49 protein-coding genes (2 of these 49 running past the window's edge) are annotated in these 56,540 nt (G+C 72.9%); 15 read left to right on the top strand and 34 right to left on the bottom strand.

Going from position 1 to position 56,540, the window contains the following annotated elements:
• The 6 genes from ACZ501_RS10140 to ureA form a co-directional block, all read right to left on the bottom strand.
• Positions 1-1,130 carry the 5' portion of a hypothetical protein gene (locus ACZ501_RS10140; protein ID WP_468793790.1) on the bottom strand. Its footprint begins 244 nt before the window's first position, so 1,130 of the gene's 1,374 nt are visible here — the first part of the coding sequence; the start codon lies at positions 1,128-1,130; its stop codon lies off the left edge, out of view.
• Positions 1,131-1,209: 79 nt separating this feature from the next.
• Complete coding sequence (cimA, locus tag ACZ501_RS10135; RefSeq protein ID WP_468793787.1) at positions 1,210-2,832, bottom strand: citramalate synthase; 1,623 nt, start codon at positions 2,830-2,832, stop codon at positions 1,210-1,212.
• Positions 2,833-3,163: 331 nt separating this feature from the next.
• A complete protein-coding gene (locus ACZ501_RS10130) occupies positions 3,164-3,778 on the bottom strand; it encodes a TetR/AcrR family transcriptional regulator (RefSeq protein ID WP_361604448.1) in 615 nt (204 codons plus the stop codon).
• Positions 3,779-3,808: 30 nt separating this feature from the next.
• Positions 3,809-4,855 (bottom strand): agmatine deiminase family protein, encoded by a 1,047-nt coding sequence (locus ACZ501_RS10125; RefSeq protein ID WP_361604451.1) that lies wholly within the window; start codon positions 4,853-4,855, stop codon positions 3,809-3,811.
• Between the two features lie 26 nt (positions 4,856-4,881).
• On the bottom strand, positions 4,882-6,624 hold the full coding sequence (locus ACZ501_RS10120) for an urease subunit alpha (RefSeq protein WP_468793782.1): 1,743 nt from the start codon (positions 6,622-6,624) through the stop codon (positions 4,882-4,884).
• Complete coding sequence (gene ureA, locus ACZ501_RS10115; RefSeq protein ID WP_361604457.1) at positions 6,621-7,337, bottom strand: urease subunit gamma; 717 nt, start codon at positions 7,335-7,337, stop codon at positions 6,621-6,623. The genes ACZ501_RS10120 and ureA overlap by 4 nt, the downstream gene beginning before the upstream one ends.
• A 155-nt stretch (positions 7,338-7,492) precedes the next feature.
• On the opposite strand from ureA, the gene ACZ501_RS10110 reads away from it, so the two are divergent.
• Both ACZ501_RS10110 and ACZ501_RS10105 read left to right on the top strand, forming a co-directional pair.
• Positions 7,493-8,920, top strand: coding sequence for a cytosine permease (locus ACZ501_RS10110; RefSeq protein ID WP_468793779.1), 1,428 nt, complete (start codon positions 7,493-7,495; stop codon positions 8,918-8,920).
• A gap of 33 nt (positions 8,921-8,953) precedes the next feature.
• Positions 8,954-9,112 (top strand): hypothetical protein, encoded by a 159-nt coding sequence (locus ACZ501_RS10105; RefSeq protein ID WP_361604463.1) that lies wholly within the window; start codon positions 8,954-8,956, stop codon positions 9,110-9,112.
• Between the two features lie 72 nt (positions 9,113-9,184).
• On the opposite strand, the gene ACZ501_RS10100 is transcribed toward ACZ501_RS10105, so the two are convergent.
• The 4 genes from ACZ501_RS10100 to ACZ501_RS10085 all read right to left on the bottom strand — a co-directional run bounded on the left by ACZ501_RS10100 (position 9,185) and on the right by ACZ501_RS10085 (position 12,877).
• A complete protein-coding gene (locus ACZ501_RS10100; RefSeq protein ID WP_007266756.1) occupies positions 9,185-10,270 on the bottom strand; it encodes a branched-chain amino acid aminotransferase in 1,086 nt (361 codons plus the stop codon).
• Between the two features lie 226 nt (positions 10,271-10,496).
• On the bottom strand, positions 10,497-11,537 hold the full coding sequence (locus ACZ501_RS10095; RefSeq protein ID WP_468793776.1) for a 3-isopropylmalate dehydrogenase: 1,041 nt from the start codon (positions 11,535-11,537) through the stop codon (positions 10,497-10,499).
• Positions 11,538-11,596: 59 nt separating this feature from the next.
• Positions 11,597-11,728, bottom strand: a complete 132-nt coding sequence (locus tag ACZ501_RS10090) for a hypothetical protein (protein ID WP_361604469.1) — start codon at positions 11,726-11,728, stop codon at positions 11,597-11,599.
• Positions 11,729-11,992: 264 nt separating this feature from the next.
• On the bottom strand, positions 11,993-12,877 hold the full coding sequence (locus ACZ501_RS10085; protein WP_361604472.1) for a LysR family transcriptional regulator: 885 nt from the start codon (positions 12,875-12,877) through the stop codon (positions 11,993-11,995).
• Between the two features lie 100 nt (positions 12,878-12,977).
• Between ACZ501_RS10085 and ACZ501_RS10080 the strand changes: the two genes are divergently transcribed.
• Together ACZ501_RS10080 and ACZ501_RS10075 are read left to right on the top strand one after the other, a co-directional pair.
• Positions 12,978-13,991, top strand: coding sequence for an NADP-dependent oxidoreductase (locus ACZ501_RS10080; protein WP_468793773.1), 1,014 nt, complete (start codon positions 12,978-12,980; stop codon positions 13,989-13,991).
• Between the two features lie 119 nt (positions 13,992-14,110).
• Positions 14,111-16,141 carry a phosphocholine-specific phospholipase C gene (locus ACZ501_RS10075; protein ID WP_468793770.1) on the top strand — a complete coding sequence of 677 codons (2,031 nt, stop codon included), beginning with the start codon at positions 14,111-14,113 and terminating at the stop codon, positions 16,139-16,141.
• 53 nt (positions 16,142-16,194) lie between these two features.
• Here the strand turns inward: ACZ501_RS10075 and ACZ501_RS10070 are convergent, their stop codons facing one another.
• The gene (locus tag ACZ501_RS10070) at positions 16,195-16,743 is read right to left on the bottom strand and encodes a GNAT family N-acetyltransferase (RefSeq protein WP_361604480.1); all 549 of its coding nucleotides are present in this window, start codon (positions 16,741-16,743) and stop codon (positions 16,195-16,197) included.
• On the bottom strand, positions 16,740-17,447 hold the full coding sequence (locus ACZ501_RS10065; protein WP_468793767.1) for a tyrosine-protein phosphatase: 708 nt from the start codon (positions 17,445-17,447) through the stop codon (positions 16,740-16,742). The genes ACZ501_RS10070 and ACZ501_RS10065 overlap by 4 nt, the downstream gene beginning before the upstream one ends.
• A gap of 88 nt (positions 17,448-17,535) precedes the next feature.
• Between ACZ501_RS10065 and ACZ501_RS10060 the strand changes: the two genes are divergently transcribed.
• Positions 17,536-18,237 carry a nitroreductase family protein gene (locus ACZ501_RS10060; RefSeq protein WP_468793764.1) on the top strand — a complete coding sequence of 234 codons (702 nt, stop codon included), beginning with the start codon at positions 17,536-17,538 and terminating at the stop codon, positions 18,235-18,237.
• An 86-nt stretch (positions 18,238-18,323) separates the two neighbouring features.
• Here the strand turns inward: ACZ501_RS10060 and pruA are convergent, their stop codons facing one another.
• Together pruA and ACZ501_RS10050 are read right to left on the bottom strand one after the other, a co-directional pair.
• Complete coding sequence (gene pruA, locus ACZ501_RS10055) at positions 18,324-19,955, bottom strand: L-glutamate gamma-semialdehyde dehydrogenase (protein WP_361604489.1); 1,632 nt, start codon at positions 19,953-19,955, stop codon at positions 18,324-18,326.
• A 32-nt stretch (positions 19,956-19,987) separates the two neighbouring features.
• Complete coding sequence (locus tag ACZ501_RS10050) at positions 19,988-20,914, bottom strand: proline dehydrogenase family protein (protein ID WP_361604492.1); 927 nt, start codon at positions 20,912-20,914, stop codon at positions 19,988-19,990.
• Positions 20,915-21,112: 198 nt separating this feature from the next.
• Between ACZ501_RS10050 and ACZ501_RS10045 the strand changes: the two genes are divergently transcribed.
• Positions 21,113-22,423: a PucR family transcriptional regulator gene (locus ACZ501_RS10045; RefSeq protein WP_468793760.1), complete on the top strand. Its 1,311-nt coding sequence runs from the start codon at positions 21,113-21,115 to the stop codon at positions 22,421-22,423.
• Between the two features lie 185 nt (positions 22,424-22,608).
• Here the strand turns inward: ACZ501_RS10045 and ACZ501_RS10040 are convergent, their stop codons facing one another.
• On the bottom strand, positions 22,609-23,214 hold the full coding sequence (locus tag ACZ501_RS10040) for a TetR/AcrR family transcriptional regulator (protein WP_361599004.1): 606 nt from the start codon (positions 23,212-23,214) through the stop codon (positions 22,609-22,611).
• 103 nt (positions 23,215-23,317) lie between these two features.
• Here ACZ501_RS10040 and ACZ501_RS10035 point away from each other — a divergent pair, with 103 nt between their 5' ends.
• The gene (locus tag ACZ501_RS10035) at positions 23,318-24,859 is read left to right on the top strand and encodes an MFS transporter (protein ID WP_468793757.1); all 1,542 of its coding nucleotides are present in this window, start codon (positions 23,318-23,320) and stop codon (positions 24,857-24,859) included.
• 61 nt (positions 24,860-24,920) lie between these two features.
• Here ACZ501_RS10035 and serA read toward each other — a convergent pair whose 3' ends face one another.
• From serA to ACZ501_RS10005, 6 genes are all read right to left on the bottom strand, one after another.
• On the bottom strand, positions 24,921-26,510 hold the full coding sequence (serA, locus tag ACZ501_RS10030; RefSeq protein ID WP_361599010.1) for a phosphoglycerate dehydrogenase: 1,590 nt from the start codon (positions 26,508-26,510) through the stop codon (positions 24,921-24,923).
• 293 nt (positions 26,511-26,803) lie between these two features.
• Positions 26,804-27,805 (bottom strand): ketol-acid reductoisomerase, encoded by a 1,002-nt coding sequence (gene ilvC, locus ACZ501_RS10025; RefSeq protein ID WP_361599013.1) that lies wholly within the window; start codon positions 27,803-27,805, stop codon positions 26,804-26,806.
• A 123-nt stretch (positions 27,806-27,928) separates the two neighbouring features.
• A complete protein-coding gene (gene ilvN / locus ACZ501_RS10020) occupies positions 27,929-28,453 on the bottom strand; it encodes an acetolactate synthase small subunit (protein ID WP_361599016.1) in 525 nt (174 codons plus the stop codon).
• Positions 28,454-28,485: 32 nt separating this feature from the next.
• A complete protein-coding gene (locus ACZ501_RS10015; RefSeq protein WP_361599019.1) occupies positions 28,486-30,372 on the bottom strand; it encodes an acetolactate synthase large subunit in 1,887 nt (628 codons plus the stop codon).
• 227 nt (positions 30,373-30,599) lie between these two features.
• On the bottom strand, positions 30,600-33,470 hold the full coding sequence (locus ACZ501_RS10010; RefSeq protein ID WP_468793754.1) for a putative bifunctional diguanylate cyclase/phosphodiesterase: 2,871 nt from the start codon (positions 33,468-33,470) through the stop codon (positions 30,600-30,602).
• A gap of 276 nt (positions 33,471-33,746) precedes the next feature.
• Positions 33,747-34,694: a 2-hydroxyacid dehydrogenase gene (locus ACZ501_RS10005; RefSeq protein ID WP_361599022.1), complete on the bottom strand. Its 948-nt coding sequence runs from the start codon at positions 34,692-34,694 to the stop codon at positions 33,747-33,749.
• 84 nt (positions 34,695-34,778) lie between these two features.
• Here ACZ501_RS10005 and ACZ501_RS10000 point away from each other — a divergent pair, with 84 nt between their 5' ends.
• From ACZ501_RS10000 to ACZ501_RS09985, 4 genes are all read left to right on the top strand, one after another.
• Positions 34,779-35,786 (top strand): aldo/keto reductase, encoded by a 1,008-nt coding sequence (locus ACZ501_RS10000; RefSeq protein ID WP_361599025.1) that lies wholly within the window; start codon positions 34,779-34,781, stop codon positions 35,784-35,786.
• A 142-nt stretch (positions 35,787-35,928) separates the two neighbouring features.
• Positions 35,929-37,176 carry a PQQ-dependent sugar dehydrogenase gene (locus ACZ501_RS09995; RefSeq protein ID WP_468793751.1) on the top strand — a complete coding sequence of 416 codons (1,248 nt, stop codon included), beginning with the start codon at positions 35,929-35,931 and terminating at the stop codon, positions 37,174-37,176.
• Between the two features lie 49 nt (positions 37,177-37,225).
• The gene (locus tag ACZ501_RS09990) at positions 37,226-37,384 is read left to right on the top strand and encodes a DUF6191 domain-containing protein (RefSeq protein WP_468793852.1); all 159 of its coding nucleotides are present in this window, start codon (positions 37,226-37,228) and stop codon (positions 37,382-37,384) included.
• A gap of 101 nt (positions 37,385-37,485) precedes the next feature.
• Entirely contained in the window at positions 37,486-38,121 is a 636-nt protein-coding gene (locus tag ACZ501_RS09985) for a VOC family protein (RefSeq protein WP_361599034.1), read from the top strand.
• Positions 38,122-38,168: 47 nt separating this feature from the next.
• On the opposite strand, the gene ACZ501_RS09980 is transcribed toward ACZ501_RS09985, so the two are convergent.
• The 6 genes from ACZ501_RS09980 to ACZ501_RS09955 form a co-directional block, all read right to left on the bottom strand.
• A complete protein-coding gene (locus ACZ501_RS09980) occupies positions 38,169-41,243 on the bottom strand; it encodes a helix-turn-helix transcriptional regulator (protein ID WP_468793849.1) in 3,075 nt (1,024 codons plus the stop codon).
• Positions 41,244-41,323: 80 nt separating this feature from the next.
• Complete coding sequence (locus ACZ501_RS09975; RefSeq protein ID WP_362455832.1) at positions 41,324-41,491, bottom strand: hypothetical protein; 168 nt, start codon at positions 41,489-41,491, stop codon at positions 41,324-41,326.
• Between the two features lie 189 nt (positions 41,492-41,680).
• The gene (locus tag ACZ501_RS09970) at positions 41,681-42,307 is read right to left on the bottom strand and encodes a hypothetical protein (RefSeq protein ID WP_468793748.1); all 627 of its coding nucleotides are present in this window, start codon (positions 42,305-42,307) and stop codon (positions 41,681-41,683) included.
• Positions 42,308-42,410: 103 nt separating this feature from the next.
• Complete coding sequence (locus ACZ501_RS09965; protein ID WP_361599043.1) at positions 42,411-42,965, bottom strand: GNAT family N-acetyltransferase; 555 nt, start codon at positions 42,963-42,965, stop codon at positions 42,411-42,413.
• Between the two features lie 27 nt (positions 42,966-42,992).
• Complete coding sequence (locus ACZ501_RS09960) at positions 42,993-45,227, bottom strand: MMPL family transporter (RefSeq protein WP_468793745.1); 2,235 nt, start codon at positions 45,225-45,227, stop codon at positions 42,993-42,995.
• Positions 45,228-45,432: 205 nt separating this feature from the next.
• Positions 45,433-45,825, bottom strand: a complete 393-nt coding sequence (locus tag ACZ501_RS09955; RefSeq protein ID WP_468793742.1) for a cupin domain-containing protein — start codon at positions 45,823-45,825, stop codon at positions 45,433-45,435.
• 54 nt (positions 45,826-45,879) lie between these two features.
• Here ACZ501_RS09955 and ACZ501_RS09950 point away from each other — a divergent pair, with 54 nt between their 5' ends.
• From ACZ501_RS09950 to ACZ501_RS09935, 4 genes are all read left to right on the top strand, one after another.
• Positions 45,880-46,701 (top strand): GNAT family N-acetyltransferase, encoded by an 822-nt coding sequence (locus ACZ501_RS09950; RefSeq protein WP_468793739.1) that lies wholly within the window; start codon positions 45,880-45,882, stop codon positions 46,699-46,701.
• A 67-nt stretch (positions 46,702-46,768) separates the two neighbouring features.
• Positions 46,769-47,278, top strand: a complete 510-nt coding sequence (locus tag ACZ501_RS09945; RefSeq protein ID WP_361599055.1) for a DinB family protein — start codon at positions 46,769-46,771, stop codon at positions 47,276-47,278.
• 78 nt (positions 47,279-47,356) lie between these two features.
• Positions 47,357-49,447: a penicillin acylase family protein gene (locus ACZ501_RS09940; RefSeq protein WP_468793736.1), complete on the top strand. Its 2,091-nt coding sequence runs from the start codon at positions 47,357-47,359 to the stop codon at positions 49,445-49,447.
• The gene (locus tag ACZ501_RS09935) at positions 49,444-50,055 is read left to right on the top strand and encodes a GNAT family N-acetyltransferase (RefSeq protein WP_468793733.1); all 612 of its coding nucleotides are present in this window, start codon (positions 49,444-49,446) and stop codon (positions 50,053-50,055) included. Before ACZ501_RS09940 ends, ACZ501_RS09935 begins: the two co-directional genes overlap by 4 nt.
• Before the next feature lie 15 nt (positions 50,056-50,070).
• Here the strand turns inward: ACZ501_RS09935 and ACZ501_RS09930 are convergent, their stop codons facing one another.
• The 7 genes from ACZ501_RS09930 to ACZ501_RS09900 all read right to left on the bottom strand — a co-directional run.
• Entirely contained in the window at positions 50,071-50,691 is a 621-nt protein-coding gene (locus tag ACZ501_RS09930; protein WP_361599064.1) for an isochorismatase family protein, read from the bottom strand.
• A 91-nt stretch (positions 50,692-50,782) separates the two neighbouring features.
• The gene (locus ACZ501_RS09925) at positions 50,783-51,775 is read right to left on the bottom strand and encodes a GlxA family transcriptional regulator (RefSeq protein ID WP_468793730.1); all 993 of its coding nucleotides are present in this window, start codon (positions 51,773-51,775) and stop codon (positions 50,783-50,785) included.
• A 155-nt stretch (positions 51,776-51,930) separates the two neighbouring features.
• On the bottom strand, positions 51,931-53,442 hold the full coding sequence (gene gatB / locus ACZ501_RS09920) for an Asp-tRNA(Asn)/Glu-tRNA(Gln) amidotransferase subunit GatB (RefSeq protein ID WP_361599070.1): 1,512 nt from the start codon (positions 53,440-53,442) through the stop codon (positions 51,931-51,933).
• 15 nt (positions 53,443-53,457) lie between these two features.
• On the bottom strand, positions 53,458-53,703 hold the full coding sequence (locus ACZ501_RS09915) for a hypothetical protein (RefSeq protein WP_030295076.1): 246 nt from the start codon (positions 53,701-53,703) through the stop codon (positions 53,458-53,460).
• On the bottom strand, positions 53,700-55,199 hold the full coding sequence (gene gatA, locus ACZ501_RS09910) for an Asp-tRNA(Asn)/Glu-tRNA(Gln) amidotransferase subunit GatA (RefSeq protein ID WP_468793727.1): 1,500 nt from the start codon (positions 55,197-55,199) through the stop codon (positions 53,700-53,702). The genes ACZ501_RS09915 and gatA overlap by 4 nt, the downstream gene beginning before the upstream one ends.
• Positions 55,200-55,204: 5 nt before the next feature.
• Complete coding sequence (gene gatC, locus ACZ501_RS09905) at positions 55,205-55,501, bottom strand: Asp-tRNA(Asn)/Glu-tRNA(Gln) amidotransferase subunit GatC (protein ID WP_007266718.1); 297 nt, start codon at positions 55,499-55,501, stop codon at positions 55,205-55,207.
• 149 nt (positions 55,502-55,650) lie between these two features.
• A protein-coding gene (locus ACZ501_RS09900; protein ID WP_361599078.1) for a putative bifunctional diguanylate cyclase/phosphodiesterase crosses the window boundary here: on the bottom strand, positions 55,651-56,540 show its 3' portion. Its footprint extends 1,327 nt past the window's final position; only the last 890 of its 2,217 coding nucleotides appear in the window; its start codon lies beyond the right edge, outside the window — the gene reads right to left on this strand; it ends in the stop codon at positions 55,651-55,653.

The raw sequence follows: 56,540 nt of genomic DNA, 5'->3' as shown, positions 1-56,540 counted from the left end.
GCCCAGGGGCCGTACGCCGGACCGGCGTCGTAGTACGGGCGCCGGCCGAAGTCCGTGTCGACCGTGCGGACCGCCGGGTCCAGGCCGTCGCGCAGCCGGACCGCGTCGGCCGTGCAGACCGGTACGGTGCGGGCCGCCCCGCCCGCCGGGGCCCAGGCGGCGTCCTCGGTGCTCGGCCCGTGGCGCGGGTCGAAGAAGCAGGGCAGGCGGCGCTCGGGCAGCGGCCGTCCCCGGCGGCGGGCGTCGAGGCGGGCCAGTGCGTACCGGCCGTCCTCCAGGGCCTGGGTGACGCCCTGGACCTCGTGCGGCTCCCGCACCGAGGCCATGATCCGCTTGGCCCGCTCGTAGGAGTCCAGGCCCTGCTCGTAGTCCTTGCGCATGGCGTCGTCGGCGCCGGGCTCCCCGGGGTGGAAGTCGAGCCGGTCGAGCTCCTCGCCGAACGCGGTGATGTCCTCGTCCACGACCACCCCGAGCCGGGCGATCGCCTCCCGCCGGGCCTCCTTCTTCTTCTTCCGGTTCCGCTTGACCACGAGGTACGCGCCGCCCCCGCCGGCCAGCGCCACGGCGCCGAGGCCGATCAGGGCGCCGGCGGAGGACCCGCCGTCCGCGGCGGCGCCGTCCCAGGAGGCCGGGGCGCGGCCCCTCATCTGCGGGAGGGCCTGGTCGACGAAGTCGTTCAGCTCGGTGGCGGCGTCCACCGGTCCGCCCGCCTTCACCGCCGCGCTGAGGTTGCGGACGGCGTTGGACGGCATGACGACCGGGTCGGCCCCGGCGTTGAACCCGTCGCCGAGCCGGATCGCGTAGAGGCCCGTGATCCCGGTCTCGGTGCGCACCGTTCGCAGCACGCCGGCGGCGGGGAAGGCGTCGGTGGCGGGCAGCACCGCGACGAACAGCGGCTTGTCCGCCGCCTCGATCTTCGCGGCCAGCGCGTCCGCCTGCGCCTGCGACAGCTGGGCCGCGGCCCCGGGATCGACGTAGACGGGGCCCTTCTTGAGCGCCTCCGCCACGGCGGCGGGTCCGCTCTCGGCCGCGGCCGCCTGGGGGGCGAGGCCGGCCGCGCCGGCGGACAGCGCCAGCAGCAGGCCGGACAGGATCGATCCACAGCGTATGGACATCAGCCTGGTCCTCATACTCCCGACGCTACCCGAACGGACGCTTTCCCGGGCGAGACGGACATACGGTCTTTCCGGCCGCCGGGCCGCGCGGGCCCTACTCGGCCGGTTCAACGCCCGCGTGCAGGAGGCCGAAGGTGTAGGCGTCCTCCAGGGCCTGCCAGGAGGCCGCGATGACGTTGGGGGCGACGCCCACGGTGTTCCACTCGCGGACGCCGTCCGTCGTGGCGATCAGCACGCGGGTCGTGGACTCCGTACCGTGCTTGCCCTCGAGGATGCGGACCTTGTAGTCCACCAGCTCGAACTTGGCCAGCTGCGGGTAGAACCGCTCCAGGGCCACCCGCAGGGCGCGGTCGAGGGCGTTGACCGGGCCGTTGCCCTCCGCCGTCGCGACGATCCGCTCGCCCTTGGCCCACAGCTTGACCGTGGCCTCGTTGGCGTGGGTGCCGTCGGGGCGGTCCTCGACGATGGCCCGCCAGGACTCCGTGCGGAAGTACCGGCGCGCCCGGCCCTCGGCCTCGGCGCGCAGCAGCAGCTCGAAGGAGGCGTCGGCGGCCTCGTAGGTGTAGCCCGCCAGCTCCCGCTCCTTGACCCGCTCGACGACGCGGGCGATCAGCGCGCGGTCCCCGCCAAGGTCGACGCCGAGCTCCTTGCCCTTGAGCTCGATGGAGGCGCGGCCGGCCATGTCGGAGACCAGCATGCGCATGGTGTTGCCGACGCGCTCGGGGTCGATGTGCTGGTACAGGTCGGGGTCGACCTTGATCGCCGAGGCGTGCAGGCCCGCCTTGTGCGCGAAGGCGGAGACGCCGACGTACGGCTGGTGCGTGGAGGGGGTGAGGTTGACGACCTCGGCGATGGCGTGGGAGATGCGGGTCATCTCGGCGAGCGCGCCCTCGGGCAGGACCGTGCGTCCGTACTTGATCTCCAGCGCGGCGACGACGGGGAAGAGGTTGGCATTGCCGACCCGCTCGCCGTAGCCGTTCGCGGTGCACTGGACGTGTGTGGCGCCCGCGTCGACGGCGGCCAGGGTGTTGGCGACGGCGCAGCCGGTGTCGTCCTGGGCGTGGATGCCGAGGCGCGCGCCGGTGTCGGCCAGCACGGTCGAGACGACCGCGGTGACCTGCGCGGGGAGCATGCCGCCGTTGGTGTCGCAGAGGATGACGACGTCGGCGCCCGCCTCGTGGGCGGTGCGGACGACGGCCTTGGCGTACTCGGCGTTGGCGCGGTAGCCGTCGAAGAAGTGCTCGCAGTCGACGAAGACCCGCCGGCCCTGCGCGACGAGGTGGGAGACGGTGTCCCGGACCATCTCCAGGTTCTCTTCGAGGGTGGTGCGCAGCGCGAGCTCGACGTGGCGGTCGTGGGACTTGGCGACGAGGGTGATGACCGGCGCGCCGGACTCCAGGAGGGCGCGGACCTGCGGGTCCTGGGCGGCGGAGCCGCCGGCCCGGCGGGTGGCCCCGAAGGCGACCAGCTGGGCGTGCCGGAAGTCGATCTCGGCCCGGGCGCGGGCGAAGAACTCGGTGTCGCGGGGGTTGGCGCCGGGCCAGCCGCCTTCGATGAAGCCGACTCCGAAGTCGTCCAGGTGCCGTGCGATGGTCAGCTTGTCCGCGACCGTGAGGTTGATGCCCTCGCGCTGGGCGCCGTCGCGCAGCGTGGTGTCGAAGACGTGGAAGGCGTCGTCGAGTGCCCCTGTCGGATGGGTCGCCTCTGTCGTCGTCATGCTGATCTGACTCCTGTCGGATGAGTGGTTCCGGAGACCGGGGATCCACTGCCCCCATCATCGCGCGCCGCCCGCTTCCGGCGTGGTTCTCGCCCTGGAAACGAAAAGACCCCTCGCGGGTGCGAGAGGTCTGCGCGCGGGTCTGAGGCACGGTGGCCGCTGCCGCGGAGGTCTTCCACGGTTTCAGCGGTCACAGAGGACCGGCGCGCTGCTGTCCATAATCATGAGCCGAGCAGACACGCCCGCAGTGTGCCACACGGTCCGTCGACGGTGGACGCCGGTCTCAGCATGCGGGCACCGCCGTCCGCCGGGCGGCGCACGCCCCCTCGTGCTACACGGCGAGGGTCTCGGCGAGGTACTCGCCGACGTGCTCCAGGATGTCCTCGCGCCCTATGCCGGGCAGGCCCACGGCGACCTGGATGCTGAATCCGTCGAGCAGGGCCCGCAGCCGGGCCGCGAACCGGTCGGCGTCCACGGCGCGGAACTCGCCGCGCGAGATGCCCTCGGCGAGCAGGGCGACCAGGTCGCGGTGCCAGGCGCCCTCGATGGCGGCCTGCCGTTCGCGCTCCTCCGGGCCCGCGTTCTGGGACCGGTTCCAGACCTCCAGCCACAGGGTCCAGTGCGGGTCCCGGGGGCCGTCGGGGACGTACAGGTCCACGTACGCCCGTACCCGCTCGCGGGCCGGGCCGCGGCGGGCGAGCAGCGCCCGCCGCTCGGTGCCGAGGGCCGCCTCGCTCCACTCCAGGGTCTGCAGCAGGAGCTCGTCCTTGCTGCCGAAGTAGTAGAGGAGGTGGCCGCTGCTCATGCCGACCTGGCGGCCCAGGCCGGCCATGGTGAGGCCCTCCAGCCCGCGCTCGGCGATCGTGGCCATGGCGGCGGCGAGCACGTCCTCGCGCGGGGGCGCGTTCTTGCGCGCCGCCCGTACCGGTACTCCACCCGCCGCCATGGCCCACTCCTTCGCGAGGTCCGCCTCGGGTCAGACCTTCGGCTGCTGCTGGGTGATGCAGTGGATACCGCCACCCCCGGCGAAAATCGTACGTGCGTCAACGAGCGTCACGGTGCGCTCGGGGAACAGTCCGCGGAAGATCTCGGCGGCCTCCTCGTCGCGCGGGTCGTCGAAGGCGCACAGCACCACGCCTCCGTTGCAGAGGTAGTGGTTGATGTACGAGTAGTCCACCCACTCGCCGTCCTCCTCGAGGACGGTCGGCGCGGGGACCTCCACGACCTCCAGCAGCCGGCCCTGCGCGTCGGTGGAGGCGCGCAGGATGGCGGCGATGGTCTTGCAGCGCTCGTGGTCCGGGTGGGCCGGGTCGGGCTGGGTGTGGACCATGACCACGCCGGGGCGGGCGAAGGCGGCGACGATGTCGACGTGGCCCTGGGTGCCGTAGGTGCCGTAGTCGCCGGCCAGGCCGTACGGCAGCCAGATCGCCTTGGTGGTGCCGAGGTGGGCGTGGATCTCCTCCTCCACCTCCCGGCGGCTCCAGCCGGGGTTGCGGCCCTCGCCGAGCTGCACGGTGTCGGTGAGGAGCACGGTGCCCTCGCCGTCGACGTGGATGGCGCCGCCCTCGTTCACCAGGCGGGTGCTGTAGGTGCGGGTGCCGACCAGGTCGGAGATGTGCCGGGCGATCTTCGAGTCGTGGTCCCAGCGGGCCCACTCCTGGGCGCCCCAGCCGTTGAAGGTCCAGTCGACGGCGGCCAGCTCGCCGGCGTCGTTGGTGACGAAGGTCGGGCCGATGTCGCGCATCCAGGCGTCGTCGAGCTCCTGCTCGACGAGCTCGACGTCGTCCCCGACGATCGCCCGGGCGCTCTCGGCGTCACCCGGGGAGACGACGAGGGTCACCGGCTCGTACGCGCGCACCGCGCGGGCCACCGCGCCCCAGGCCTCGCGGGCCTCGGCGAGCTCCTGGTCGTCGGTGAAGGTGGGGTTGGGGCTGGGCCAGGCCATCCAGGTGCGCTCGTGGGGGGTCCACTCGGCGGGCATCCGGAAGCCGTCGTTCACGGGCTGGGCGGGCTGGGCAGTCATGGTGGGGTGTCCTTATGGCGTGCGGGCTACAGGAAGTACAGGCGGTTGAGGGAGACCGAGTCGGCCGCTTCGGAGCGCAGCGGTTCCCCGTCGAGGGAGACCAGTCCGCTGCGCGCGTCGACGTCGACCGCGCCCACCCGGGAGTTGAGGAGCATGTCCCTGGGGCCGATCCCGCGGGTGCCCCGGACGGCCACCCGGCGGCGCCGGGTCGGCATCGCGTCGCTGCCCAGCGCCGCCGCGGCGGCGGAGACGAACGCGACGGAGATGTCGGCGGCGGTGGCCCCGTACGCGCCGAACTGCGGTCCGAGGACGAGCGGTTCGCAGGTGTCGGTGGCGGCGTTGGGGTCGCCGGTGACTCCGTAGGCGGGGAAGCCGGACTTGAGGACCAGCTGCGGCTTGGCGCCGAAGAACTGCGGGCGCCACAGGACGATGTCGGCGAGCTTGCCGATCTCGATGGAGCCGATCTCGTGGGCCAGGCCGTGGGCGATGGCCGGGTTGATGGTCAGCTTGGCCATGTAGCGCAGGACGCGGGCGTTGTCGTCGCCCTCGCCGTCGCCTTCGAGCGGGCCGAGCTCGCCCTTCATCTTGGCGGCCATGGCGAAGGTGCGGCGGATGGTCTCGCCGGCCCGGCCCATGCCCTGGGCGTCGGAGGAGGTGATGCCGATGGCGCCCAGGTCGTGCAGGACGTCCTCGGCGCCCATGGTGCCGGCGCGGATCCGGTCGCGGGCCATGGCGGCGTCGCCGGGCAGGTCGGGCTTGAGGTCGTGGACGGAGACGATCATGCCGTAGTGCTCGGCGACCGCGTCCCGGCCGAAGGGCAGGGTCGGGTTGGTGGAGGAGCCGATGACGTTCGGCACGCCCGCCATCTTGAGCACGTTGGGCACGTGTCCGCCGCCGCAGCCCTCGATGTGGAAGGCGTGGATGGTCCGGCCCTCCAGGACGCGCAGGGTGTCCTCGACTGAGAGGCACTCGTTGAGGCCGTCCGAGTGCAGGGCGACCTGGACGTCGTGCTCCTCGGCCACCCGCAGCGCGGTGTCCAGGGCGCGGGTGTGGGCGCCCATGTCCTCGTGGACCTTGAAGCCGGAGGCGCCGCCCTCGGCGAGGGCCTCCACCAGGGGCGCGGGGTCCGAGGAGGAGCCGCGGGCGAGGAAGCCGATGTTGACGGGCCAGGCGTCGAAGGCGTTGAAGGCGTGCTTCAGCGCCCAGGGGGAGTTGACGCCGACGCCCCAGACGGGGCCGAACTCCTGGCCGATGACCGTGGTGACACCGGCGGCGAGGGAGGCCTCCATGATGCGCGGGGAGAGCAGGTGGACGTGGGTGTCCACGGCTCCGGCGGTGGCGATCAGGCCCTCGCCGGAGACGATGCTCGTGCCGGTGCCGACGACGACGTCCACCCCGTCGAGGGTGTCCGGGTTGCCGGCGCGGCCGATCGCGTGGATGCGGCCCTCGCGGATGCCGATGGAGACCTTGCGGATGCCGAGGACGGCGTCGATCACCAGCACGTTGCTGATCACGACGTCGCAGGTGTCGCGGACCGCGGCGCCCTTGAGGTGCAGGCCGTCGCGGGCGGTCTTGCCGAAGCCGGCCAGGAACTCGTCGCCGGGCTTCTGGGCGTCGTGCTCCACCCGGACGGTCAGCCCCGAGTCGCCGAGCCGGACCCGGTCCCCGGCGCGGGGGCCGAAGACGGAGGCGTACTCGTGCGGGTCGATGTGCCGGCTGCCGGGGGCGCAGTGCGCGCTGTGGTCGCTGTGGGGGGTCTGACGGCTCATGCCGGGTTCCCTTCCGAGTCGTCGTCGGTGGCGGCCGCGCCCAGGTAGCCGCAGGCCGCGGCGCGGGCCAGGGCCTGCTCCTTGGCGCCGGGGGCGTCCAGCGGGCCGTCGACCAGGCCGGCGAAGCCGATCGCGATCCGGTCGCCGCCGATCGGGACCAGGCCCACCTCGCCCTCGCCGTGCGGGTCGAACCGCACCGAGGAGCCCGCGGGCACGCACAGCCGCATGCCGTAGGCGGCGGCGCGGTCGAAGTCGAGCCGCGGGTTGGCCTCGAAGAAGTGGAAGTGGGAGGTGACGCTGACCGGCACGGGGGCGGTGTTGCGCACCCGCAGGTGGAGCAGCGGTTCGGGCTGCGGCGCGCCGGGGCCGGGTACGACCGCGCCCGGGGCGTCGTCGCCGAGGGAAGCGGCGCCCCGGATGGGCGCGGAGACCACCGCGAGCCGGGATCCGTCGTCGAAGACGGCCTCGACGTGCACCTCGGTGACCACGTCGGCCACGCCGGGCAGCACGTCGTCGGGGCCCAGTACGCCGCGGGCCTCCTCGATGGCCTCCGCCAGGCGCTTGCCGTCACGAGCGGCCTCGCAGACCGTGTCCGCGATCAGCGCGGTGGCCTCGGGGACATTGAGCCTCAGGCCGCGGGCCCGCCGGGCCCTGGCCAGTTCCGCGGCGCTGCGCAGCAGCAGCCGGTCGCGCTCCGTAGGGGTCAGCCGCACGCCGATCCACCACCTTTTGAGTCGATGGGTTAGAGCATCACTCTAACTCTTGATTTCCGCGTCGTGAAGCATTGACCGCACCCCAAGGCGTGGGTCACATTGAATGCCGCTCTAAAGAACGCGCAACTATCCCCGCCCTGCCAAGGGAGTCCCCCATGCCCATCGAACAGCGCGGAGTCGACACCATTCCGGAGGAGGAGCGGACCAGCGGCCCCCGTGACCTGATCTCGATCCTCCTCGGCTCCAACCTCTGCCTCGGCGTGATCGTCTTCGGCTGGCTGCCCCCGTCCTTCGGACTCGGGCTGGTGCCCTCCGTCACCGCCATCGTGACCGGCACCCTGGCCGGCATCGCCTTCACCGCGCCGCTCGCCCTGGTGTCCCTGCGCACCGCGACCAACCTGTCCACCTCCAGCGGCGCGCAGTTCGGCGTACGGGGGCGGCTGGTCGGCTCGGTGGTCGGCCTGCTGCTCGCCCTCGGCTACACCGCGCTGACCCTGTGGATCGGCGGCGACGTGATGGCCGGCACCCTGTCCCGGCTCACCGGGCTGCCGGACACGGGCCTGACACGGGCCGTGATGTACGGCGGGCTCGCCGCGGGCACCGTCGTCGGAGCCGTCTTCGGCTACCGGCTGCTGCTGCGCATGAGCAAGGTGCTGTCCGTCGCCATGGTGGCCCTGCTGGCCCTCGGCGTCGTCGCCTACGCCCCCGACTTCACCGCCGCCGCCCCGCCGGACACCGGGTACCTGCTCGGCTCGTTCTGGCCGACCTGGCTGCTGGCCGCCGTCGCCGCCGGGCTGAGCGGTCCCGTCGCCTTCATCACCCTGCTCGGCGACTACACCCGCTACGTCTCCCCGCGCCGCCACGGCTCCCGCAAGGTGTTCTGGGCGACCTGCCTGGGCCTGCTGGTCGGCCTGCTGGTCCCGCAGCTCTTCGGCACCTACACCGCCCTCGCCGCCCGGGCCGGCGCCGACTACGCCGGACCGCTCGTCGAGGCCGCGCCCTTCTGGTACCTCGTCCCGCTGCTCGCCGCCGCGGCGGCCGGCTCGGTGGGCAACGCCGGGCTGATGCTCTACTCCATGGGCCTGGACCTGGACGCCATCGTGCCCAGGGCCACCCGTACGAAGGCCACCGTGATCGCCGCCGCCGTCGCGACCGCGTTCGTCTTCTTCGGCTCCTTCGAGTGGGACGTGCAGTCCGCGATGACCTCCTTCGTCCTGCTGCTCACCGCCATCGGCACCCCCTGGGCCGTGGTCACCCTGATCGGCTTCGTGCGCTGCCGCGGGATCTACGACCCCGACGCCCTCCAGGTGTTCAACCGTCGGGCCCGCGGCGGCGTCTACTGGTTCAGCGGAGGCTGGAACATCCGCGCCACCGCCTCCTGGGCGGCCGGCGCGGCCGTGGGACTGGCCGCCGTGTCGACCCCGGTGTACGAGGGCCCTCTGCTGGCCCTCACCGGCGGGGTGGACTGTAGTTTCATCCTGTCGGGGCTGGTCGGCGGCGCGGTGTACACCGCGCTGACGGTACGGCCGCAGGCGGCACCCGTCGCCGATCCGGCAGTGCAGGCACTGGTGGCCGCCGACTAGACCGCGCGGCCGCCGACGACACGGGGAGACGTCGTGGAGGAACTCGCAGAGGTGGCCGGCAAGGTCGTCAAGGGCATCGCCGGCCTGGCCTACGCGTTCGGAGACATCGTCACGGCGCTCGGCGGCTCGCAGGGGACGGGCAAGGAGCGCGAGGAGAAGAAGGACGGGGGCGCGGCGGACGAGGAGCGCTGACCCCGCCTCCTCCCCCGGACGCCACAAGGCCCCCCGCGCGGTGCGCGGGGGGCCTTCGGCGTCGGGGAACGCCTAGCCGAGCGGGTGCATCCAGCCATGGGTGTCGGCGGTGTGGCCCGTCTGGAGGTCCAGCAGCGCCTTGCGGAGCTTCATGGTGACCTCGCCGGGCTGCCCGTCGCCCTGGGTCCAGTTCGCGCGCTCGGACTTGACCGAGCCGACCGGGGTGATGACGGCGGCGGTGCCGCAGGCGAACACCTCGGTGAGGGTGCCGTTCTCGTTGTCGCGCTTCCAGTCCTCGGTGGTGATCCGGCCCTCCTCGGCGGTGTAGCCGAGGTCGCGGGCGATGGTGAGGAGGGAGTCGCGGGTGATGCCCGGCAGGAGCGAGCCGGTCAGCTCGGGGGTGACGATGCGGTCCCCGTACACGAAGTACAGGTTCATGCCGCCCATCTCCTCGATCCAGCGGTGCTCGACCGCGTCGAGCCAGACGACCTGGTCGCAGCCGTGCGAGGCGGCCTGGGCCTGGGCGACGAGGGAGGCCGCGTAGTTGCCGCCGGTCTTGGCGGCGCCGGTGCCGCCCTTGACGGCGCGCACGTACTCCTCGGAGAGCCAGACGGAGACGGGCTTGACGCCACCGGGGAAGTAGGCGCCGGCCGGCGAGGCGATGACCATGAAGAGGAACTCGTTGGCCGGGCGGACGCCCAGGCCGACCTCGGACGCGAACATGAACGGGCGCAGGTACAGCGAGGCCTCGCCCGAGTCCGGCACCCAGGCGCGGTCCTGCTTGATCAGGGCGTCGCAGGCCTCGATGAAGAGGTCGGCCGGCAGCTCGGGCATCGCCATGCGGCGGGCGGAGGCCTGGAAGCGCTCGGCGTTGGCGCGGGGGCGGAAGGTGGCGACGGTGCCGTCGGGCTGGCGGTAGGCCTTGAGGCCCTCGAAGATCGTCTGCGCGTAGTGCAGGGTCATGTTCGCCGGGTCGATCGCCAGCGGTGCGTACGGGACCAGCTCGGCGTCGTGCCAGCCGCGGCCCTCGGTCCACTTGATCGTCACCATGTGATCGGTGAAGTGGCGGCCGAAGCCGGGGCTGGCCAGGATCGCTTCGCGCTCCGCGTCGGACAGCGGGTTCGAGGAGGGCTTGAGCTCGATCGTGGGCGTCGTCATGAGTGCTTGTCCTTCACCGGTTGGGTTTGGCGGACCGCGCTCATGCGTACCAGGACGTCCGAGCTTCCCCGTATTCCGCGGCCTCGCGTTCGATTATCGCGCGGGGGCAGGCATCGGAGAAACGGGGGTTGAGCGGCCCAGGGGAGATGGTGACACCCGGGGGCCGCACAGGTGAAGCCGCCAGGTCCCTTTGTGACCTGGCGGCTTCCTGGGTGGAACGGCCGGGTCAGCCGGCTACTCGCGCGGCGAGGGCGTCGCCGATCGCGTCGGTGGAGCGGAAGGTGCCGTCCCGCTCCGCGAGGTCGGCGGAGACCGCGTCCTCGATGCGGACCGCCTGGTCCTCGTAGCCGAGGTGGCGCAGCAGGAGGGCGACCGAGAGGATCGTCGCGGTCGGGTCGGCCTTGCCGGTGCCCGCGATGTCGGGCGCCGAGCCGTGGACGGGCTCGAACATGGACGGGAACGCGCCGGTCGGGTTGATGTTCCCGGAGGCGGCCAGGCCGATTCCGCCGGTCACGGCCGCGGCCAGGTCGGTGAGGATGTCACCGAAGAGGTTGTCCGTGACGATGACGTCGAAGCGCTCGGGCTGGGTGACGAAGAAGATCGTCGCGGCGTCGACGTGCAGGTAGTCGGTGGTGACCTCGGGGTACTCCCGGCCGACCTTGTCGAAGGTGTTCTTCCACAGGTGGCCGGCGTACACGAGGACGTTGTTCTTGTGGACCAGCGTCAGCTTCTTGCGGGGGCGGGCGTTGGCCCGCTCGTACGCGTCGCGCACGACGCGCTCCACACCGTAGGCCGTGTTCACGCTGACCTCGGTGGCCACCTCGGCCGGGGTGCCGGTGCGCAGGCTGCCGCCGTTGCCGGTGTACGGGCCCTCGGTGCCCTCCCGGACCACCACGAAGTCGATCTCCGGACGGCCGGCGAGCGGGGTGGCCGTGTTGGGGAACAGCTTCGAGGGGCGCAGGTTGATGAAGTGGTCGAACGCGAAGCGGAGCTTCAGCAGCAGACCGCGCTCCAGTACGCCCGACGGGACCGACGGGTCGCCGATGGCGCCCAGCAGGATCGCGTCGTGGTGCTTGAGGGACTCGAGCTCCGCGTCCGGGAGGGTCTCACCGGTGCGGTGCCAGCGCTGCGCGCCGAGGTCGTACTCCTTGGTCTCCAGCTTCACATCCTGGGGCAGGACCGCGGTAAGGACCTTGAGGCCCTGAGCCACGACTTCCTGGCCGATGCCATCACCGGGGATCACTGCGAGATTGATGCTGGTCGCCATGTCGGAACCGTACTCCGTGTCCCAGCCCTCAGACATATCGCGTCCAGCATTCGGACCAGTCAGTGGCCGGTCGAGCCGCCGTTGTCACGGCGGTCCAGGGCGCGCTGGAGGGCCGCGGCGGCGTTCTTGCGGTCGGCGTCGGCCGGGGAGGTGTGGCGGACGCGGCGGGTTGCGGCGGTGGTGGGGGTCATGGTGATCGACTCCTTGGGATCACGGCGTGGCGGGGCCACGGATGAGGGGTGTTCCTTCAAGGCGCCGGAAGGGGCGGGGAGCTGTGCGCCGCAGGGGTTGCCTGCCAGTGGGCGCGCGCCCTCGACCGCCATTCGCAGGATCAGCGAGACGTTCGGCTCCTACAAAGCTAGGGCAGGTCCGGCTGTATGTCTCCGCAATTACTCGGACTTCCTAGTATCTGAGATGGGAAACCGCCCGGAGGGACCCTTCCGCCCCTTCCGGATTCAGCCCTTCTCGGCCCTGAGTTCCCTGATCAGAGCCCTGACGGCGAGGGTTGCCGCCGACTCCGGTGTGGTGACGTATCCCACCCGTCTCACCGGCCTCCGCGGCCCCAGAGGGGTGATGTCGACGGTGTCCGGTGCCTCGCGCAGCGACAGCTCCGGCATGATCGCCATGCCCAGCCCCCGGCCGACCATGGTCAGCACCATCGCGTCGTCCTCCGCCTTCACCGTGGCCCGGGGGATCCAGTCCTGGTCCCGCCACCACTGCCGGGTGTAGGAGCCGCAGTTCTCGTCCCAGTCCAGCAGCGGCAGCGCCTTCGGGTCCGGGTGTCCGGCGGGGTGCACCAGCGCGTAGGCCTCCTCGGTGAGCACCCCGGTCAGCAGCCCCGGCGGTACGTCCTCCCGCGCGCCCAGCGTCGCGATGCCCAGGTCGGCCCGGCCGGCGGCCACCTCCCCCGCCGTGCCGGCCCCCAGTTCGCGCACCACCCGGACCTCGGGACGGATCCCGGGGTGCAGCGCGGCGAGCCGCTCCAGCGCGGGCGGCAGCAGGTGCAGGGCCGCGCTGCGGAACGCCGCGACGCGCAGCACCCCCTCCACCGCGTCCCCGCCGGCGGGGGCCCGGCCGGCGCCGCGCGCCTCCGCGCCCAGCACCTCGTACAGCCGCAGGATGCGCCGGCCCAGTGCGACGGCCCGCTCCCCGGCCGGGGTGGGCGCGGCTCCGCCGCGTCCGCGCTCGAAGAGCACCGCGCCGACCTTGCCCTCGCTGCCGCGCACCGAGTGCGACACGGCCGACTGGCTGATCCCGAGCACGGCGGCCGCGGCGGAGAAGCCGCCCGTCTCGGCGACGGCGACCAGGACCCGGAGTTCCTGCGGGGCGAGTTCGGCCACGGGGTTCCCACCTCGGTGTATGAGCCGCGCTCATGGATGCGCGGCTTCCATGAGGGCAACCCCCTGCCCGCCTGCGGGATTCCTTCCTACGGTCGTGGCCATGACCGTGAACACCGCTCGTGCCGTCCACCAGATCGCCCGCCCCGCCGGCTTCCCCGCCGCCTCCGACTTCGCGTACGTCTCCTCGCCCGTCCCCGAACCCGCCCCCGGCACCGCCCTGGTGGAGAACCTCCTGCTGTCGGTGGACCCGTACCACCGCGGGCTCATGGACGGCGGCGCGGACGGCTTCGACCTGCACGCCCCGCTGGAGGGCCGGGCGGTGGGCCGGGTGACCGCCTCCCGCGACCCCGGCCTGGCGGAGGGGGACCTCGTCTTCCACCGCGCCGGCTGGCGCACCCACGCGCTGGTCACCCTGGGCGTGGACGGCACCCGCACGCTGCGCGGCCACGAGGGCGTCCCCCTGGATGCGTACCTCTCCGTCCTGGGCGGTACCGGCCTCACCGCCTACGCCGCCCTCACCCGGACCGCGGCCCTGCGCGAGGGCGAGGACCTCTTCGTCTCGGCCGCCGCCGGCGGGGTGGGCACGGCCACCGGGCGCATCGCCCGGCTGCTCGGCGCCCGCCGGATCATCGGCAGCGCCGGCTCGGCGGCGAAGGTGGCCCACCTCACCGGGACCCTCGGCTTCGACGCCGCCTTCGACTACCACGACGGGCCGGTCGCCGAGCAGCTGGAGCGGGCCGCGCCCGACGGCATCGACGTGTACGTGGACAACGTGGGCGGGGAGCACCTGGAGGGGGCGATCGGGTCCCTGCGCGAGTACGGCCGGATCGCCTGGGTCGGGGCGATCTCGACGTACAACGGGGACCGCTCCCCCGCCGCGCCCCGCAACCTGTTCGAGGTGGTGCACAAGTCGCTGCGCCTGGAAGGGGTATTGGTCCGCAACCACACCAATCTCCAGGACGAGCTGGAGGACTTCCTGGTCCCCCATCTGCGCAGCGGGCTCATCGGCACCGACACCACCGTTGTCCAGGGCTTCGACCGCACCGTGGAGGCCTTCCTGGGCATGCTCCGCGGGGACAACCTGGGCAAGATGCTCGTACGGACCGGCAGCTGATTCCGGCCATCCGGATGTTCACCGAGTTCTTACCGCACGCCTGTAGACCTTTGCGGCGGCTGCCGCCACGCTTGCCGTCAATGTGCCAGCGGGGCACTCGAGTTGGAGGCGAGCAGCCAGTGACACCCATCAGCCGCAGGGGTTTCGTGGGAATCGGCGCCGGGCTCGCGGCGGGGGCGGCCCTGCCCGCCGCGCTGCCCGCGACGGCTGCGGCCGCCGCCACGACGGGCACGATCACCGACGTGAAGCACGTGGTGGTCCTGATGCAGGAGAACCGCAGCTTCGACCACTACTTCGGCAGGCTGAAGGGCGTCCGCGGCTTCGGCGACCGCGCCGCCGGCAACATACCGGGCGGCTGGGGCACCTTCAACCAGCCGAACTGGGGCGGCCGCCAGTACCCGTGGAAGCTGTCCGCCACCCCGGCGGCGGGCGGGGCCGACAGCGAGACCCTGGCCCAGTGCACCGGCGACCTCCCGCACAGCTGGAGCTCGCAGCACGCCGCCTGGAACAAGGGCCGGATGGACAACTGGGTCGCCGGCGTCGGCAAGACCCACACCCTCGGCCACCTGGACCGGGGGGACATCCCCTTCCACTACGGTCTCGCCGACCACTACACGGTCTGCGACGCCTACTTCTCCTCCACCCTGAGCGCGACCGGCCCCAACCGCACCTTCCTGTGGAGCGGCAAGGTCGACGCGGGCAGCAAGGACGGCGGCGACGAGTCCGGGCTGACCTGGGAGACGTACGCGGAGGCCCTCCAGCGCGCCGGAATGAGCTGGAAGGTCTACCAGAACGCCCAGGACAACTACGGGGACAACGGGCTGGCCTACTTCAAGCGGTTCACCGACGCACGGCCCGGCGACCCGCTGTGGGACCGCGGCATGGCCTCCGTCCCCAAGGTGACCGGCTCCACCCCGGACGACATCGCGGCCGCGATCCGCGCGGACGTGGTCGCCGGGACCCTGCCCCAGGTGTCCTGGGTCGTGGCGAGCGAGGCCTTCTCGGAGCACCCGTACGCCCCGCCCGGCGACGGCGCGCACTTCGTGGACCTGGTCTACCGGGCGCTCGCCGCGAACCCGGAGGTCTTCGACTCCACCGTCCTGTTCCTCAACTACGACGAGAACGACGGCTTCTTCGACCACGTCGCCCCGCCCGTCGCCCCGCCCGGCACTCCCGGCGAGTACCTGGACGGCGTCCCGATCGGGCTCGGCTTCCGGGTGCCGATGCTGGTCATGTCCCCCTGGACGCGCGGCGGCTGGGTCAGCTCGGAGGTCTTCGACCACACCTCGGTGCTGCGCTTCATGGAGACCTGGTCGGCTGCCCTCGGCACCCCGGCCGCCTGCCCCCACATCAGCGCCTGGCGCCGCAAGGTCGTCGGCGACCTGACCGGCGTCTTCGACTTCGCCCATCCGGTCCACGGGGTCCCCGCGGGCCTGCCGTCCACCGCCAAGGTCATCGGGCAGTCGACCTGCGGCCCGCTCCCCAACCCGGTGCCCCAGGACAACGCCCTGCCGGCGCAGGAGCCCGGCACGCGTCCGGCGCGCGCCCTGCCGTACCAGGTCAACGGCAACCTGGACCGCTTCGAGTTCGGCGCGGCCGGGAAGATCCTGGCCTGGTTCTCGATGAGCAACCAGGGTGCGGAGGCCAAGCGGGCGGCGCACTTCTCGATCCACCCGCACCAGTACCGGGACACGGCCGCCTGGCAGTACACGGTGGACCCGGGCGCCACGTCCACGGACTACTTCAACATCGGGCTCGGCAGCGGGTCCGGCAAGTACGACATCTCGATGTACGGGCCGAACCGCTTCCTGCGCCGCTTCACCGGCGACGCGACGAAGCCGGGCAGGGCACTGGAGGTCGCGGCCCGCTTCGCCGTCGAGCCGGGCACCGGGAAGACGGCGATCTGGTTCAGGATGACCAACGCCTCCGCCGCCCCGGTCACCTTCACCATCCGCTCGAACGCCTACCGCACGGACGGTCCCTGGACCTACACCGTCCCGGCGAACTCCTCGCGCGAGGACCACTTCAACGCGGTGGCGTACCAGCAGGGCTGGTACGACTTCACGGTCCTGGCGGACGCCGACGGCACCTGGTCGCGCCGCTACACGGGACACATCGAGACGGGCGCGCCCAGCGTCTCGGGCTCCTAGGGGGTGTCCGCAAAGTCCCTCCCCGCCGGAGCCACTTCGGCGGCGCTCCCTCCCTAGAGCACGTCGCCGTCGCGCCAGTCGAAGTCGAGCCGCCCGGCGCCGTCCGGCGCGACCCCGCCGGGCGGCGTCCACACGTACGTCGAGCCCTCCTCCGCGGCCAGCCGCTCGGGGCCGGCCGGCCCGAGGACGCCGATCCGCCCGGGGTGGGGCTTCCAGCCCCGGCCCTCGTACAGGGCCGCGCCCTCGTCGGAGGCCGACAGGGCCCCCAGGACGTAGGCCCGGGCGATCACGCCCTCCAGCCCGGCCATCACCGCCCCGCCGATCCCGCGCCTGCGCCGGTCCGCGCGGACCGCCACGGCCTCCACGTACCCGGTCCGCAGGGAGCGGCCCTGGTGGAGCACGCGCCGCTGGACGACGCTGCCGTGCGCGACGAGCACGCCGTCCTCGTACACCAGCGCGTGCATCCCGCCGAGGGCGTGCTCGAAGTCCTCCTCGCCGAAGTCCCCCTCGAAGGCGCCGTCCAGCAGCGCCCGGATCCCGGCGAGGGTGGCAGGCCCGAGCTGCGAGGTGTGCGCGAGGCGGGTGTACCTGTCGTCGCTCATGCCCCCAGTCTGCCCCGGAGCCCGTCCAGCTCGGCCGCCGTCAGCCCGGCCCCGCGCAGGTAGGCGTCCGCATCCAGCCACTGCGCCGTGTCCCGGGCCAGGGCGTGGACGGTGGTGCCGAGACCGGCGACGTACGCCTGGATCCCGGCGTCGTCGTAGGACCTGCCAAGGGCGGCGTACCGGGCCCGGACCCGCGGCTCGCTCAGCGCGTGGTCGTCGGCGATCTCCTGCGGGCTCGCCCCGGCCAGCCGCAGCAGGACCAGCGCGATGATCCCCGTCCGGTCGCGGCCCAGACCGCAGTGGAAGGCGACCCCGCCCGGCGCGGCGCCGGCCACGGCCCGGGCGACGGCGGCCACGCGGTCGGGGAAGCGCTCCAGGAAAGGCCGGAAATACGCGGGGGTGCCAAATCCGGGGGTGCCCCACCACACGTCCCAGAAGTCCCGGTGCTCTATGCCGTCGAGCGGGATCCGCAGGGTCGTCACACCGGCCGGGCGCGGGGCGTGGTCCACCTCGGCCTCGCCGGCGTTGCGCAGGTCGATGACGGTTCGCACCCCGTCGGCGGCCAGCGTGGTCCAGCCCCGCGCGGTGAGCCCGTCGAGGCTGTCCGCCCGGATCAGCACCCCGGGGCGCAGCGCTCCGAGCCCGCCGAGGTCGCGGGCGTTGAAGCAGCCCTCCCAGTCGTTGAATCGACCGACGTTCGCCATGCGCATAGCCCCCCTGTCAGGACACAACGGACACCGTTCACTGACGCTGCCCTGGCCCCGGGGGTTGCACCGCGGGGAAGATCTGCGCATGTCGCCTGAGACCCAGCAGTGGACCCCCACCCATGGCCGGCCCTACCGGCCCGTCGCCTACCGTCCGGCGCGCATGCCCGGCTCCGAATCCCTCGCGCGCGCGGCGGAGTTGCGGGCCCGGATGGACGAGCGGCGGACCGTACGCCACTTCTCCCCCGATCCCGTCCCCGAGCAGGCCGTCCGCGACGCGATCGCCTGCGCCGCCACCGCCCCCTCCGGGGCGCACCAGCAGCCGTGGACCTTCGTCCTCGTCAAGGACCCGGTGATCCGGCAGCAGATCCGCGCCGCCGCCGAGCAGGAGGAGCAGATCTCCTACGACGGCCGCCTCGGCGACGAATGGCTGGCCGCGCTGCGCCCCATCGGCACCGACGCCGTGAAGACCCACCTCACCGACGCCCCGGCGCTGATCGTGGTCTTCCAGCAGCGCTACTGGCTCGGCCCGGACGGCACGAAGCGCAAGCACTACTACGTCGACGAGTCGGTCGGCATCGCGGTCGGCATGCTGCTGTCCGCCCTGCACCTGTCGGGCCTGGCCGCGCTCATCCACACCCCGAGTCCGATGCGCTTCCTCGGTCACGTCCTGAACCGCCCCGAGAACGAGAAGGCCTTCGCGGTCGTCCCGGTGGGCTACCCCGCCGACGACTGCGAGGTCCCGGACCTCCTGCGCAAGTCCCTGGCCCAGGTCCTGGTGGAGGTCTGAGGGCCGGTGGGCCCGGGAACTGGAACCGCCCCCGCTCCGGGCTTGGGGGTACCGGAGCGGGGGCGGGATTCAGGGGCCGGGCGGGGTCAGCCCATGTGGGGGTAGCCGTACTCGGTCGGCGGGACCAGGGTCTCCTTGATGGAGCGGGTCGAGGTCCAGCGCAGCAGGTTGGACGCCGCGCCCGCCTTGTCGTTCGTACCCGAGGCACGGCCGCCGCCGAAGGGCTGCTGGCCGACGACGGCGCCGGTCGACTTGTCGTTGATGTAGAAGTTGCCCGCCGCGAAGCGGAGCTTGTCCATCGTGTCGGCGGCCGCGTAGCGGTCCTGCGCGATGACCGAGCCGGTCAGGGCGTACGCCGAGACGTTCTCCATCTGCGCGAGCATCTCGTCGTACTTGTCGTCCTCGTAGACGTGGACGGCGAGGATCGGGCCGAAGTACTCGGTCGTGAAGACCTCGTTCTCCGGGTCGGTGCACTCGATGACGGTCGGGCGGACGAAGTAGCCCTCCGAGTCGTCGTACGTGCCGCCCGCGACGATCGTGCAGGTCGGGTCGGCCTTCGCACGGTCGATCGCGGCCTTGTTCTTCGCGAAGGAGCGCTCGTCGATGACCGCGCCGATGAAGTTGCCCAGGTCGCGGACGTCACCCATGGCGATGCCGTCGACCTCGGCCGCGAACTGCTCCTTGAAGCCGTCGTTCCAGATGGAGGCCGGGACGTAGGCGCGCGAGGACGCGGAGCACTTCTGGCCCTGGAACTCGAAGGAGCCGCGGGTCAGGGCGGTCTTCAGAATCGCGCGGTCCGCGGACGGGTGGGCGACGACGAAGTCCTTGCCGCCGGTCTCGCCGACCAGGCGCGGGTAGGAGCGGTACTTCTCGATGTTGTTGCCGACCGTCTTCCACAGGTACTGGAAGGTCTTGGTCGAGCCGGTGAAGTGGATGCCGGCCAGCTCGGGGTGGTTCAGGGCCACCTCGGAGACGGCGATGCCGTCGCCCGTCACCAGGTTGATGACGCCCTTGGGCAGGCCGGCCGCCTCCAGGAGCTCCATCAGGAGGACCGCGGAGTGGGTCTGCGTCGGGGACGGCTTCCAGACGACCACGTTGCCCATCAGGGCGGGGGCGGTCGGCAGGTTGCCGGCGATGGCGGTGAAGTTGAACGGGGTGATCGCGTAGACGAAGCCCTCGAGCGGGCGGTGGTCGCTGCGGTTCCACACGCCGGCGCTGTTCGCGGCGGGCTGCTCGGCCAGGATCTGGCGGGCGAAGTGGACGTTGAAGCGCCAGAAGTCGACGAGCTCGCACGGGGTGTCGATCTCGGCCTGCTGCACGGTCTTGGACTGGCCGAGCATCGTGGAGGCGGCCAGCTTCTCGCGCCACGGGCCGGCCAGCAGCTCGGCGGCGCGCAGGATGATCGCGGCGCGGTCGTCGAAGGACATCGCGCGCCAGGCCGGGGCGGCGGCCAGGGCCGCGTCGACGGCCTCCTGGGCGTCGGCCTCGGTGGCGTTGGCGTACGTACCGATGACCGACTTGTGGTCGTGGGGCTGGACGACGTCGAAGCGCTCGCCGCCACCCATCCGCTTGACGCCGTTGATCGTCATCGGGAGGTCGATCGGGTTCTCGGACAGCTGCTTGAGCTGGATCTCGAGGCGCGCGCGCTCCGGGCTGCCGGGGGCGTACGAGTGGACCGGCTCGTTGACCGGCGCGGGGACCTGGGTCACAGCATCCATGGGGCTGGTAACTCCTTGAGCTAGTGGGGTGCCTAGTTCTTGGTGATCATCGAGCGGAGGAAGAAGAGCAGGTTGGCCGGCTTCTCCGCGAGGCGGCGCATGAAGTAGCCGTACCAGTCGGTGCCGTAGGCCGTGTAGACGCGCATCCGGTGGCCCTCGGCCGCGAGCCGCAGGTGCTCCTCGCTGCGGATGCCGTAGAGCATCTGGAACTCGTACTCGTCCAGTTTGCGCCCGGCCTGGCGGGCGAGCTCCTGTGCAATGGCGATCAGGCGCGGGTCGTGCGACCCGATCATCGGGTACCCCTCGCCCTCCATCAGGATCTTCATGATCCGGACGTACGCCCGGTCGATCTCCGCCTTGTCCTGGTAGGCGACCTCGGCGGGCTCCTTGTAGGCGCCCTTCACGATCCGGACGCGGCTGCCGGCGGCGGCCAGGCGGCGGGCGTCGGCCTCGGTGCGGAAGAGGTAGGCCTGGATCACGCAGCCGGTCTGCGGGAAGTCCCGGCGCAGCTCCTCGTGGATGGCGAACATCGAGTCGAGGGTGGTGTGGTCCTCGGCGTCCAGGGTCACGGTGGTGCCGATGGCGGCGGCGGCCTCGACGACCGGGCGGACGTTGGCGAGGGCCAGCTCGTGGCCGCCCTCCAGGGCCTGGCCGAACATCGACAGCTTGACCGACATCTCGACGGTCTCGCCCAGCTCCAGGTCCCCCAGGCGCTGGATGAGCTCCAGGTAGGCGTCGCGGGCCGCGTACGACTGCTCGACGGCGGTGATGTCCTCGCCGACGACGTCGAGGGTGACCTCGAGCCCCTTGGCCGTCAGCTCCTCGACGATCGGGATGACCTGGTCGACCGTCTCGCCGGGGATGAAGCGGTTCACCACCGGCTTGGTCACCGGGGCGGCAGAGACGATTCGGCGCATCTTGTCGCTGCGCGAAGCGGCGAGGATCGCGGGACCCAGCACGGGGCACCTCCGACGGGTGGCAGGAGCGGACGGACGGACGCCGCGGGGGTGGGCTGCGGCCGTGGGGAAACGCAAGTGGAACCACCGTGAAACTTAAGGATCCCCACGATCCTCTGCCATCGACAGCTGTCACGCATCCGTGGCCCGGATCTCATACATCTGTCTGAAGACCCGGTCCTGGGGTGGGAGAATGGCCGCGTGAAGGGCGATTACCAGGACTTGGTGGACGAGATCTCGGCGCTGCTCGGCGCCCCGGCGACGCTGGAGAACCGGGACTTCCGCCTCATCGCCTTCGGCGCGCACGACAGCGAGGACGACCTCGTGATGGACCCCGTGCGCACCCGGTCGATCCTGACCCGGCAGTCGACGGCGGCCGTCCGGTCCTGGTTCGAGGGCTTCGGCATCGCCCGCGCCACCGGCCCGGTGCGGATCCCGGCGGCCCCGGACGCGGGGGTCTTCCTGGGGCGGATCTGCCTGCCCGTGCGGTACCGGGGCGTCGTGCAGGGCTACGTGTGGCTCCTCGACCAGGATCCGGGCCCCGGGCCGGCCGCGCTGGAGGCCGCCATGGAGGTCGCCCAGCGGATCGGGGTCCTGCTCGCCGAGGAGGCCAAGGCGGGCGCCGACCTCTCGCGGGAGTTCCTGGCGGTGCTCACGGCCGGCCCGGCCTGGCAGCAGGACATGGCGGTGGCCGCGCTGCGGGTGGCCCTGGGGGCGGCGGCGGAGGGGCTGCACGCCGCGGTGTGCGTGGCCCCGTGGTCCGGGGAGGCTCCGGCCTCGGTGCCGGGGGCGGCGGCGGTGTGCGTGGTCCCCGCCGGGGATCCGGGTGCGGACGGCCCGGGCGCCGGTACGGGGGCGGGCGCGCTCGCGGTGCTGGTGCGGCTGCGGTCCGGGGACGCGCTGGCTCCGGCCCTGGCGGCGGTGGGACGCCTGCTCCCGCGTGCCGCGGCGGGGGCGGGGGCCGGGGCGGTGGCCGGCGCGGGTGCCGGGTCCGGGGCCGGGGCGGGTGCCGGGTCGGTGGCCCGCGCGGGGTCCGGGTCCGGGGCTGGCGCGGGAGCGGGCGGCGGGACCCGGGCTGCCTCCGGGGGGAGCCACCCCGTCACCGCCGGGCTCTCCGACCCCGTCCGGGCGCTCGCGGAGCTGCCCGCCGCCTGGGCGCAGGCCACCGCCGCCGCCCGGGCGGCGGCCGCGCAGCCGCAGCTCGGGCCGGTGGCCCAGTGGGCCGGGATCGGCCCGTACCGGATGCTGGCCGCGCTGGCCGCCGGCCCGGGGGACGACCCGGCGACCCGGGCGCTGCTGAGCCCGGCCCACCGGGAACTGGCCCGTACCGCCGAGGTGTTCCTCGACTGCGCGGGGCAGGCCGGCCGCGCGGCCGCGCAGCTCGGCATCCACCGCCAGACCCTGTACTACCGGCTGGGCAGGGTGGAGCAGCTGACGGGGCTCGACCTGGACGCGGGCGAGGACCGGCTGCTGCTCCACATGGCGCTCAAGGCCGCCCGCCTGCGGGCCTGAACGCCCGTCTCGGCGGCGGCCGAGCAGCGGCGAACCACCGCCCGGCGCCCCGGCGCACGGGCGCCAACGGGCTCGGGCCCACCCCGGCGGACCAGCACCCAACGGGCGGCACCGGGCTCAGGCCCACCCCGGCGCACGGGCGCCAACGGGCTCGGGCCCACCCCGGCGGACGGGCGTCCGGGCGGTTACGCGCCCGCCTCGGCGACGGACCCGCCCCGGCCGGCCGCCGTCAACCCCTCGGCGATCCGGCGCAGCCCCTCCGTGAACTCCTCCGCCGAGGCCGCGCTGCCGGGGTCGAGCAGCCACTGGATCATCAGGCCGTTGAGCAGCGCCTGGCAGACGGCGCCGAGGGTGCGCTCGTCGCGTTCGGTGAGCTCCTCCTCCGGCGTGCCGGTCAGGAGCGAGATCAGGCCGCGGCGCCCCTCCGCCTGGGAGGCCGCGAGCATCCCCCGCAGCTGCGGCAGCCGCTCCCCGCTGAGCGCGACCTCCATGCTGGCCGCCCACACGGGCGCCGACGCCTCGTGTTTCGCGAGGACGCCCTCCCACAGCGCGCGGAAGCGTTCCAGGGAGCCCCCTTCCCCGGCCAGGCCGCCCTCGAAGGACTCGCCCCACTCCTGCATCAGGGCGATGAACGCCTGCGTGAGCAGCGCGTCCTTGGAGCCGTAGTGGTAGCCGATGGAGGCCAGGTTGGTACCGGAGGCGCCGACGATGTCGCGCGCGGTGGTGCGTACGAACCCCTTCTCGACCAGGCACTTCTTGGCGCCTTCGAGGAGGTCTTCTTTGTGTCCCATGGGCGCCACCGTAGCAAGACGGCCGTCCTAGACAAAGGTTCCACACACTCATCTCATACACATGTCATAGACAGTCGTTTATGACATGTGTACATTGCTGCTCATGACGAACCCCGCCGCCACGGCGCCCCTCGCCGGCCGCCGCGAATGGACCGCCTTCACCGTCCTGCTGCTGCCCCTGCTCCTGGTCTCCATGGACGTGTCCGTCCTGTACTTCGCCATCCCGGCCATCACCCGCGAGCTCGACCCGAGCGCCACCCAGCAGCTGTGGATCTTCGACAGCTACGCCTTCGCCCTCTCCGGGCTGCTGATCACGATGGGGTCGCTCGGCGACCGGATCGGCCGCCGCAAGCTGCTGCTGGCGGGCGCCGCCGCCTTCGGCCTGGCCTCCGTCGGCGCCGCCTGCGCCACCAGCGCCGAGATGCTCATCGCCGCCCGCGTCCTGCTCGGCATCGGCGGCGCCACCCTGATGCCGTCCACGCTGGCCCTCATCCGCAACCTCTTCCAGGACGCCGCGCAGCGCGGCAAGGCCATCGCCCTCTGGTCCGGCGCCATGACCGGCGGGATCGCCCTCGGATCGGTGCTGAGCGGGGTGCTGCTGAACCACTTCCACTGGGGCTCGGTCTTCCTGATCAACGTGCCCGCGATGCTGCTCCTGCTGGTCCTGGTCCCGGTGCTGGTCCCCGAGTTCAAGGACCCGGCGCCCGGCCGCTTCGACCTGCTGGGCGTCCCGCTGTCCATGGCCGCCGTGCTGCCGGTGGTCTACGGGCTGAAGGAGACCGCCGCCGAGGGCTTCGAACCCCTCCCCGCCGCCTGCGTCCTGGCCGGCCTCGCCTTCGGTTACGTCTTCGTGCGCCGCCAGCGCACCCGGGAGGACGCCATGGTCAGCCGGGCGCTGTTCCGGGACCGCCGCTTCGGGGCGGGCGTCGGCCTCAACACGGTCGCCGCCTTCGCCATGATGGGCTCGGCCTACTTCACCACCCAGTACCTGCAGTCCGTGCTCGGCATGGGCACCCTGGAGGCCGCTCTGTGGAGCCTGGCGCCCTCGCTCCTCATCGGAGCCGCAGCGCCCGTTTCCGCCGCCCTGGCCCGCACGACGGACCGCTCCCGCGTCATCGCCGGCGGGTTCGCCGTCGCCGCCGCCGGGTTCGCCCTCATCGCCCTGGTGGGCACCGACTCCCTGTGGCTGCTGCTGGCCGGCGCCGGGGTGCTGGCCTCGGGCATCGTCAGCGTGATGTCCCTGGTCTCCGACATGGCCCTCTCCTCGGCCCCCGCCGAGAAGGCCGGCTCGGCCGCCTCCCTGCTGGAAACGGGCCAGGAGTTCGGCGGGGCGCTCGGGATGGCCCTGCTGGGCAGCCTCGGCACCGCCGTCTACCGGGCCGACCTGGCCGGCGAGCCGCCCGCCGTACGGGAGACCCTGGGCGGCGCGGTGGCCGCGGCGCAGCACACCGGGGGCGAGGCCGGCGGGCAGTTGCTGGCCCTGGCCCGGGAGGCCTTCGTGCACGGCATGCAGTACGCGGCCTGGGGCGGTGCGGCGCTGCTCCTCGTGGCGGCGGGGCTCGCCGTGGCCCTGACGCGGGGCGCGCCGAGCCCGGCCCCCGCCGGGGCGGAGCCGGCCCGTGCGGAGGCGGCACCGGCGCGCTGAACCTCGTAAAAAAGAAAGGGCCCGGGGTTCGCCCCCGGGCCCTTCCGGCTGTGCGCGACGGTCAGCCGAGGTTGACCGAGCGGGCCGAAGCGGCGCCGATCTCCGCCGAGATGGCGGCGAGGACGTCCACCGGGACCTCCGCGTCGACGGTGAGGACGACGAGCGCCTCCCCGCCCTCCTCGGCGCGGGCGACCTGCATGCCCGCGATGTTCAGACCGGCCTCGCCGAGCAGCTGGCCGACCTTGCCGACGACGCCCGGGCGGTCGGTGTAGCGCAGCACGATCATGTAGTCGGCCAGGGCCAGGTCCACGTCGTACTCGCCCACGCCCACGATCTTCTGCAGGTGCTTCGGGCCGGCCAGGGTGCCGGACACCGACACCTCCTGACCGTCCGACAGGGTGCCGCGGACGGTCACCACGTTGCGGTGGTCCGGGGACTCCGAGCTGGTGGTCAGGCGGACCTCGACACCGCGCTCCTGCGCGAACAGCGGGGCGTTGACGTAGGAGACCGTCTCGTCGACGACGTCCTCGAAGACGCCCTTGAGGGCGGAGAGTTCCAGCACCTTGACGTCGTGCTGGGTGATCTCGCCGCAGACCTCCACGTCGAGGCGGACCGCGACCTCGCCCGCGAGGGCGGTGAAGATGCGGCCGAGCTTCTCGGCGAGCGGCAGGCCCGGACGGACGTCCTCGGCGATGACACCGCCCTGGACGTTGACCGCGTCCGGCACGAGCTCGCCGGCGAGCGCGAGGCGCACCGACTTGGCGACCGCGATGCCGGCCTTCTCCTGGGCCTCGTCCGTGGACGCGCCGAGGTGCGGGGTGCAGACGACCTGGTCGAGCTCGAAGAGCGGGGAGTCCGTGCAGGGCTCCTTCGCGTACACGTCGAGGCCGGCGCCGGCGACGCGGCCCTCCTTGATGGCCGAGTACAGCGCGGCCTCGTCCACGATCCCGCCGCGCGCGGCGTTGACGATGCGGACGGACGGCTTCACCTTGTGCAGGGCCTCGTCCCCGATGAGACCGAGGGTCTCGGGGGTCTTGGGCAGGTGCACGGTGATGAAGTCGGCGACCTCCAGCAGCTCGTCCAGCGTCAGCATCTTGACGCCCATCTGGGCGGCGCGCGCGGGCTGTACGTAGGGGTCGTACGCGACGACCTTCATGCCGAAGGCCGACATGCGCTGGGCGACCAGGACACCGATGCGGCCGAGGCCGACGACGCCGAGGGTCTTCTCGCTGAGCTCGACGCCCGTGTACTTGTTCCGCTTCCACTCGCCGTTCTTCAGGGCGGTGTTGGCCTGCGGGATGTTGCGGGCGGTGGCCACGAGCAGGCCGCAGGCGAGCTCGGCGGCGGTGACGATGTTGGAGGTCGGGGCGTTCACGACCATCACGCCGGCCTTCGTGGCGGCGGCGACGTCGACGTTGTCGAGGCCGACACCGGCGCGGGCGACGACCTTCAGCTTCCTGGCCGCGGCGATGGCCTCGGCGTCCACCTTGGTGGCGGAGCGGACGAGGATCGCGTCGACGTCCGCGATCGCGGGGAGCAGCTCGGCGCGGTCGGCGCCGTTGACGTGCCGGATCTCGAAGTCCGGACCGAGCGCGTCCACCGTTGCGGGCGACAGCTCTTCGGCGATGAGTACGACAGGTTTCGAGCTCACGTGGGTCCTCACAAGTCCAGTGCGGACGGCCGTCCCGACGGCCGCAGGCGGTGGAGGGGGTAGCCGCGTGGAAGACGCACGACACTGTGGGCCTGACGCGTTGTGTTCAGCAGTGTAGTAGCGGTTCGGGCGCGGAATTCCTCCTGTACGGAAGGATCACCCGTCCGAGATTGGCCGGGGTGGACAATCCGCGCTATCCGAGGGCTACATTCCGGTGATCTTCGACCGACCCCGGAGGCGGCGGGTGCGCGGCGGGGCCGGGACGCACCGTCCCGGCCCCGCCGTTCACGAGATCAGCTCTCGTCGCTGTCGACCCAGCTCATCAGCTTGCGCAGCTTCTTGCCGGTGGTCTCGAGCAGGTGCTCGGAGTCGGCCTTCTTGTACTCGTTGTACTTCGGCAGACCGGCCTTGTACTCGGCCATCCACTCCTCGGCGAACTTGCCGCTCTGGATCTCCTCCAGGACCTTCTTCATCTCGGCCTTGGTGGCGTCGGTGATGACGCGCGGGCCGGTGATGTAGTCGCCCCACTCGGCGGTCTCGGAGACCGACCAGCGCATCTTCTCCAGGCCGCCCTCGTACATGAGGTCGACAATGAGCTTCAGCTCGTGCAGGCACTCGAAGTAGGCGATCTCCGGCTGGTAGCCGGCCTCGGTCAGGGTCTCGAAACCGGCCTTGACCAGGGCGGAGGCGCCACCGCAGAGGACGGCCTGCTCACCGAACAGGTCGGTCTCGGTCTCCTCGGTGAAGGTGGTCTTGATGACGCCGGCGCGGGTGCCGCCGATGCCGGCCGCGTACGACAGGGCCAGGGCGAAGGCGTTGCCCGAGAAGTCCTGCTCGACGGCGGCGATGCACGGGACGCCGCGGCCCTCCTCGTACTGACGGCGGACCAGGTGGCCCGGGCCCTTCGGCGCGACCAGGGCGACGTCCACGTTGGCCGGGGGCTTGATGAAGCCGTAGCGGACGTTGAAGCCGTGACCGAAGAAGAGCGCGTCGCCCTCCTGGAGGTGGTCCTTGACGGACTCCTCGTAGATCTCGGCCTGGAGCGGGTCCGGGGTCAGGATCATGATGACGTTGGCCCACTCGGCGGCCTCCGCCACGGAGACGACCTTCAGGCCCTGCTCCTCGGCCTTGGCCTTGGACTTCGAGCCCTCCTTGAGGCCGACGACGACGTCGACGCCGGAGTCACGGAGCGACAGCGCGTGGGCGTGGCCCTGGCTGCCGTAACCGATGACCGCGACCTTGCGGCCCTGGATGATGGACAGGTCGGCGTCGTTCTCGTAGAACAGCTCGGCCACTGGGATATCTCCTTGGTGCGCTGATGTTGCTCCCACCGTACGGCGGGGAACGGAATAAGAGTTTGTGGGTCTCGCTATGCGGGCCGGCGTGTCAGCCGCCGTGTCCCGCTCGGGCGCCGCGGCTCAGGCGGTGCGGTCGAGCGAGCGCAGGCTGCGGTCCGTGATGGACCGTCCGCCGCGCCCTATGGCGATGGTGCCGGACTGCACGAGCTCCTTGATGCCGAAGGGCTCCAGCATCTTGAGCATGGCGCCGAGCTTGTCGCTGCCGCCGGTGGCCTCGATGGTGACGGCGTCCGGGGAGACGTCGACGGTCTTGGCGCGGAAGAGCTGGACGATCTCGACGATCTGCGAGCGGGTCTCGTTGTCGGCGCGGACCTTCACCAGGACGAGTTCGCGCTCGATGGCGTTGTGCGGCTCCAGCTCGACGATCTTGAGCACGTTGACCAGCTTGTTCAGCTGCTTGGTCACCTGCTCCAGCGGGAGGTCCTCGACGTTCACCACGATGGTGATGCGGGAGATGTCGGGGTGCTCGGTGACGCCGACCGCGAGGGAGTCGATGTTGAACCCGCGGCGGGAGAACAGCGCGGCAATCCGGGCGAGGATGCCGGGCGTGTTCTCGACCAGGACGGAGAGCGTGTGCTTGGACATGTGAGTCGTTCTCTCTCTCAGGCTCTCTCGGCTCAGTCGTCTTCGTTGTCGCCGAAGTCGGGGCGGACGCCCCGGGCTGCCATGACCTCGTCGTTGGAGGTGCCGGCGGCGACCATCGGCCACACCATGGCGTCCTCGTGGACGATGAAGTCGATCACGACGGTGCGGTCGTTGATCGCGTTGGCCTCGGCGATGACCTTGTCCAGGTCCGCCGGGTCCTCGCAGCGCAGCGCGACGCAGCCCATGGCCTCGGACAGCTTGACGAAGTCCGGGACGCGGGTGCCCTTGCGGGGCGCGATGGACTCGCCGAGCTGGGAGCCCACCGTGTCGTGGCCGGTCTCGTCCGCGTGCAGCACGGTGTTGGAGTACCGCTGGTTGTAGAACAGGGTCTGCCACTGGCGGACCATGCCCAGCGCACCGTTGTTGATGATCGCGACCTTGATCGGGATGTTGTTCAGCGCACAGGTGACCAGTTCCTGATTGGTCATCTGGAAGCAGCCGTCGCCGTCGATCGCCCAGACGGTGCGCTCCGGCATGCCGACCTTGGCGCCCATCGCGGCGGGGACCGCGTAGCCCATGGTTCCGGCGCCGCCGGAGTTCAGCCAGGTGCGCGGCTCCTCGTACTTGACGAAGTGCGAGGCCCACATCTGGTGCTGGCCGACGCCCGCCGCGAAGATCGTGCTCTTCGGCGCGAGCGCGCCGATCCGCTCGATGACCTGCTGCGGGGAGAGCATGCCGTCCTCGGGCAGGTCGTAGCCCAGCGGGTACGTCTCGCGCCAGCGGTTGAGGTCCTTCCACCAGGCGGTGTAGTCGCCCGCGTTGCCCTCGGTGTGCTCGGCCTGGACCGCCTGGATCAGGTCGGCGATGACCTCGCGGGCGTCGCCCACGATCGGGACGTCGACCTCGCGGTTCTTGCCGATCTCGGCCGGGTCGATGTCGGCGTGGATGACCTTGGCGAAGGGGGCGAAGCTGTCCAGCTTGCCGGTGACGCGGTCGTCGAAGCGGGTGCCGAGCGCGATCAGCAGGTCCGACTTCTGCAGCGCGGTGACGCCGGTGACGGAGCCGTGCATGCCGGGCATGCCGACGTGCAGCGGGTGGCTGTCGGGGAAGGAGCCGAGGGCCATCAGGGTGGTGCAGACCGGGACGCCGGTGAGCTCGGCGAGGACCTTCAGCTCGGCCGTCGCGCCGGACTTCATGACGCCGCCGCCGACGTACAGCACCGGGCGCTTGGCCTGGCAGATGAGCTTGGCGGCCTCGCGGATCTGCTTGGCGTGCGGCTTGGTGACCGGCCGGTAGCCCGGCAGGTCCATGGCGGGCGGCCAGGAGAAGGTGGTCCGCGCCTGGAGGGCGTCCTTGGCGATGTCGACCAGGACCGGGCCCGGGCGGCCGGTGGACGCGATGTGGAAGGCCTCGGCGATCGTCTTCGGGATGTCCTCGGCCCTGGTGACCAGGAAGTTGTGCTTGGTGATCGGCATCGTGATGCCGACGATGTCCGCCTCCTGGAAGGCGTCGGTGCCGATCGCCTTGGAGGAGACCTGGCCGGTGATCGCGACGAGCGGGACGGAGTCCATGTGGGCGTCGGCGATCGGGGTGACGAGGTTGGTGGCGCCCGGGCCGGAGGTGGCCATGCAGACGCCGACCTTGCCGGTGGCCTGCGCGTAGCCGGTGGCGGCGTGTCCGGCCCCCTGCTCGTGGCGGACCAGGATGTGACGGACCTTCTTGCTGTCCATCATCGGGTCGTAGGCCGGGAGGATGGCGCCGCCCGGGATACCGAAGACGGTGTCGCACCCCACCTCTTCGAGAGAGCGGATGAGGGACTGCGCACCCGTGACGTGCTCAACTGCGGCGGACTGCTGTCCGCCCGTACGGGGCCGCGGCTGCGGATGGTGGGCCCCGGAGGCCTGCTCGGTCATCGGCATTCTCTTCTCGAAGCTGAGGGTTTTACGAGGAGCGGGGGTGCTCCGGATCTGGTCCGGAGGCGTGTGCCAGTGCAACAAAAAACCCCTCGTGCCGGGTGGCAAGCGAGGGGAGCGCGTCGGTGGTGTCGAGCGGGGACATGCTGGCCCCAGCTTCAGCCGACGCGCTTTCCAAGTACGAGAATTCGGGTGCGCATGGCACTGACCCTCCCTCCGGCGGGAGGGGGATGTCAAGCGGGTGGGACGGGCGTCTCATTATGTGAGCCTCTACGGATGACCATCGGGCCGCCGGACGAGCCGCCGGCCAAGGCGGGCTGGGCCGTACCGCCCGGTACTGGGAACGTACCCCTCACGAGCGCGCGCCGCAGCCTGTATTCGTCGAGTGGTCCGGAGAAGGCCGCTCCCTGGCCGTGGGTGCACCCCATCGCGCGCAGCGCCAGTACCTGCTCGGGGAGGTCGACCCCGTCGGCCAGGGACTGCATGCCCAGGTCGTTTGCGATCCGCAAGAGACCAGCGGTGATCTTGTGCAGTCTGGCTGATTCCACCACCCCCTCGACGAGCCCGCGGTCCAGCTTGAGCAGGTCGACGGGCAGGCGGCGCAGGGCGCTGATGGCCGCGTACCCGCTGCCGAAGCCGTCCAGGGCGATCCGTACGCCGAGCCGGTGCAGGGCCGTCAGGCGCCGCTCCAGCTCGTCGAAGGCCACTCTGGGGTCGGAGGCGGCCAGCTCGAGCACGAGGGCGCCGGAGGGCAGCCCGTGGCGGTTCAGCAGGGCCTCCACTCCGCCCCGGGGCAGGGAGCGGTCCAGCAGCCGCTGGGCGGTCATCCGGATGGCCACTGGTACGTCGTGCCCGGCCCGGTGGCGCTCGGCGGCCCGCTCGACCGCTTCTTCGAAGAGCCATCGGCCCAGTTGGGCCGTCCGGGAGCCGTCAGGCCCGGCCGCCGGGCCGTCGCTGTGCTCGGCCACCCGGGAGAACTCGGCCGGAGTGAAGAGGATGCCCTGGGCGGAGCGCCAGCGGGCCTGGGCGGCGACGGCCGCCACCTCGCCGGTGGCCAGGCAGACCACGGGCTGGTGCAGCAGGGCGAACTCCCCCTCGTGGAGCGCGGTGCGCAGCCGCCCGGCGATTTCCGCCTTGCGCGCGATCTCGGCCTGCATCTGCGGCGCGTACAGCTCGACGCGGTCCTTGCCCGCCGCCTTGGCCCGGTACATCGCGAGATCCGCGTTGCGCATCAGGTCCGAAGGGGTGATGCCGGGGTCGGCGAAGGCGACGCCGATGCTGGCGGCCACCCGGACCTCGCTCCCGGCGATGCGGTAGGGCTGGGAGAGGGTGGCGCGCAGCCGGTCGGCGATCTCGCGGACCTGGTACTCGCGGGCGCCGCGGTCGCGGCTGCCGTCGCCGATGATCAGCGCGGCGAACTCGTCGCCGCCGAGCCGGGCGGCGGTGTCCCCGGCCCGGACGGCGTCCTGGAGGCGGTGGGCGGCCTCGACGAGCAGTTCGTCGCCGGCCTGGTGGCCGATGGTGTCGTTGACGGCCTTGAAGCCGTCGAGGTCGATGAAGAGCACGGCGGTGCTGTGGTCCCCGGCCCGGCGGCCGGTCAGCGCCTGGCGGACCCGGCGGGTGAACAGGGCCCGGTTGGGCAGGTCGGTCAGCGGGTCGTGCTCGGCGCTGTGCTGGAGCTGGGCCTGGAGGCGGACGCGCTCGGTGACGTCGCGGCTGTTGAGGATGAGGCCGCCCTGGTGGCGGTTGACGGTGGACTCCACGTTGAGCCACTCGCCGCCGCCCGACTTGAACCGGCACTCGATGCGGGTGGTGGGCTCCTCGGCGGGCGGGGCGGCCAGGAAGCGGCGTACCTCGTGGACCACCCGGCCGAGGTCGTCGGGGTGGATCAGGGAGGCGAGCTCCGTCCCGACCAGTTCCTCGGCCTCGCGGCCGTAGACCCCGGCGGCGGCGGGGCTGACGTAGCGCAGGGTCCCGGTGGGGGCGGCGATCATGATGACGTCGCTGGAGCCCTGGACCAGGGAGCGGAAGTGGTTTTCCTTCTGGGCCAGTTCCTGGGTCAGCGCGATGTTGTCGAGGAGCATGATGCCCTGCCGGATGACGAGGGCGAGCACGACGGTGCAGCCGGTGAAGACCACCATCCGGTCCACCTTCCGGCCGTCCACGACGTTGTACAGGATGCCCAGGGTGCAGACGGCGGCCGCGAGGTACGGGGTGAGGGCGGGCAGCGAGCCGGTGATGGGGCGGCTGTGCGGGCGGTCGGGGCGCGGGGGCCCCGGCCTCGGGGCGGGTTCGGTCCGGCGGGCCCCCCAGGGGGCGTAGGCGAGCAGGAGCGAGCCCGCGAACCAGCCGGCGTCGAGGATCTCCCCCGACTTGTAGGTGGTGTTCAGCAGCGGCGAGGTGAACAGGGCGTCGCTTACGACGGTCAGGGCGAGGGCCGCGATCGCGGTGTTGACCGCCGACCGGTTGTTCGCCGAGCGCCGGAAGTGCAGCACCAGGACCATCGAGACCAGCGCGATGTCGAGGAGCGGGTACGCGAGCGAGAGGGCGGCGCGCGGAACACTGCCGGGGGCGCCCGACTGGGCGGTGCGCGCGGCATTGGCCAGGGCGAGGCTCCAGGACAGGGTCAGCAGCGAGCCGCCGATGAGCCAGGAGTCGAGTCCGAGGCAGACCCACCCGGCCCGGGTGACCGGGCGTTTGGCGAGGACGAGCAGGCCCACGATGGCGGGCGGTGCGAAGCACAGGAAGGCGAAGTCGGCGAGCGAGGGCTCGGGGACCTTCTCGTCGAGGACGACCTCGTACCAGCCCCAGATGCCGTTCCCCAGGGCCCCCATGAGCGAGGAGAACGCGAACATCAGCCAGGCGGGGCGTTCACGCCTGCCGATCACGTGCGCGTAGTGGTAGCAGGACACCGCGGCCAGTAACGCGGCGGCGCTGAGACCGAAGTCGCCCATGACCTTGGCGAGCCGGTCCGACCCCCAGCCGAGGGCGGCTCCGGCGGCGTAGCCGCCGCTGACCAGGGCGAGGAGCAGTTGCGCCGCGAGGCCCCGGCCGCCGCCCGCCACCGGCGAGCGGGTCAGGAGCGCCGCCCCCGGGGCGCTCACCGGTGCTCCTCGCCGGCCGGTTCGGGCGCACCCCATCGTCGCCTCCGGCGGCCCTGCCGCGTCGGATCCTTCGTCCATTGGCCGTGCATCGCCCGTCGCCCCCCAAAGTGTCCGATCACTCCCCAGCGCCAGACGTACGTGGCGCAGCCCCTGGTTCCGGACGATACACCACTTTCGTCACTCAGCGACATAGCATCTCTACGCTCCGTTACCAAGCGAGGTGCCCTGGCCACTGTTCGTGTCCGGATGGTTGCCGACTGTGCGCAGCGGTGGCGCTCAGTCCTTGATCAGCACGGTGTTGCGGACCTCCTCGCCGGCGGCGAACCGGGTGAGCTGCCGGGCCACGAGCCGCTTCGCCCTCGGTTCGAACGCCGAACTGCTGCCGCCCACGTGAGGGGTGATCAGGACGTTCGGGGCGTGCCAGAGGGGGTGGCCGGCGGGCAGCGGTTCGGGGTCCGTGACGTCGAGGGCGGCGCGCAGCCGGCCGGACTCCAGCTCGGCCAGCAGGGCGCCGGTGTGGACCACGGGCCCGCGCGAGACGTTCACGAGCAGGGCGCCGTCCTTCATCCGCCGCAGGAAGGCCGCGTCCGCGAGGTGCCGGGTGTCCTCGGTCAGCGGGGTGGTCAGGACCACCACGTCCGCGTCCGGGAGGAGGCCGGGCAGGGCGGCGAGGGCGTGGACCGGTCCGTGCGGGGCGGTGCGGGCCGAGCGGGCGACGCGGGTGATCCGCGCGCACTCGAACGGCAGGAGGCGGTCCTCGACGGCCGCGCCGATCGCCCCGTACCCGACGATCAGGACGGACTTGTCGGCGAGGGCGTCGTAGAAGCCGCCCCGCCATTCCTCGCGGTCCTGGCCGCGCACCATGCCGGGGATGCCGCGCAGGGAGGCGAGCACCAGGGTGAGGGCGAGTTCGGCGGTGCTGGCCTCGTGGACGCCGCGGGCGTTGCACAGGCGTACACCGGGGCGGAGGTCCGCGAGGCCGGGCAGGACGTTGTCGATGCCGGCGGTGAGGGTCTGCACCACCCGCAGGGCGGGCATCGCCGCGAGCGGGCGCAGGGTCACCTCCTGGGACTTCATGTACGGGGTGACGTAGAAGACGCAGGCGGCAGGGTCGGCCGGAAAGGTGTCCTCCCCGTCCCACTGGCGGTAGCGGAAGGAGTCGGGGAGGCCGTCGATCTCCGCGGGCGGGAAGGGGAGCCAGACGTCCCCGGTCGGTGCAGTCATGATCACGAGGCTATGCGAAGGGATCTGGATCAAGCCGTTAGTTTGAAGGCCGGACCGGGACCGGGCCGGGAGGGGGACGCAGGCGTGGAGCGCAGGTCGATCGGGTCGGGACCGCTGACGGTGGGGGCCATAGGGCTCGGCTGCATGCCGATGAGCTGGGCCTACGCCCCTTCGCGCCGCCGGGGCGAGGATGCGCTGCGCACCGTGCACACGGCGCTGGACCTGGGGGCGAACCTGCTGGACACGGCCGACCTGTACGGGCCGTTCACCAACGAGCTGGTGCTGGGGCGGGTGCTGCGGGAGCGACGGGCCGAGGCCTTCGTGTCCGCCAAGGTGGGGCTGCGGGCGGGCGAGGGGCACGTGGTGGCCGACGGGCGGCCGGGGTACGTGCGGCGGGCCTGCGACGCCTCGCTGCGGCGGCTGCGGACCGACGTCATAGACCTGTACCAGCTGCACCGGGTGGACCCGGAGGTGCCGGTGGAGGAGACCTGGGGGGCCATGGCGGAGCTGGTGGGCGCGGGGAAGGTACGGGCGCTGGGGTTCTGCGCACTGGGCGCGGGGGCGGGGCCGGGTGCGGGGCGGCGCGGGGACCTGGGGTACCGCTCGACGCTGCGGCAGCTGGACCGGGTCCAGCAGGTGTTCCCCGTGACGGCGGTGCAGGCGGAGCTGTCGGTGTGGTCGCCGGAGGCGGCGTGGCAGCTGCTGCCGTGGTGTGCGGCGCGGGGGGTGGGGATGCTGGCGGCGATGCCGCTGGGCAGCGGGTTCCTGACCGGGACGCTGACGCCGGGGCAGGGCTTCGAGGAGGCGGACGTGCGGGCGCGGCACCCCCGGTTCACGGCGCACGCGATGGCCTCCAACCAGGTGCTGGTGGCGGAGCTGCGGCGGGTGGCCCGGCGGCACGGGCCCGACGTGACGGCGGCGCAGGTGGCGCTGGCCTGGGTGCTGGCGCAGGGGCCGCACGTGGTCCCGGTTCCGGGGGCGGAGCGGGCCCGGTGGGCGGCGGAGAACGCCCGGGCGGCGGAGGTGCGGCTCACGGCCGCGGAGCTGGCCGAGATCGCGGCGCTGCCGGCGGCGGTGGGAGCCTGGGACTGAGGTGCGGCCCCTTCCATCCCGACATCCACCCGATCGGGTGTACGAGGGGTGGAACTTCGGGACCGGTCGGGTCTGTTGAGTCATGTGAAGGGCAGGACTGGAGGGCACGGCGGAGGACGAACGGCCGGAGGGGAGCGGGACGATGCGGTACGGGCAGTTCCACAGGAGCGGGGCGGAGCGCCGCGAGGCGCCGGAGCGGTACGGGGGCGGCGGCGCGCGGCGGCCCGGCGTGCTGGCGGCGCTCGCGCTGGCGGGGTGCGGCGCGCTGCTGGCGGCGGGGTGTTCCCCGTCGGCCGGCGAGCGGGCCGGCCCGGGCGGCTCCCCACCGGGCTCACCGCCGGCGGGAGCGGCGTCCGCGGGGGCCTCGGGCCCGCCGGAGGCGTCCGGGCCGCCCGCCAAGGGATCGGTGACCGTCTCGGGCGAGGTGGCCAAGGGCCTGGAGTCCCCCTGGGGAGTGGCCCCGCTGCCCGGCGGTGACCTGCTGGTCGCCTCCCGCGACAAGGGCACCGTCAGCCGGGTGCGGACGGACACGGGCGCCGTGACCCCGATCGGCGAGGTCCCCGGGGTGGACCCGGGCGGCGAGGGCGGCCTGCTGGGTCTCGCGGTGTCGCCTTCCTTCGCCTCGGACCGGATGGTCTACGCGTACTTCACGACCGCGTCCGACAACCGCATCGCCCGGATGCGGTACGACGAGCACAGACCGGCCGGGCAGCAGCTGGGCGCGCCCGACACGGTGCTGCGGGGCATCCCCAAGGGGCTCATCCACAACGGCGGCCGGATCGCCTTCGGCCCGGACCGGATGCTCTACGCCGGCACCGGCGAGACCGGTGACACGGCCCTGGCGCAGGACAAGAAGTCGCTGGGCGGGAAGATCCTGCGGATGACCCCGGACGGGCAGCCGGTCCACGGCAATCCCGACGCCGGCTCCGTCGTCTACTCCTACGGCCACCGCAATGTGCAGGGCCTCGCCTGGGACAAGGACAAGCGGCTCTGGGCGGCCGAGTTCGGCCAGCACACCTGGGACGAGCTGAACCTCATCGAGCCGGGAGGCAATTACGGCTGGCCCGAGGCGGAGGGGAAGGCGGGCAGACCCGGATCGCGCGATCCGGTGGCCGTCTGGAAGCCGGCGGAAGCCTCGCCGAGCGGGATCGCCTGGGCCGAGGGCTCCCTGTGGATGGCCGGGCTGAAGGGCGAGCGGCTGTGGCGGATCCCGCTGAAGGGCAGCACCGTGGCGGCGGAGCCGGAGGCCTTCCTCCAGGGGAAGTACGGGCGGCTGCGTACGGTGGTGGCCCTGGGCGGTGACCGGTTGCTGCTGGTGACGAGCGAGACGGACGGGCGTGGCTCGCCGGAGGCGGGCGACGACAGGATCCTGACCCTGACGGTGAAGTGACCTGAGTGGCCCCCACGGGGGCGGAAGGCACGGTGGCACGGTGTTCAACATGATCGAGGAGCTGTTCAGCCCCGGACGCAAGCACACGGACGAGGAGAGCAAGCGGCTGGAGCTGTCCCGCACCGACGTGGGTGACGGCGATCCGGGGCGGGGCCCGATAGACCTCGACTCCGGCACGGTGCTCATACGCCCGGCCCCGCCGGAATGACGGTGGCCGATCCGCTCCACGGCTGAATCCGCGGCGGACGCGGCCCGGGGCGGTGGGCGTGGCGTCGGGATGTCTGCGGGTCGTCGGGTGATGATGGCGCCGTGCGCCTTGATCACGTGTCCTACGCGGTGGCCCGCGACAGCTTCGTCTCGACCGTCCAGTGGATCGGATCGGCCCTCGGCGCCGGGTTCGTCGACGGGGGCGTCCACCCGCGATTCGGCACCCGCAACTTCATCCTCCCGCTGAGCGGCGGGACATACGTCGAGGTCGTCACCACACTCGACCACCCCGCCGCCGACCGCGCACCCTTCGGCCAGGCCGTCGCGCGGCGCGCCGCCGAGGGCGGCGGCTGGCTCGGCTGGGTGGTCTCCGTCGACGACATCGCCCCGGTCGAGGCCCGCCTCGGCCGCACCTCGGCCGAGGGCCACCGTGTCCGCCCCGACGGGTTCGACCTGAGGTGGAAGCAGATCGGCCTGCTGGAGCTGCTGGAGGACCCGCAACTGCCGTACTTCCTCCAGTGGTTGGTCCCCGACGAAGAGCGCCCGAGCGCCGGTCCGCGCACCTCCACCACCATCCACGGGCTCTCCATCGCCGGCGACGCCGCCTCCATCGCCGAGTTCCTCGGCGAACCGGCCGACCACCCCCTCGACCAGATCGACGTCACCTGGGTCGAGGATGAGGAACCGGGGCTGGTCTCGGTCGAGTTCGCCACCGCCCACGGGCCGGTCACGATCTGACGAGGTCCCGACTGCTCCGCGGGAGCGGCCGGCTGGGGGTCTCCCCTTCAGGAGCGCCCCGCCGGAGCGGTGGGGGCCGCCGGTGACCCCGGGCTGAGGGGGGTGGCGAAGAGGCGCAGCCGGTGGGCGAGCGCCGCGGCTTCTCCCCGGCTCGCGACGGCGAGCTTGGCCAGGATGTTCGAGACGTGCACGCTGGCCGTCTTCGGGGAGATGAAGAGTTCCTCCGCGATCTGCCGGTTGGTGCTGCCGGTCGCGACGAGGCGCAGGACGTCCCGTTCGCGGCTGGTGAGGCCCAGGGCCTCGATGGGGTCGGTGTCGGGGGCCGCTGCGGCCGCGTGGGTCTCCTCGGCGGTCAGCGGGAGCCGGGCGCGCTGCGCGAGCAGGGCCAGGTCCTCGCGCAGCCGCCGGGAGCCGAGCCGGTCGGCGGCGGCGTGGGCGTCGCGGAGCAGGTCGGCGGCCCTCTCGCGGTCCCCGCCCGAGACCAGCAGTGCCTCGGCGAGCCGGTGGCGGGCCCGGGCCAGCAGGTACGGGCGCTGGAGGGGGCGTACGGCGGCCTCGACGGCGGTCCAGTCGGCGACGGTGTCGCGGCCTTCGGCGCGCAGCAGCTCGGCCCGCAGGTACTCGGCGTGCGCGGCCCAGACGGGGGCCGGGGTGGCGAGGGAGCGGGCGGCGGTGCGCAGCACCTCCAGGGCGGCGGCGCGGCCTGCGTCGGCGGCCGGCAGGCCGCGGGCGTCGGCTTCGGCGGAGGCGGAGGCCAGCAGCAGGGGCCAGGCGTAGCGGTGGTGGCCGAGCGGGAACCCGTGGGCGACGGCGTCGGCGGTCTCGGTGCGGACGTCGGCGATGCGGCCCTCGCCGTCGGCCAGGCCGATGGCCAGCCGGTAGAGCGGGAGCCGGTGCTGGGGCTGGCTGTCGTGGGTGCCGAAGTGGGTGTGGGCGGCGGCGAGCTGCTGGGCGGCCTCGGTGAGTTCGCCGCGGGCCAGGGCCAGGTAGGCCAGGCGTGCGGAGGCGGAGCCGCGCGGGGCGGCGCTCTGGCCGACCTGCAGGGTGCGGCGGGCCGCCTCGGCGGCCTCGTCCCAGCGGCCCAGGCTGTACAGGCTCTCCGCCATGTTCCCGCGGACCCAGGCCTCGGTGTCCAGGAGCCGGGACCTGCTGACGAGCTCGACCCCTTGTTCGGCCAGTTCCACGGCTTCGCGGGACCGGCCCGCGGCTTCGAGTTGGGAGGTGAGGTTGACGTGAGCGCGACCCGCGACCACGGTGAGCCCGAGCTCGGTGGCCCGGTCCTTGACCGCGTGCAGCTCGGCGAGGCCGGTGGCGCCGTCACCGGAGTCGGTGAGCAGGCAGCCGTAGGTGATCCGGGCGTTGAGCTCGGTCTCCTCGGCGCCGATCATCCGGGCGTACTCCACGGCCCGTTCGGCGGCGGCGAGGTTGCCGGGGCCCGGGTTGTGGAGCATGCCCCAGCCGGCGGCCCGGACGAGGACGTCGGCGTGCACCTGGGACGGGGGCAGCCCCTTGACCAGTTCCTGCGCGGTGGCGATCTCCTGCCAGCCGTCGCCCCGGCCGAGGTTGGCGATGAGGCGGGAGCGCTCGGTCCAGAACCAGGCGGCGCGCAGCGGGTCGTCGCCGTCCTCTTCGAGGGTCCGCAGGGCCAGTTTGGTCAGCTTCAGGGCGCGTTCGCGCTCTCCGCCGAACCGGGCGGCGACGGTGGCCTCGGCGAGCAGGTCCAGGCGCTGGAGCGGGGTGGTGGCCGGGTCGCAGCCGCAGGGCGGGTACACCTCGGTGTAGTCGGCGGGGCGCAGGTCCGCGCGTATCTCGTCGGGGACGCTGTCCCACAGGTCCATGGCCCGCTCCAGCAGGCTGAGCTGCTCGGAGTAGGCGTGCCGGCGGCGGGCCGTGACGGAGGCGGCGAGGACGGCGGGCAGCGCCTTGGCCGGTTCGTTGGCGGCGTACCAGTAGTTGGCCAGCCGGATGACCCGCTCCTCGGCGCGGACGAGCGATTCGTCGGCTTCCATGGCTTCGGCGTAGCGGCGGTTGACGCGGGCGCGTTCGCCGGGCAGCAGGTCGTCGCTGACGGCCTCGCGGACCAGCGAGTGGCGGAAGCGGTAGCCGTCGCCGTCGGTGGTGGCCAGCAGGATGTTGGCGCCGACGGCGGCGCGCAGGGCCTCGATGAGTTCGTCCTCGCCGAGCCGGGCCACGGCGCGCAGCAGGGCGTACTCGACGGTGGAGCCGCCCTCGGCGACGATGCGCACCACCCGCTGGGCGGCGTCGGGCAGTACCTCGACGCGCACGAGCAGGAGGTCGCGCAGGGATTCGGTGAGCCCGGTGCGGCAGCCGCTCTCCCGGGAGGCGACGAGTTCCTCTACGAAGAAGGCGTTGCCGTCGGAGCGTTCGAAGACGGAGTCGACGAAGCTCTCGTCGGGCCGCGAGGCGAGGATGCCGGCGAGCTGACGGCGCACCTCGGCCCGGTTGAAGCGCGGCAGTTCGATGCGGTGGACGGTGCGGAGGCGGTCGAGTTCGGCGAGCAGCGGGCGCAGCGGGTGGCGCCGGTGGACGTCGTCGGCCCGGTAGGTGGCGACGACGACGAGCCGGCCGCGGCCGAGGGTGCGGAAGAGGTAGGCGAGCAGGTGCCGGGTGGAGGTGTCGGCCCAGTGCAGGTCCTCCAGGACGAGCACGACGGTGCGGTCGGCGGCGAGCCGTTCCAGCATCCGGGCGGTCAGCTCGAAGAGCCGGGCGGTGCTCTCCTCGTCGTGCGGGCCCCGGGGGGTCTCGCCGAGTTCGGGGAGGATGCGGGCGAGTTCGTCCTCCTGGCCCGCGGCGGCTTCCGCCAGCTCGTCGGGGAGCAGGCGCAGCAGGGTGCGCAGGGCGGTCGAGAAGGGGGCGAAGGGAAGTCCCTCCGCCCCTATCTCCACACAACCCCCGACGGCCACCACGGCTCCGCGGCGGGCGGCCTCCGCGAGGAACTCCTCGGTCAGGCGGGTCTTGCCGACTCCGGCCTCGCCGCCGATGAGCAGGGCCTGCGGCTCCTGGCCGGCGGCGCGCCCCAGGGCGTCCACGAGTGCGGCCAGTTCGTCGGCTCGGCCGACGAACACCGGGCTGACAGATCTGGTCTCCACGCCGCCGAGCATCGCACAGAGGTGCGGGTCGGTGGCACTCGTTATCGGTGCGCTCCTCATCACGCGTCAGTTCACGCGGTCCGCGGCGCGGTTCACGCGACGCGGGTGAAGAGGCCGCGGTGTCCCCTCACCGACCTCTCGGCTTCGTTGTTCCCGGAGGAGGCGCGGGAGGCCTTCTTGGCCTCCTGGGCGATCCGGTACCGGTCGGCCTCGCGGATGAGGTCGGCGCGGCGGGCGGTGGCGATCTCGTACTCGAACATCTCGTTCTCCCTGGTTGCTCTTCTCGGGCACCTCGTTCGGTGTGATCCGAGATTCGCGTCCCAGAGGGGTGCGGCACATGGGGCTCATGCCGCATCTGTGGGGTGCCGGGGTCCTTAGGGCCGGGCCGTCGGGGCCGGAGGCGCCCTGGTGCGGCCTAAGACCGGGCGGCGGATCCCGTAAGGCGGTGCCTACTCGGCGGCGGTGGGGAGGGGGAAGAGGAGGTCGAAGTACATGAGGCCGAAGAGCAGCACTCCGAGGAGGCCGAGGGCGACGGCGGCCCAGGAGACGGAGCGGACCCAGGCGGGGTGGAAGCGGCCGGGGGCGCCGAAGGCGGGGCGGGCGAGGACGAAGACGGCGAGGAGGAGGGCGAGGGTGGACAGGACGCCGTTGACGAGGGCGGTCATGTGCCAGGCGTCGCCGTACAGGGCGGCGATCTTCTCCTTGGCCGTGGTGGCGTCGACCGACCCGATCTGGCCGATGAGCGTCTGGCGTTCGGCGGCCACGCGGGAGACCCAGCTGCCGCTGAGGGCGACGAGGCCCAGACCCGCGGCGACGACGGCGCAGGCGGCGGCCCCCACGCCGGTGCTCTGCCCGGGGGCGTCCGCGTCCTCGGCGGCCGCGTCGTCCTCGGCCGCCGCGTCCTGGGCCGCCGCGTCGTCCTGGGCCGCCGCGTCGTCCTCCGCCGCGGCGGGCGCCCCGCCGTCGGGGTCGGCGGCGGCCGGCGCGGGGGTGGTGGCCCCGTGCGGGGCGGCCGCCTCGTCCTCGGCGGTGTCCGCGTCGGGGCCGGTGGGGGCGGGGGTCTTGATGGTGTCCATGCCGGGCACCGTAGGCGGCGTTTCTGAGAGGTTCCTGAGAGGGCCGGGGAACTCCTGCCGGCGGTGGGCCGCCGGGCTGTGGCGTTGCCTGCGGCGGCGGGGGTCAGGCCGGGCGGGCCGCGGCCCATTCGGGGGCGAGGACGGCCCAGATCTCGGTGTCCTGGCGGACGCCGCGGTGGAGGTGGTTCTGCCGCATGACGCCCTCACGGGTCAGGCCGAGGCGTTCGGCGACGGCGATGCTGCTCTTGTTGCCGGAGGCCGCGTGCCACTCCACGCGGTGCATGCCGCGCTGCTGGAAGGCCCAGTCGATCAGGATCCGGCAGGCCTTGGTGACCAGCCCGCGGCCGGCCGCGGCGGGTTCCAGCCAGCAGCCGACCTCGCAGTTGCCGGCGGCGGCGTCGAAGGTCCGGAAGAGGACCCCGCCGACGAGCGTGCCGTCGACGCGGATGCCGTAGAGCCGGGCGCCGTCCCTGGCGGCCTCCTCCGCCTTGGAGCCGAGCAGGTGCCGCGCCGATTCGAGGTCGGTGGCACGGTCCGGGAGGCCGATGAACCGTCCGATGAACTCCCGGCCCCGGTCCATGTGGGCCAGGAACTCCTCGGCGTGCCACACCTCCAGCGGGAACAGCTGGGCGTCCTCGGCCAGTTCTCTCGCGAACATGCGTGCTTCCTTACGGCTCGTGACCGGTCAGCGGGACAGGTGGGCCGGCTCGGGGTGGTCGGTGTCCGGCCGCTGCGACGGAAGTGTCGCACGGGGAGCACCGCGCTCCGGCGGCTCGATGCTGATCCGGGGCAGCCGGCGGTCGAGCCAGGCGGGGATCCACCAGTTCGCGCCGCCGAGCAGGTGCATGAGCGCCGGCACGAGCAGGGTGCGCAGGACGAAGGCGTCGAGCGCGACGGCGGCGGCGAGCGCGATGCCGAACATCGCGATGAGCCGGTCGCCGCTGAGCACGAAGGCCAGGAAGACGGAGATCATGATGACGGCCGCAGAGTTGATCACCCGGCTGGTCTCGGCGAGGCCCACGCGGACGGCCCGCCTGTTGTCGCCGGTCTCCAGCCACTCCTCGTACATCCGGCTGACCAGGAAGACCTGGTAGTCCATGGACAGTCCGAAGAGCACGGACACCATGATCACCGGCAGGAAGGGCTCGATCGGCCCGGCGCTGCCCAGGCCCAGCGGTTCGCTCCCCCATCCCCACTGGAACACCGCGACGACGACGCCGAAGGAGGAGGCGACGGCCGCGACGTTCATGGCGGCGGCCTTGAGGGGGATGCCGATGGACCGGAAGGCCAGCAGCAGCAGGACGCAGCCGAGGGCGATGACCACCCCGACGAAGAGCGGCAGCTTGCCGACGATCACCTCGGCGAAGTCGTCGTAGCCGGCCGTCACCCCGCCGACGTGGGCGTCCATCGAGCTGCCGTGCCCGGCGCGCGGGATGACGTCCCGGCGCAGGGTCTCGACCAGCTCGCTCGTGGCCCGTGCCTGGGGGGCGGACTCCGGTACGACCGTCAGGACGGCGGTGCCCCCGCTGCGGTTGAAGACGGCCGGGCCGGCCGAGGCGACGCCCTCGGTGGTGCGCAGGGCTTCCGTCAGCCGGCCGACGGCGACGCGGTCGCCGGCTCCGTCGAGGCGGGCCACCACGGTGAGCGGACCGTTCGTGCCGGGCCCGAAGCCGTCGGCCAGCAGGTCGTAGGCCTTGCGGGTGGTGGAGGCGGCCGGGTCGTTGCCCTGGTCGGAGGTGCCGAGGTGGAGCGAGAGGGCCGGCAGCGCCAGCCCCGCCATCAGCAGGACGGCGAGCAGTCCGAGCGGTTTGGGGTGCCGCTCCACGAAGGCGGACCAGCGGGCGGCGAATCCGGCGGGCGGCTGGGTCCGGGGGCCGTCGGCGGCGAGCCTGCGCCGTTCGCGGCGCGAGAGGGCCCGCATGCCGAGGTACGCCAGGAGGGCGGGCAGCAGGGTGACGGAGGCGGCCACGGTCAGGATCACCGTCAGGGAGGCGGCCAGCGCGACCCCGTCGAGGAAGTCCAGCCGCAGCACCAGCATGCCGAGCAGGGCGATGCAGACGGTGGCCCCCGCGAAGACGACGGCCCGGCCGGTGGTGGCGACGGCGCTCTCGGCGGCCTCCTCGACGGTGAGGCCGCGCGCCAGGCCCTTGCGGTGCCGGGTCACGATGAACAGGGCGTAGTCGATGCCGACCCCGAGCCCGACGAGGGTGCCCAGCATCGGGGCGAAGTCGGCGACGGGCATGGCGTGCCCGAGGAGGGTGATCCCGAAATAGGCGCTGCCGACGCTGACGAGGGCGGTGGCGATGGGCAGCAGGCTCGCGGCGAGGGAGCCGAAGGCGAGGAAGAGGACCACGGCGGCGATGGCGACGCCGATGACCTCGGCCAGGTGCCCGCTGGGTGTGCCGGTCAGGCCGACGGCGCGGCCGCCGAGTTCGACCTGGAGGCCCCCGGCCTCGGTGGTGGGGTTCTTCGCGGTGTCCACGACGGCCTTGGCCTGGGCCTTGGGTACCGAGTCGGCCTGCCGGTCGAAGGTCACCACCGCGTACGCGGTGCGTCCGTCGCGGCTGATCCGGGCGGCGCCCGCGGGACCCGGTGCGTAGGGGCTCGCGACCGACGCCACCCCGGGCAGGGCCGCGACGGCGTCCAGGGCCCGGGTCATGCGCTGCTCGATGTCCGGGGTCCGTGCCGTGCGGTGCTCCGGGGCCCGCCACACGATGGTGTCGGTGTCGCCGCCCTGCCCGTGGAAGCCCTCGCGCAGGAGGGCGTGGGCCTTGGCGGATTCCGTACCGGGGACCTCGTAGTCGTTGGAGAACGCGGTCCCGGCGGCTCCGGCCGCGGCGGCGGTCCCGCCGAGGGCGAGCAGCCAGATCAGGACGGTGACCAGTCGGTGCCGCAGGCACCACCGTGCGATTGCTGCCAACGGACGTGCTCCCTGGTGGTTCGGATCTTCAGCGGGAGGTAGCCCGGCGCAAAGAACTCATGAACGCGTGAACGTGTGCGGGTCGGCCGCGAGGTCCGCCGCGGCCAGGGGTCCACACCTCGATCGACACGATTCCAGCCATGTGTGATCGTTGGTTCGGTTCGTGTGCATCATCACAGATCTGTCGCGGAATGCGGGACCTTCGTCACTGGTGTCCGGTGGCGGACGGCTCGTCGGCCCGATAGCCGGGGACCGAGGGCCAGCGGACGGTGAGGACCACCGTGTCCTCCTCCGCGTACCAGGAGTGGTCGACTCCGCGTCCCCAGACCACGTAGTCCCCCTGCTCGGCGAGGACCACGGTCCGGCCGGGGAACTCCAGCCGGAACCGGCCGCTGATCAGCACCTGGAGCGCGGTGCGCCGCTCCCCGGTCACCCACTTCCGGCGTTCCTCCCCCTTGGGGTGGACGCCCCACTTGATTTCGACGTCCTCGCTGTGGCGGGGATCGCCGGGGCTCTTGAAGTGCCCGAGGAGCCAGCCCCGGTCGGCTGCGGCGTCCGGGGTGGCCTTGCCGGTGTAGATCGCGAGGTCGTCGTTCACGGGGTGAGGCTAATGCAGTTGTGGGACCGGCCGGACTCCTGGTCAGCTGACCGCATGACGACGACTGATCACGATGAACTGCTGAAGGTGCGCGACCGGTACGACGCGCAGATGCGGCGCGACGCGCAGCCCGACACCCCGCACGCGCGGGTCGAGCGGGTGGGCGGGGTGGTACGCCGGACGGAGCGCGGGCTCGGCTGGAACGGCGTGCTCTGGTCGGACCTGGACGAGGACACGGCGGACGCGGAGATCGCGGCGCAGGTGGCGTACTTCGGCGCGCGCGGACGGGAGGAGGGCGGGCCGGAGTTCGAGTGGAAGCTGTACGCACACGACCGCCCGGCCGACCTCGGGGACCGGCTGCTCGCGGCGGGCTTCGTACCGGAGGCTCCGGAGACCCTGCTGGTCGCACGGACGGAGGACCTCGCCTCGCTGCCGGTGGAGCCGCCGGAGGGGGTCACCCTGCGGGTGGTGACGGACGAGGCCGGGGTGGACCTGATGATGGAGGTCCACCGCCGGGCCTTCGGCACCGAGCGGCCGCGCATCCGGCAGCAGCTGCTCAGCCTGCTGCGGGAGGAGCCGGACACCATCGAGGCCGTCGTGGCGATGGCCGGGGACGCCCCGGTGAGCGCGGCCCGGATGGAGATGCGCCCGGGCAGCGCCTTCGCGGGCCTGTGGGGCGGCGGCACCGACCCGCAGTGGCGCGGCCGGGGCCTCTACCGCCTGCTGGTGGCCCACCGCGCCCGCGTGGCGGCGGCCCGCGGCATCCCCTACCTCCAGGTCGACGCCTCGGACGACAGCCGGCCCATCCTGGAGCGGCTGGGCTTCGCCGTGCTGGGCGTCACGACGCCGTACCTGTGGACGGGCGGCGGCGCCTGATCCGGCGGGCCGCCGCGCACCCGCAGGGGCCTTCCGCGGGGGCGGGCGACGGGGGAGGATCTTGGTCATGGAGAACACGGAACGCATCGGGCCGCCCCTGACCGGCGGGGAACGCGAAACCCTCCGGGCCTACCTCGACTACCACCGGGCGACGCTCGCCTGGAAGTGCGAGGGGCTCGGTGACGAGGAGCTGCGCCGGCGGGCCTCGCCGCCCTCCACCCTGTCGCTGCTGGGGCTGGTCCGGCACATGGCCGAGGTGGAGCGCCACTGGTTCCGCCGCACGATGGGCGGGCAGGACGTACCGCACCTGTGGTCCGACGACCACGACTTCCAGGCCGCGTACGACGCCTCCGGCGCCACCCGGGCCGAGGCGTTCGCGGCGTGGGAGGCGGAGGTGGAGCACGCCCGCGCCGTCGAGGCGGCCGCCGGCTCCCTGGAGGTGACGGCGTACGTCCCGAAGTGGGAACAGGAGGCCTCGCTGCGGCTGGTGATGCTGCACATGATCCACGAGTACGCCCGGCACAACGGCCACGCCGACTTCCTCCGCGAGGCCATCGATGGCACGGTCGGCGCCTAGGCAGGGCGCCGCCCCTTCCCCCACCCCCTATAGTTAGGGCAGCCTTACCTAACAAGCCCGGGGGAGAGTGTGAGCAGTGTGAGTACAGAGGCCTACGAGGTCTACCGCGACGACTGGGGCATTCCGCACCTGCGCGCCGACGACCCCCTGCGCCTCTCCTACGCCCAGGGCCGCGTCACCGCCCTCGACCGGGCCTGGCAGCTCGAGGTCGAGCGGCACCGCGCCCAGGGCTCCAGCGCCTCGTTCCTCGGCGCCGACTGCATCACCTGGGACCGCTTCGCCCGCCAGGCCCGCCTCGACGACACCGCCCGGCGCTGCCACGAGGCCCTCGACCCCGAGACCGCCGCCTGGCTGCGCGCCTACGTCGACGGGGTCAACTCCGGGCTCGCCGAGGGCGCCGCCCGGGACGAGCGCTTCGCGCGCACCGGTCACACCCCCGCCCCCTGGGAGCCCTGGGTCCCGCTGTCCGTCTGGACCGCCACGCACGTCCTCTTCGCGGGGTTCGCCACCAAGCTCTGGCGCCAGCGCGTCGCCCGCGTCCTCGGCGACGACGCCGCCACCCTCTTCGCGACCGACGGCCCCGGAACCGCCGGCAGCAACGGCTGGCTGGTCCCGGGCGACCGGACCGCCACCGGCGCGGCGATCATCGCGGGCGACCCGCACCGGTTCATCGAGGACCCGGGCGTCTACCAGCAGATCCGCCTCTCCTGCCCCGAGTACGACGTCCTCGGCCTGGCCGTCCCCGGCGTACCCGGGCTCGCCCACTTCGGCCACACCGGCAGCGCCGCCTGGGCCATCACCAACGCCATGGCCGACTACCAGGACCTCTACGCCGAGCGGCTGCGCCCCACCGCCGACGGCCTGGAGGCGCTGGGACCCGACGGCGCCTGGGAGCCGGTCGCCCGCCACACCGAGACCCTCTCCGTGGCCGGGGCCGCCGACGTCGAGGTGGAGGTGCTGGAGACCCGGCGCGGCCCGGTCGTCATCCGCACGGGCAGCGACGGCACCCGCCCCGACGACGGCCTCGTCCCCGACGGCGCCGACGCGCTCTCCCTGCGCTACCCCCCGCGCGTCCGCCGCGACCTCGGCTTCGCCGCGCTGCCCGCCCTGCTCCGCGCCCGCACGGTCGCCGACGTCGACCGCGCCCTCGACGGCTGGGCCGAGCCCGTCAACGTCGTCCACGCCGCCGACTCCCGAGGCGGCCTCCTGCACCGGGTCGCGGGGGCCGTGCCGCTGCGCGACGCCGCCAACCGGCTCCGGCCGGTGCCCGCCTGGGACGCCCGCCACGCCTGGCAGGGCTGGGCGGCGACCCCCGCCGAGCCGGTGCAGGGCTTCGCCGTCATGGCGAACGCGCGGGGGATCGCGTCCCCGCTCGGCGTGGAGTTCGCACCCCCGCACCGGGCCGACCGGATCCGCGAGCTGCTCAGCGGCTCGGCGGACTGGACCCCGCAGGCGATGGCCGGCGTACACGGCGACACGTACCTGGGCTCCGCCGGACCGCTGCTCGCGCTGCTGCCCGCCCTCCGGGACCTCTCCCCCGCCGCCGGCCGGCTCCGAGAGCGGCTCCTCGCCTGGGACCGGCGCATGGACGCCGACAGCACCGACGCCGCCGTCTTCGCGTCCTTCCGGAGCGCGACCGTACGCCGCCTCGCCGGCGACCGCGTCTTCGCGGACCTCGCTCCGGCCCCCGGCGGCCCGGAGGTCTTCCACCCCTGGCTGTACCTCCTGCCGCGGGTGGGCTACGCCCTCGAAGGCCTGCTGACCACCAGCCTCCTCCCCGGCCTCGACCGCGCCGCGCACGTCCGCGCCGCCCTGGAGGAGACGGCCGCGGCCGACGCCCCCGAGACCGCCTGGTCGCAGCTCCACGTCCTCACCCCCTGGTCGGCGCTGCCGGACCCGGAGGCCGGGTGGCCGGGCCTGGGCGGCGACCACGACTGCGTCAACGCCACCTCCTCCGTCCCCGGCGTCACCGACCGCGCCGCCCGCGCCTCCGCCGCCCGCTACGTGTGGGACCTGGGCCGCCGCGAGGACAGCCTCTGGGTGGTCCCGCTGGGCGCCGACGGCGTCGCCGGCTCCCCGCACCACCGCGACCAGCTCCCCCTGTGGGCGCGCTGCGAACTCGTACCCGTCGTCACCGACTGGGCCCGCCTCACCAAGGACCGCACATGATCCCCGCCCCCGGCTCCGCCCCCGCCCGCACGCCCGTCCACACCCGGCACGTCGAGGGCTTCGGCACCGTCACCATCACCCCCGTCGACCCCGCCGCCGACTCCGCGCTGATCCACAGCTGGGTCACCGAGGAGCGGGCGCGCTTCTGGGGCATGGGCGGCGCCGACCGCGCACTGGTCCAGGAGGTCTACGAGGACGTCGACCGCCGTACCACCCACCACGCGTTCATGGTCGCCCGCGACGGCGAGCGGGTCGCGCTGTTCCAGACGTACGACTGCGCCGAGGACCGGGTCGGCGCGTGCTATGAGGTCCGGCCCGGGGACGTCGGCGTGCACCTGCTGATCGGTCCGAGCCGCGGCGGGGTCCGGCACGGCTTCACCGGGGCATTGATGACGGTCTTCATCGGCTTCGTGTTCTCCGACCCGGCAGCCCGCCGCGTCGTCGCCGAGCCGGACGCCCGCAACGCCAAGGCCGTCGGCCTGCTGGAGCGGACCGGCTTCGTGCTCGGCCCGGAGGTCGAACTGCCGGAGATCGACCTGCCGGAGGTACAGCTCCCCGCGAAGCGGGCCCGCCTGGCCTTCCTCAGCGCGCCGGCGGCGGCCCGCTGACGGACGCGGTGATCGCTACCGGAGGGCGTCCGCGCCGGGCACGACGAGCCCGAACAGGTCGGTGACCGTGGTCAGCGCGGCGGCCTGGAGGGCCGCCGCGGGCACCACGGCGCCGTCCGGCGCGGCCAGGGCGCGGGTCGCGGTGGCCTCGGCCACCACGGTGGGCCGGTAGCCGAGGGTGAAGGCCCCCTCGGCGGTGGAGGCCACGCACATGTGCGTCATGAAGCCGGCCAGCACCAAGGCCCCGCCGCTGCCGGCCCCGAAGCCCAGCCCGGTCAGCGTCTTCTCCAGCTCGGTGGCGTGGAAGGCGTTCGGGAACCGCTTGACCACCACCGGCTCGCCCTCGGCCGGGGCGACCTCGTCGCTGATGGCGCCGATGCGGGCACGGATGTCGTACGGGGTGCCCTCGCCGCCGTCGTTGACGATGTGGACGACCGGGGCGCCGGCGGCGCGGGCGCGCTCCAGCAGCCCGGCACCGGCCGCGAGGGCCTCTTCGGCGCCGTCCAGGGCCATCACGCCGGTGCGGTACGTGTTCTGGAAGTCGATCATGATCAGGACGCAGTCGCCCAGCCGGGGCGGCCGGCTGTCCAGTCCGCTCAGGTCGCGCAGGGTCGTGGACGCGGTGTGCGTGCTCATGGAGGGGCCTTTCCTACGAGGAACAAAGAGGGATGAAGCGGGCGGCGGGAGGCCTTGGCGAAGCCGGCTCCCCCGCCAGGAAGGGTGCGGGTCAGCCGGTCTGCGTACGGAAACGGCGGCGGTAGGCCGCCGGAGTCGTGGCCAGCTGCCGGCGGAAGGCCCGGTGCAGGGTCTCCGCCGAGCCCAGCCCGGCGGCGGCCGCGACCTGCCCGAGCGGGCTGTCCGTGGTCTCCAGTACGCGCCGGGCCGCCTCGATGCGGGCCGCCTCGACGTAGGCGGCGGGACTGGTACCCGTCTCCTGGGTGAAGACGCGGGCGAAGTGCCGCTCGCTCAGGCACATCCGGGCCGCGAGGGCGGGTGCGGACAGGTCCGCGTCGAGGTGGTCGGCGATCCACAGCCGCAGGTCGTCGATGTCCCGCCGACCCGCCGCGGGCCGGCTCAGCGGCACCGAGAACTGGCTCTGGCCGCCCTGCCGCTTGAGGTACATCACCAGCTGCCGGGCCACCGCCAGCGCGGTCTGCTCGCCCAGGTCCTCCGCGACGAGGGCCAGCGCCAGGTCCAGGCAGGCGCTGATGCCGGCCCCGGTCCACAGCCGGCCGCGGTCGGTGCGCACGAAGATCGGATCGGGGTCGACCGTGACCTCCGGGTGGTCGGCCGCCAGCTGGCCGGCGGTCGACCAGTGGGTGGTCGCCGTCCGCCCGTCCAGCAGCCCCGCGGCCGCCAGCACGTGCGCCCCCACGCACACCGACGCCACCCGCCGGGCGTGCGGGGCGGTCTCGCGCACCCACGCCACGACGGTGTCGTCGATCCGGGCGACGGGGCCGGCGTCGGTCATGTCGACCGCGCCGGGCACCAGCAGGGTGTCCACCCGCTCGCGGACCTCGTCGAAGGTGACGTCCGCGAGCAGCCGCACTCCGGCCGACGTCCGCACCGGACCGGCGACGGGCCCCGCGAGGAGGACCTCGTAACCGGCCCGCCCGCCGGTCTCCCGGTTGGCCAGGGCGAAGACCTCGGCCGGACCGGTGACGTCGAGGAGGTCGACATCGGGGAAGACCGCGATGACGACCCGGTGCGAAGTGGGCATGACCCCATCCTCACGTGGCTCCGCCGTGGCCACCATGACGATTCCCCGTCACATCCGGACACGCCGCACCACCCGCGCCCCCACGGCCCCGCGGGACACGGCGAAGGCCCCGCACCGGGAGACGGTGCGGGGCCTTCGTCAGGAGCGGGGAGGGATCAGCCCTCGACGCCCAGGCGTTCCAGGATGAGCTCCTTGACGCGGGCCGCGTCGGCCTGGCCGCGGGTGGTCTTCATGACCGCGCCGACCAGGGCGCCGACAGCGGCGATCTTGCCGCCGCGGATCTTGTCGGCGATGGCCGCGTTGCCCGCGATGGCCTCGTCCACGGCCGCGCCGAGCGCGCCCTCGTCCGAGACCACCTTCAGGCCGCGCTTGTCGACGACCTCGTCCGGGGTGCCCTCGCCGGCGAGGACGCCCTCGATGACCTGGCGGGCCAGCTTGTCGTTGAGCGAGCCCTCCGCGACGAGCGCCGCGACCCGTGCCACCTGGGCCGGGGTGATCGGCAGCTCGTCGACCGAGACACCCTTCTCGTTGGCGTTGCGGGCCAGCTCGCCCATCCACCACTTGCGGGCGGCGGCCGAGTCGGCGCCCTCCTCGATGGTGGCGACGATGGAGTCCACGGCGCCGGCGTTGAGGATCGACTGCATGTCGTGCTCGGTGACGCCCCACTCCTCGCGGAGGCGGTTGCGGCGCACGCGCGGCATCTCGGGCAGACCGGCGCGCAGCTCCTCGACCCAGGCGCGGGCCGGGGCCACGGGCACCAGGTCCGGCTCCGGGAAGTAGCGGTAGTCCTCGGCGTTGTCCTTGATGCGGCCGGCCGTGGTGGAGCCGTCCTCCTCGTGGAAGTGCCGGGTCTCCTGCACGATCGAGCCGCCGGACGAGAGCACCGCCGCGTGGCGCTGGATCTCGAAGCGGGCCGCGCGCTCGACGGAGCGCAGCGAGTTGACGTTCTTCGTCTCGCTGCGGGTGCCGTACGGCGCCTCGGGCGAGGGGCGCAGCGACAGGTTGACGTCGCAGCGCATCTGGCCCTTGTCCATGCGGGCCTCGGAGACGCCGAGCGCCTTGATGACCTCGCGCAGCTCGGCGACGTACGCCTTGGCGACCTCGGGGGCCCGCTCGCCCGCGCCCTCGATGGGCTTGGTGACGATCTCGATGAGCGGGATGCCGGCGCGGTTGTAGTCCAGCAGGGAGTGGGACGCGCCGTGGATGCGGCCGGTGGCGCCGCCGACGTGCAGCGACTTGCCGGTGTCCTCCTCCATGTGGGCGCGCTCGATCTCCACGCGGAAGACCTCGCCGTCCTCCAGCTGGACGTCCAGGTAGCCGTTGAAGGCGATGGGCTCGTCGTACTGGGAGGTCTGGAAGTTCTTCGGCATGTCCGGATAGAAGTAGTTCTTCCGGGCGAAGCGGCACCACTCGGCGATCTCGCAGTTGAGAGCGAGGCCGATCTTGACGGCGGACTCGACGCCGATCGCGTTGACGACCGGGAGGGAGCCGGGCAGACCGAGGCAGGTCGGGCAGGTCTGCGAGTTGGGCTCGGCGCCCAGCTCGGTGGAACAGCCGCAGAACATCTTGGTCTTGGTGCCGAGCTCGACATGGACCTCGAGGCCCATGACGGGGTCGTACGACGCGAGGGCGTCCTCGTACGACAGCAGTTCGGTGAAGGTGGTCACGGTGAAACTTCCCTCTCAGCCCAGCAGGACGTCGTCGTCGCCGAGGCGCTTCAGCTCGCGGTACAGGATCGCGAGGCCGGTGACGATGGCGGCGGCGGACACAACGGCGTCGACCAGCTTCAGCGTGTCGTTCTCGGTGCGGGCCTTCCTGGCCTGCTTGATCACGCTGATGGCACCGAACGCGGTGGTGCCGATCGACAGGTACGTGCCGGACTTGGACTTCTTGAAGCCCTTGGCCTTGGACAGTGCACTGGAACTCACAGCGACGGAGCCTCCTCGAGCAGCGGGTGACCCCAGCGCGCGGTGAAGGCGGCCTCGACGGCGGCACCGACCTTGTACAGCCGGTCGTCCTTCATCGCCGGGGCGATGATCTGCAGTCCGACCGGCAGGCCGTCCTCCGGTGCCAGGCCGCACGGCAGCGACATGGCGGAGTTGCCGGCCAGGTTGGTCGGGATGGTGCACAGGTCCGCGAGGTACATCGCCAGCGGGTCGTCGGTGCGCTCACCGATCGCGAAGGCGGTGGTCGGGGTGGTCGGGGAGACGATCACGTCGACCTGCTCGAAGGACTTCTCGAAGTCCTTCCTGATGAGCGTGCGGACCTTCTGGGCGGAGCCGTAGTACGCGTCGTAGTAACCGGAGCTGAGCGCGTACGTGCCGAGGATGATGCGGCGCTTGACCTCGTCGCCGAAGCCCGCCTCGCGGGTCAGGGCGGTGACGTCCTCGGCGGACTTCGTGCCGTCGTCGCCGACGCGCAGGCCGTAGCGCATGGCGTCGAAGCGGGCCAGGTTCGAGGAGGCCTCGGACGGCGCGATCAGGTAGTAGGCGGCCATGGCGAGGTCGAAGGACGGGCAGTCCAGCTCGACGATCTCGGCGCCGAGCTCCTTGAGCAGCTCCACCGACTCGTTGAAGCGCTGGATGACACCGGCCTGGTAGCCCTCGCCGGCGAACTGCTTGACCACACCGACGCGCATGCCGGCCACGGAGCCGTTGCGGGCGGCCTCGACGACCGGCGGGACCGGGGCGTCGATGGATGTGGAGTCGAGCGGGTCGTGGCCGGCGATGACCTCGTGCAGGAGGGCCGCGTCCAGGACCGTACGGGCGCACGGGCCGCCCTGGTCCAGGGAGGAGGAGAAGGCCACCATGCCGTAGCGGGAGACACCGCCGTACGTGGGCTTCACGCCGACGGTGCCGGTGACGGCGGCGGGCTGGCGGATGGAGCCGCCGGTGTCGGTGCCGATGGCGAGCGGGGCCTGGAAGGCGGCCAGCGCGGCCGCGGAACCGCCGCCGGAGCCGCCGGGGATCCGGGTGAGGTCCCAGGGGTTGCCGGTGGGGCCGAAGGCGCTGTTCTCGGTGGAGGACCCCATGGCGAACTCGTCCATGTTGGTCTTGCCGAGGATGACGACGCCGGCTTCCTTGAGCTTGCGCGTCACGGTGGCGTCATAGGGCGGGATCCAGCCCTCGAGGATCTTCGAACCGACGGTGGTCGGGACCCCGGTGGTGGTGAAGATGTCCTTGAGGGCGAGCGGGACGCCGGCCAGCGGGCCGAGCTCCTCGCCGCGCTCGCGCTTGGCGTCCACGGCGCGGGCCTGCTCGAGTGCGCCCTCGCGGTCGACGTGCAGGAAGGCGTTGACCTTCTCGTCCGTCGCCTCGATGCGCGCGAGGTGGGCCTCGGTGACCTCGACGGCCGTGAGCTCGCCGGAGGCGATCTTCTCGGCGGTCTCGGCGGCCGTGAGCTTGATGATGTGGGTGTCGGCCATGGTGATTAGTCCTCCCCCAGGATCTGCGGCACCTTGAAACGCTGCTGCTCCTGGGCGGGAGCACCGGAAAGCGCCTGCTCGGGGGTGAGCGAGGGACGGACCTCGTCCGCGCGCATGACGTTCGTCAGCGGCAGCGGGTGGGAGGTCGGCGGGACGTCTTGGTCGGCGACCTCGGAAACGCGGGCGACCGCGCCGATGATGTCGTCGAGCTGTCCTGCGAAGTGGTCGAGCTCTTCGCTCTTCAGCTCCAGACGTGCCAGCCGAGCGAGGTGGGCGACCTCCTCGCGCGTGATGCCAGGCATGCAGCGATCCTCTGGGGGTGGTGAGTGTGTAGGTTTCGGCCCCAATCCTATGGGGCCGGGCCCCCGACCCGTTAAACGGTTTGCCGCCGCCCCCTTCCGCGGCCGGGCCGCACCACCGCGCGCCGGCCGCTTCCCGCCGCCCCGTCCGCCTACGGGGCCGGGGTGTCGGAGGTGGCGGCGGCGGTGGAGGAGGCCGCGGCGGCGAGTTCCGCCGTGATGTCGGCCGGTCGGCGCCAGCCGCGCTCGCCGCGGGCCAGGAGCCAGGCGGTGGCCTCCTGCGGGGGCATGGCGGCGGCGACCAGCCAGCCCTGCACGGCGTCGCAGCCGAGGTCGCGCAGGCGCTCCCAGGTCTCGTCGTCCTCGACGCCCTCGGCGACGACCAGCAGGCCCAGGGAGTGGGCGAGGTCGACCGTGCAGCGGACGATCTCCGCGTCCTGGGCGTCGACGGCCAGCCGCGCCACGAACGAGCGGTCGATCTTCAGCTCGCTCACCGGGAGCCGCCGCAGGTGCACCAGGGAGGAGTAGCCGGTGCCGAAGTCGTCCAGGGACATCTTGACTCCGTGGCCGGTCAGCCCGGCCATGGTGTCGGCCGCCCGCTGCGGGTCCTCCAGCAGGACGTGTTCCGTTATCTCCAACTGGAGGCCGCTCGCCGGGACGCCGTGCCGGGCGAGCCGCGCCGCGACGGCTCCGGCGAAGCCCGGGGTGTGGACGTCGCGCGGCGAGACGTTGACGGCGACGGGGACCTTCAGGCCCTGCGCCCGCCACCGGGCGACCTGGGCGAGGGCGGTCTCCAGGACGTACTCCGTCAGGTGCGGCATCAGCCCGGAGGTCTCGGCGATCGCGATGAACTCGTCCGGGGAGACCCGGCCCCGCTCGGGGTGCACCCAGCGGACCAGCGCCTCCAGGCCCGCGACCTGCCCGTCGAAGCGGACCTTGGGCTGGTAGTGGAGTTCCACCTCGCCGGCGTCCAGGGCCCGGCGCAGGTCGCCGAGGAGGCCGAGCCGGTCGGGGGTGTTGCTGTCGCGCTTGGACTCGTAGA

This window comes from Streptomyces sp. NPDC034085 (assembly GCF_055575555.1).
Note: the sequence above shows the minus strand (reverse complement) of the source record. Positions and strands in the feature narration are given on the sequence as shown.

Coding starts and splice junctions, on each gene's coding strand:
- cimA (WP_468793787.1), bottom strand. CDS start 2,832: ATGACGACGACAGAGGCGACCCATCCGACAGGGGCACTCGACGACGCC.
- ACZ501_RS10130 (WP_361604448.1), bottom strand. CDS start 3,778: ATGGCGGCGGGTGGAGTACCGGTACGGGCGGCGCGCAAGAACGCGCCC.
- ACZ501_RS10125 (WP_361604451.1), bottom strand. CDS start 4,855: ATGACTGCCCAGCCCGCCCAGCCCGTGAACGACGGCTTCCGGATGCCC.
- ACZ501_RS10120 (WP_468793782.1), bottom strand. CDS start 6,624: ATGAGCCGTCAGACCCCCCACAGCGACCACAGCGCGCACTGCGCCCCC.
- ACZ501_RS10110 (WP_468793779.1), top strand. CDS start 7,493: ATGCCCATCGAACAGCGCGGAGTCGACACCATTCCGGAGGAGGAGCGG.
- ACZ501_RS10100 (WP_007266756.1), bottom strand. CDS start 10,270: ATGACGACGCCCACGATCGAGCTCAAGCCCTCCTCGAACCCGCTGTCC.
- ACZ501_RS10095 (WP_468793776.1), bottom strand. CDS start 11,537: ATGGCGACCAGCATCAATCTCGCAGTGATCCCCGGTGATGGCATCGGC.
- ACZ501_RS10090 (WP_361604469.1), bottom strand. CDS start 11,728: ATGACCCCCACCACCGCCGCAACCCGCCGCGTCCGCCACACCTCCCCG.
- ACZ501_RS10080 (WP_468793773.1), top strand. CDS start 12,978: ATGACCGTGAACACCGCTCGTGCCGTCCACCAGATCGCCCGCCCCGCC.
- ACZ501_RS10070 (WP_361604480.1), bottom strand. CDS start 16,743: ATGAGCGACGACAGGTACACCCGCCTCGCGCACACCTCGCAGCTCGGG.
- ACZ501_RS10065 (WP_468793767.1), bottom strand. CDS start 17,447: ATGGCGAACGTCGGTCGATTCAACGACTGGGAGGGCTGCTTCAACGCC.
- ACZ501_RS10060 (WP_468793764.1), top strand. CDS start 17,536: ATGTCGCCTGAGACCCAGCAGTGGACCCCCACCCATGGCCGGCCCTAC.
- pruA (WP_361604489.1), bottom strand. CDS start 19,955: ATGGATGCTGTGACCCAGGTCCCCGCGCCGGTCAACGAGCCGGTCCAC.
- ACZ501_RS10040 (WP_361599004.1), bottom strand. CDS start 23,214: ATGGGACACAAAGAAGACCTCCTCGAAGGCGCCAAGAAGTGCCTGGTC.
- ACZ501_RS10035 (WP_468793757.1), top strand. CDS start 23,318: ATGACGAACCCCGCCGCCACGGCGCCCCTCGCCGGCCGCCGCGAATGG.
- ilvN (WP_361599016.1), bottom strand. CDS start 28,453: ATGTCCAAGCACACGCTCTCCGTCCTGGTCGAGAACACGCCCGGCATC.
- ACZ501_RS10015 (WP_361599019.1), bottom strand. CDS start 30,372: ATGCCGATGACCGAGCAGGCCTCCGGGGCCCACCATCCGCAGCCGCGG.
- ACZ501_RS10005 (WP_361599022.1), bottom strand. CDS start 34,694: ATGACTGCACCGACCGGGGACGTCTGGCTCCCCTTCCCGCCCGCGGAG.
- ACZ501_RS09995 (WP_468793751.1), top strand. CDS start 35,929: ATGCGGTACGGGCAGTTCCACAGGAGCGGGGCGGAGCGCCGCGAGGCG.
- ACZ501_RS09990 (WP_468793852.1), top strand. CDS start 37,226: ATGATCGAGGAGCTGTTCAGCCCCGGACGCAAGCACACGGACGAGGAG.
- ACZ501_RS09980 (WP_468793849.1), bottom strand. CDS start 41,243: ATGCTCGGCGGCGTGGAGACCAGATCTGTCAGCCCGGTGTTCGTCGGC.
- ACZ501_RS09975 (WP_362455832.1), bottom strand. CDS start 41,491: ATGTTCGAGTACGAGATCGCCACCGCCCGCCGCGCCGACCTCATCCGC.
- ACZ501_RS09970 (WP_468793748.1), bottom strand. CDS start 42,307: ATGGACACCATCAAGACCCCCGCCCCCACCGGCCCCGACGCGGACACC.
- ACZ501_RS09965 (WP_361599043.1), bottom strand. CDS start 42,965: ATGTTCGCGAGAGAACTGGCCGAGGACGCCCAGCTGTTCCCGCTGGAG.
- ACZ501_RS09950 (WP_468793739.1), top strand. CDS start 45,880: ATGACGACGACTGATCACGATGAACTGCTGAAGGTGCGCGACCGGTAC.
- ACZ501_RS09945 (WP_361599055.1), top strand. CDS start 46,769: ATGGAGAACACGGAACGCATCGGGCCGCCCCTGACCGGCGGGGAACGC.
- ACZ501_RS09935 (WP_468793733.1), top strand. CDS start 49,444: ATGATCCCCGCCCCCGGCTCCGCCCCCGCCCGCACGCCCGTCCACACC.
- ACZ501_RS09930 (WP_361599064.1), bottom strand. CDS start 50,691: ATGAGCACGCACACCGCGTCCACGACCCTGCGCGACCTGAGCGGACTG.
- ACZ501_RS09925 (WP_468793730.1), bottom strand. CDS start 51,775: ATGCCCACTTCGCACCGGGTCGTCATCGCGGTCTTCCCCGATGTCGAC.
- gatA (WP_468793727.1), bottom strand. CDS start 55,199: ATGGCCGACACCCACATCATCAAGCTCACGGCCGCCGAGACCGCCGAG.
- gatC (WP_007266718.1), bottom strand. CDS start 55,501: ATGCCTGGCATCACGCGCGAGGAGGTCGCCCACCTCGCTCGGCTGGCA.